Annotated in this window: 37 protein-coding genes, 6 tRNA genes, 7 rRNA genes and 2 riboswitches (1 of these 52 running past the window's edge); of the genes, 18 read left to right on the top strand and 32 right to left on the bottom strand. The window is 57.6% G+C overall.

The genetic code is table 11. The features are described 5' to 3' along the window. From OF385_RS02965 to OF385_RS02955, 3 genes are all read left to right on the top strand, one after another. Window positions 1-3,056 carry the 3' portion of a DEAD/DEAH box helicase gene (locus tag OF385_RS02965; protein ID WP_264276905.1) on the top strand. It extends 292 nt beyond the left edge of the window, so only the last 3,056 of its 3,348 coding nucleotides appear in the window; the start codon falls outside the window, past its left edge; its stop codon occupies window positions 3,054-3,056. A 162-nt stretch (window positions 3,057-3,218) separates the two neighbouring features. Continuing rightward, entirely contained in the window at window positions 3,219-3,503 is a 285-nt protein-coding gene (locus OF385_RS02960; protein ID WP_264276904.1) for a hypothetical protein, read from the top strand. Between the two features lie 567 nt (window positions 3,504-4,070). Next, window positions 4,071-5,621: an MFS transporter gene (locus tag OF385_RS02955; protein WP_264276903.1), complete on the top strand. Its 1,551-nt coding sequence runs from the start codon at window positions 4,071-4,073 to the stop codon at window positions 5,619-5,621. 206 nt (window positions 5,622-5,827) lie between these two features. Here the strand turns inward: OF385_RS02955 and sucD are convergent, their stop codons facing one another. The 3 genes from sucD to pcrA form a co-directional block, all read right to left on the bottom strand. Beyond that, window positions 5,828-6,730: a succinate--CoA ligase subunit alpha gene (sucD, locus tag OF385_RS02950; protein ID WP_264276902.1), complete on the bottom strand. Its 903-nt coding sequence runs from the start codon at window positions 6,728-6,730 to the stop codon at window positions 5,828-5,830. A gap of 16 nt (window positions 6,731-6,746) precedes the next feature. Beyond that, window positions 6,747-7,919, bottom strand: coding sequence for an ADP-forming succinate--CoA ligase subunit beta (gene sucC, locus OF385_RS02945; protein ID WP_264276901.1), 1,173 nt, complete (start codon window positions 7,917-7,919; stop codon window positions 6,747-6,749). A 241-nt stretch (window positions 7,920-8,160) separates the two neighbouring features. Further along, window positions 8,161-10,536: a DNA helicase PcrA gene (pcrA, locus tag OF385_RS02940; RefSeq protein WP_264276900.1), complete on the bottom strand. Its 2,376-nt coding sequence runs from the start codon at window positions 10,534-10,536 to the stop codon at window positions 8,161-8,163. Window positions 10,537-10,620: 84 nt separating this feature from the next. Between pcrA and OF385_RS02935 the strand changes: the two genes are divergently transcribed. Then, entirely contained in the window at window positions 10,621-11,283 is a 663-nt protein-coding gene (locus OF385_RS02935) for a hypothetical protein (protein ID WP_264276899.1), read from the top strand. A 65-nt stretch (window positions 11,284-11,348) separates the two neighbouring features. Then, window positions 11,349-11,422 (top strand) — tRNA-Arg (locus OF385_RS02930). Window positions 11,423-11,561: 139 nt separating this feature from the next. Here OF385_RS02930 and OF385_RS02925 read toward each other — a convergent pair. Beyond that, complete coding sequence (locus OF385_RS02925) at window positions 11,562-12,791, bottom strand: ROK family transcriptional regulator (protein WP_264276898.1); 1,230 nt, start codon at window positions 12,789-12,791, stop codon at window positions 11,562-11,564. 186 nt (window positions 12,792-12,977) lie between these two features. Between OF385_RS02925 and OF385_RS02920 the strand changes: the two genes are divergently transcribed. Further along, entirely contained in the window at window positions 12,978-13,388 is a 411-nt protein-coding gene (locus OF385_RS02920) for an NUDIX hydrolase (RefSeq protein WP_264276897.1), read from the top strand. 41 nt (window positions 13,389-13,429) lie between these two features. On the opposite strand, the gene OF385_RS16695 is transcribed toward OF385_RS02920, so the two are convergent. The 4 genes from OF385_RS16695 to OF385_RS02900 form a co-directional block, all read right to left on the bottom strand. After that, a complete protein-coding gene (locus OF385_RS16695; protein ID WP_413468140.1) occupies window positions 13,430-13,726 on the bottom strand; it encodes an HNH endonuclease in 297 nt (98 codons plus the stop codon). 428 nt (window positions 13,727-14,154) lie between these two features. Beyond that, a complete protein-coding gene (locus OF385_RS02910; protein WP_264276895.1) occupies window positions 14,155-15,003 on the bottom strand; it encodes a C40 family peptidase in 849 nt (282 codons plus the stop codon). A gap of 4 nt (window positions 15,004-15,007) precedes the next feature. Beyond that, a riboswitch (cyclic di-AMP (ydaO/yuaA leader) is annotated at window positions 15,008-15,177 on the bottom strand. A gap of 123 nt (window positions 15,178-15,300) precedes the next feature. Beyond that, complete coding sequence (locus OF385_RS02905; protein WP_264276894.1) at window positions 15,301-16,350, bottom strand: M23 family metallopeptidase; 1,050 nt, start codon at window positions 16,348-16,350, stop codon at window positions 15,301-15,303. 4 nt (window positions 16,351-16,354) lie between these two features. Next, a riboswitch (cyclic di-AMP (ydaO/yuaA leader) is annotated at window positions 16,355-16,519 on the bottom strand. A gap of 91 nt (window positions 16,520-16,610) precedes the next feature. Then, a complete protein-coding gene (locus OF385_RS02900) occupies window positions 16,611-17,309 on the bottom strand; it encodes a metal-dependent transcriptional regulator (protein ID WP_022874768.1) in 699 nt (232 codons plus the stop codon). A 261-nt stretch (window positions 17,310-17,570) separates the two neighbouring features. Here OF385_RS02900 and serC point away from each other — a divergent pair, with 261 nt between their 5' ends. Then, on the top strand, window positions 17,571-18,692 hold the full coding sequence (serC, locus tag OF385_RS02895; RefSeq protein ID WP_264276893.1) for a phosphoserine transaminase: 1,122 nt from the start codon (window positions 17,571-17,573) through the stop codon (window positions 18,690-18,692). A 66-nt stretch (window positions 18,693-18,758) separates the two neighbouring features. On the opposite strand, the gene OF385_RS02890 is transcribed toward serC, so the two are convergent. Further along, entirely contained in the window at window positions 18,759-19,358 is a 600-nt protein-coding gene (locus tag OF385_RS02890; RefSeq protein WP_264276892.1) for a DUF3027 domain-containing protein, read from the bottom strand. A 3-nt stretch (window positions 19,359-19,361) separates the two neighbouring features. Beyond that, window positions 19,362-19,745, bottom strand: a complete 384-nt coding sequence (locus OF385_RS02885; RefSeq protein ID WP_028268444.1) for a cold-shock protein — start codon at window positions 19,743-19,745, stop codon at window positions 19,362-19,364. Window positions 19,746-19,997: 252 nt separating this feature from the next. Here OF385_RS02885 and OF385_RS02880 point away from each other — a divergent pair, with 252 nt between their 5' ends. From OF385_RS02880 to OF385_RS02860, 5 genes are all read left to right on the top strand, one after another. Then, complete coding sequence (locus OF385_RS02880; RefSeq protein WP_264276891.1) at window positions 19,998-20,216, top strand: hypothetical protein; 219 nt, start codon at window positions 19,998-20,000, stop codon at window positions 20,214-20,216. 59 nt (window positions 20,217-20,275) lie between these two features. Beyond that, window positions 20,276-20,986 (top strand): response regulator transcription factor, encoded by a 711-nt coding sequence (locus tag OF385_RS02875; RefSeq protein ID WP_264276890.1) that lies wholly within the window; start codon window positions 20,276-20,278, stop codon window positions 20,984-20,986. Window positions 20,987-21,023: 37 nt separating this feature from the next. Further along, window positions 21,024-22,553 carry a sensor histidine kinase gene (locus OF385_RS02870; protein WP_264276889.1) on the top strand — a complete coding sequence of 510 codons (1,530 nt, stop codon included), beginning with the start codon at window positions 21,024-21,026 and terminating at the stop codon, window positions 22,551-22,553. A gap of 122 nt (window positions 22,554-22,675) precedes the next feature. Beyond that, entirely contained in the window at window positions 22,676-22,966 is a 291-nt protein-coding gene (locus OF385_RS02865) for a WXG100 family type VII secretion target (RefSeq protein ID WP_022874761.1), read from the top strand. A gap of 42 nt (window positions 22,967-23,008) precedes the next feature. Next, complete coding sequence (locus OF385_RS02860) at window positions 23,009-23,899, top strand: DUF4031 domain-containing protein (RefSeq protein ID WP_264276888.1); 891 nt, start codon at window positions 23,009-23,011, stop codon at window positions 23,897-23,899. A gap of 89 nt (window positions 23,900-23,988) precedes the next feature. Here OF385_RS02860 and groL read toward each other — a convergent pair whose 3' ends face one another. The 3 genes from groL to OF385_RS02845 form a co-directional block, all read right to left on the bottom strand. Next, window positions 23,989-25,626, bottom strand: coding sequence for a chaperonin GroEL (groL, locus tag OF385_RS02855; RefSeq protein ID WP_264276887.1), 1,638 nt, complete (start codon window positions 25,624-25,626; stop codon window positions 23,989-23,991). A 294-nt stretch (window positions 25,627-25,920) separates the two neighbouring features. Next, window positions 25,921-26,538: a LytR C-terminal domain-containing protein gene (locus OF385_RS02850; protein ID WP_264276886.1), complete on the bottom strand. Its 618-nt coding sequence runs from the start codon at window positions 26,536-26,538 to the stop codon at window positions 25,921-25,923. A gap of 42 nt (window positions 26,539-26,580) precedes the next feature. After that, entirely contained in the window at window positions 26,581-26,871 is a 291-nt protein-coding gene (locus tag OF385_RS02845; protein WP_264276885.1) for a DUF3263 domain-containing protein, read from the bottom strand. A 156-nt stretch (window positions 26,872-27,027) separates the two neighbouring features. On the opposite strand from OF385_RS02845, the gene OF385_RS02840 reads away from it, so the two are divergent. Beyond that, on the top strand, window positions 27,028-27,801 hold the full coding sequence (locus OF385_RS02840) for a uracil-DNA glycosylase (RefSeq protein WP_264276884.1): 774 nt from the start codon (window positions 27,028-27,030) through the stop codon (window positions 27,799-27,801). Here the strand turns inward: OF385_RS02840 and OF385_RS02835 are convergent. Further along, on the bottom strand, window positions 27,798-29,468 hold the full coding sequence (locus OF385_RS02835; RefSeq protein ID WP_264276883.1) for a threonine/serine ThrE exporter family protein: 1,671 nt from the start codon (window positions 29,466-29,468) through the stop codon (window positions 27,798-27,800). The two genes, OF385_RS02840 and OF385_RS02835, sit on opposite strands and share 4 nt — an antisense overlap. 201 nt (window positions 29,469-29,669) lie before the next feature. Here OF385_RS02835 and OF385_RS02830 point away from each other — a divergent pair, with 201 nt between their 5' ends. Further along, window positions 29,670-30,716: an Atu2307/SP_0267 family LLM class monooxygenase gene (locus OF385_RS02830; protein WP_264276882.1), complete on the top strand. Its 1,047-nt coding sequence runs from the start codon at window positions 29,670-29,672 to the stop codon at window positions 30,714-30,716. A gap of 38 nt (window positions 30,717-30,754) precedes the next feature. Here the strand turns inward: OF385_RS02830 and OF385_RS02825 are convergent. Both OF385_RS02825 and OF385_RS02820 read right to left on the bottom strand, forming a co-directional pair. After that, a tRNA-Val gene (locus tag OF385_RS02825) sits at window positions 30,755-30,828 on the bottom strand. Window positions 30,829-30,909: 81 nt separating this feature from the next. Further along, window positions 30,910-31,173, bottom strand: a complete 264-nt coding sequence (locus OF385_RS02820; protein ID WP_264276881.1) for a hypothetical protein — start codon at window positions 31,171-31,173, stop codon at window positions 30,910-30,912. A 43-nt stretch (window positions 31,174-31,216) separates the two neighbouring features. Here OF385_RS02820 and OF385_RS02815 point away from each other — a divergent pair, with 43 nt between their 5' ends. Beyond that, complete coding sequence (locus OF385_RS02815; RefSeq protein ID WP_264276880.1) at window positions 31,217-31,834, top strand: GNAT family N-acetyltransferase; 618 nt, start codon at window positions 31,217-31,219, stop codon at window positions 31,832-31,834. A gap of 2 nt (window positions 31,835-31,836) precedes the next feature. Here the strand turns inward: OF385_RS02815 and OF385_RS02810 are convergent, their stop codons facing one another. The 5 genes from OF385_RS02810 to OF385_RS02790 all read right to left on the bottom strand — a co-directional run bounded on the left by OF385_RS02810 (window position 31,837) and on the right by OF385_RS02790 (window position 36,788). After that, window positions 31,837-32,763 carry a hypothetical protein gene (locus tag OF385_RS02810; RefSeq protein WP_264276879.1) on the bottom strand — a complete coding sequence of 309 codons (927 nt, stop codon included), beginning with the start codon at window positions 32,761-32,763 and terminating at the stop codon, window positions 31,837-31,839. A gap of 2 nt (window positions 32,764-32,765) precedes the next feature. Next, entirely contained in the window at window positions 32,766-34,412 is a 1,647-nt protein-coding gene (locus tag OF385_RS02805) for a class I SAM-dependent DNA methyltransferase (protein ID WP_264276878.1), read from the bottom strand. 108 nt (window positions 34,413-34,520) lie between these two features. Further along, entirely contained in the window at window positions 34,521-35,471 is a 951-nt protein-coding gene (locus OF385_RS02800; RefSeq protein WP_264276877.1) for a DUF808 domain-containing protein, read from the bottom strand. A gap of 201 nt (window positions 35,472-35,672) precedes the next feature. After that, window positions 35,673-35,749 (bottom strand) — tRNA-Thr (locus OF385_RS02795). 172 nt (window positions 35,750-35,921) lie between these two features. Next, a complete protein-coding gene (locus OF385_RS02790; RefSeq protein ID WP_264276876.1) occupies window positions 35,922-36,788 on the bottom strand; it encodes a DsbA family protein in 867 nt (288 codons plus the stop codon). 402 nt (window positions 36,789-37,190) lie between these two features. Here OF385_RS02790 and OF385_RS02785 point away from each other — a divergent pair, with 402 nt between their 5' ends. From OF385_RS02785 to OF385_RS02775, 3 genes are all read left to right on the top strand, one after another. Next, window positions 37,191-38,654 (top strand): alpha,alpha-trehalose-phosphate synthase (UDP-forming), encoded by a 1,464-nt coding sequence (locus OF385_RS02785; protein WP_264276875.1) that lies wholly within the window; start codon window positions 37,191-37,193, stop codon window positions 38,652-38,654. Continuing rightward, on the top strand, window positions 38,638-39,474 hold the full coding sequence (gene otsB, locus OF385_RS02780) for a trehalose-phosphatase (RefSeq protein WP_264276874.1): 837 nt from the start codon (window positions 38,638-38,640) through the stop codon (window positions 39,472-39,474). The genes OF385_RS02785 and otsB overlap by 17 nt, the downstream gene beginning before the upstream one ends. A 65-nt stretch (window positions 39,475-39,539) precedes the next feature. Further along, window positions 39,540-40,607: an ABC transporter ATP-binding protein gene (locus OF385_RS02775; RefSeq protein ID WP_264276873.1), complete on the top strand. Its 1,068-nt coding sequence runs from the start codon at window positions 39,540-39,542 to the stop codon at window positions 40,605-40,607. A 117-nt stretch (window positions 40,608-40,724) separates the two neighbouring features. Here the strand turns inward: OF385_RS02775 and rrf (OF385_RS02770) are convergent. From rrf (OF385_RS02770) to OF385_RS02720, 11 genes are all read right to left on the bottom strand, one after another. Then, a 5S ribosomal RNA gene (gene rrf / locus OF385_RS02770) occupies window positions 40,725-40,841 on the bottom strand. Between the two features lie 1,286 nt (window positions 40,842-42,127). Then, a 5S ribosomal RNA gene (gene rrf / locus OF385_RS02765) occupies window positions 42,128-42,244 on the bottom strand. A 174-nt stretch (window positions 42,245-42,418) separates the two neighbouring features. After that, a 23S ribosomal RNA gene (locus OF385_RS02760) occupies window positions 42,419-45,550 on the bottom strand. A 575-nt stretch (window positions 45,551-46,125) separates the two neighbouring features. Then, window positions 46,126-47,651 (bottom strand): 16S ribosomal RNA (locus OF385_RS02755). Together the 16S, 23S and 5S rRNA genes form the textbook arrangement of a ribosomal RNA operon. A gap of 1,976 nt (window positions 47,652-49,627) precedes the next feature. Continuing rightward, a tRNA-Glu gene (locus tag OF385_RS02750) sits at window positions 49,628-49,700 on the bottom strand. Between the two features lie 48 nt (window positions 49,701-49,748). Continuing rightward, window positions 49,749-49,820, bottom strand: a tRNA-Gln gene (locus OF385_RS02745). A 278-nt stretch (window positions 49,821-50,098) separates the two neighbouring features. Then, a tRNA-Pro gene (locus OF385_RS02740) sits at window positions 50,099-50,175 on the bottom strand. Window positions 50,176-50,278: 103 nt separating this feature from the next. Beyond that, window positions 50,279-51,655: an FAD-binding oxidoreductase gene (locus OF385_RS02735; protein WP_264276872.1), complete on the bottom strand. Its 1,377-nt coding sequence runs from the start codon at window positions 51,653-51,655 to the stop codon at window positions 50,279-50,281. Window positions 51,656-51,923: 268 nt separating this feature from the next. Next, window positions 51,924-52,040 (bottom strand): 5S ribosomal RNA (gene rrf, locus OF385_RS02730). Between the two features lie 174 nt (window positions 52,041-52,214). After that, window positions 52,215-55,346 (bottom strand): 23S ribosomal RNA (locus OF385_RS02725). Between the two features lie 575 nt (window positions 55,347-55,921). After that, a 16S ribosomal RNA gene (locus tag OF385_RS02720) occupies window positions 55,922-57,447 on the bottom strand. Window positions 57,448-57,671 lie beyond the last annotated feature (224 nt).

Below are 57,671 nucleotides of genomic sequence, written 5' to 3'. Positions count from 1 at the left end.
ACAAGATCGCCTCCTTGCCGCGCTTGGTGGCCGTGCCGGAGGAGAAGAACACCGCAGCGTGGGCGCAGCAGATCGACGCGTGGTTTGAACCCTCTGAACCTGGCCCGGCCGATGGGCTTCTCGGCTCCCAGCACGACCCGGTGGTCGCCATGGGCCTGCAATTCATGCTCTTTGACGCGAAGAACACCACCCAGCAGCAGCAGTGGATGCCCACCGGAACCATCCCGCACCCCACCCGCAATAAGCGCTTCCGTTTGGGTGTGCGCCCGATGGTCCGCAATTCCGAGGGCCGCTGGGTGCGCGGGCAATTGCGCTGGACCACGTTGGGCTTCAAGACCTACGGGTGGAACCTGCTGCGTTCGCAGCACCACTGGTTCACCCGCTTTGCTTCCATGGCCCGTAGCGATACCCAGCTGCAGTTCAAGGTCGACGAAGACTGGCTGTTCATGGATGAATACGCCTCGGACCTCCTCTGGCCGCTGCTCCAGCAGGCCCAGGAGCTGGGCATCGCGCTCATTTCCACCCGCTCCGAGCAGCGCATCCGCATCGTGGAGCCAGCCAGTTTCAGCATGCAGGCCACGCTCGATGACCAGCAGATGCAGCTCGGCGGCATCCTGCATATCGACGGCCAGGACCTGAGCCTCGATTCCGACTCCCCTAGCGGCGTCATCGCCGACCATGGCTTCTACGCCCAGCTGGGCCAGCCCGATGAGATCTGGTTGGCGCGTAGCCAGGAACCGGTCGCACAAGCCCATCGCCGCTGGTACGTCGACCGCCGTCCGGTCACCGTCCCGGTTGCGGAAATCGACAGCTTCTTTGAATCGACCTACCCGCGTTTGGCACGCCGTTTTGATCTTCGCAGCGCCAGCGACGAGTTGGCGCTCCCCGATCTCAAGCCTCCCTATGTCCAGGCCACGGCCACCTACAAGCGGGATCTGAACGACAAGGGAGAGCCCAATGACTCGGCTACCTTGGAATTCCAGGTTCGCTACCCCGGCGTTCCGGACCAGCACGAGGTCTACGATTGCGAGGCCGAGGAGCAGTTGCGCGCGGCAATCAACGAGGTCTTCGAGCAAACCACCGGTGCTGGTAACCCGGATCTTTCCCCGAAATTCTACTCGGGCGAAAGCGTGATCACCTTCGTCTCTGAGATCTTGCCGGCCATCGAGAGCCTGCCTGTGGTGAAGCTCAGTGAAAAAGGCACTAGGCCAGTATTCCGCCAGCTGCGCGAACTTCCACAGCTGAAGATCAATGCGGTGAACCATGAACGCACCGACTGGCTGGATCTGGGATTGCTGATCACCGTGGGCGACCACGAGGTTACTTTTTCTCAGATCGTCGAGGCCATGAGCAATGGCGCGATGAAGATCAAGCTGCCGGACAATACCTGGTTCTCCCTGGACCAGCCGCTCTTCGCGAAGCTCAAGGCCCTCGTGGACGAGGCGCAGGCGCTTAACGACAAGCCCAAAGATGGAGACCTGAAGCTTACCGTCTTCCAGATTTCCATCTTTGAAGAGCTTGATGAACTCGCCGAAGGCATTGACGGCGCCGATTTGTTCATCGCCCGCATGCGCTCCTTGCTGAAGGTAGCCGAGGGCGAGCAAGCCAGCGTCCCGGAAACTTTGAACGCGCAATTGCGCCCGTACCAGGTGGAAGGCTTCCGCTGGCTGAGCCGGCTGTATGAAGGCGGTTTCGGCGGGATCCTGGCCGACGACATGGGCCTGGGAAAGACCCTGCAGACCATTGCCTTGATCCTTCATGCCCATGGGCTGTGGAATGACAGCGAGGCGTGCGCCAAGCTGCCAGCGGCCCAGCAGGCTCCGGCCCCGTTCTTGGTGGTTGCGCCAAGCTCCGTCGTCTCGAACTGGGAAACCGAAGTGAAGCGGTTTGCCCCGAGCCTGCGCGTGACCAGCATCGAGGGAACACTGAATTCGCCACGCCAGCTCAGCGAATTGGCCGAGAACTACGACGTCATCCTCACCACCTACACGCTGCTGCGCCTGAATGACGAGATTTATGAGGCGCAGCGCTTCGCAGGCCTGATCCTCGATGAGGCCCAGTTCGTGAAGAACCGTTCCACCAAGGCCCACCGCACCGCAGTGAACTTGCAGACCAACTTCAAGTTGGCGGTGACCGGTACCCCCATGGAGAACAATCTTTCCGAGCTCGGCGCCTTGCTGTCTCTGGTAGCACCGGCGCTCTTCCTGAATACGAGCCGCTTCAACCGTCAGTTCGCCCGTCCTATCGAAGTGCTCGGCGACAAGGACACCTTGGCTTTGCTTCAGCGCCGCATCAAGCCGTTCATGCTGCGACGCACCAAGGAATCGGTGGTCCTCGATCTGCCGCCAAAGCAGGAGCAGCAACTGTTGGTTCGCCTCTCGGATGAGCATCAGCATGTGTACGACACGCACCTGAACCGCGAGCGCCAGAAGATCCTGCACCTGGTGGAGGACCTTGACCGCAACCGCTTTACCATTTTCCAGTCGCTGACGCACTTGCGCATGCTTGCACTGGAACCTTCATTGGTTGACCCGGAACTATCTGATGTCCCGGGGTCCAAGCTGGAAGCCCTGTTTGATCAGCTGGACGATGTTCTGGGCGAAGGCCACCGCGCATTGGTCTTCAGCCAGTTCACTTCGTATCTGAAGGTCTTGGCCGACAAGCTCACCGAACGAGGCGTGAATTTTGTGTATCTCGATGGAAATACGCGAAATCGCTCCAAGGTCATCGAGCAGTTCAAGGAAGGCGAAGCGCCTCTGTTCTTGATCTCCCTGAAGGCCGGTGGCTTCGGGTTGAACCTGACCGAAGCGGACTATTGCTTCCTTTTGGATCCCTGGTGGAATCCTGCGGTCGAGGCCCAGGCCATTGACCGCACGCACCGTATCGGCCAGACTCGTCAGGTGATGGTCTACCGGATGATCTCCCAGGGCACCATCGAGGAGAAGGTCGTTGCGTTGCAGGAAAGCAAGCGCAAGTTGATCTCCACCGTCATGGACGAAGCCGATGGGTTCTCTAAGGCGCTCACCGCACAAGACATCAGAGGACTGCTCGAGTAACAGGTTGATTAATTCTCTGGGAATAAGAGGCGACTGCTGGCCAGACGCGATATATTCGATGTGTCAGTTGGTATGCGCTAAACCACACATAGTGCGCCCATCGGTCACTGGCCTGAGCGGATCCGCGCTAGGGCGAAACGAACGATAAAGGCGGTAATAACCGTGTCCCTGATTAAGTCGGAGACTATCAGTACCCCCGATGACGAATGGATGCGCGCGTCGGTAAGTACCGATAAAGATCGTGTGGTCATCGAAACTGGACAGCAGCGTCTGTCCCTGGAAAACGATCGCCTGCTGGAGAAAGTCCGCCGGGTACTCGCATCTCCAATCGAAGAGATTTTTTACAACCCCAAGCACAGGATGCTTCTGATCCCCGGCGCTTTTGCCGTCATCGGTTCCTCATTCCTGCGGATCGATGCTGAAGCAACTGTCGGCCTGCGAGGCTGACAATCGTCCACCATATGCCCCAAGATGCCTCGCCGGCACCCTTGGGGCATTGTCGTGTCCGCCTCAACCCAACAGCCGGTGCCGGATGTTCGACGAAACGCGGGTGCCCGGCAATGAAGAATCCTCAAAATATAGCTCTGTGACGGGCGGAATTCTTAGTTTTCCGCGGTTTCCCTGCCGTGTCGTTCAGAGGCCTTCGCCACATTTTTGGCGCCAAGCTTCCGCACACAAATTTCACATTCAACTCGTCTCAATGCCTAATGTCTTCAACGGTTTCAGCCGGTCGGCCTCGCGTGGACAAGGCATCTCAAGGCCTCTTGCGCGAGACGTGGGACACACCCCGCTTAGGGGAAATAATCGGATTTTTGGTAGAGTTGATAACTATCCGCTCAAGCGTTTCATCGCTCGAAGCCCGTTTTTAGGCGGTTTTCGAGTAGGAATCTATCGATTTCGATGAGTCGCCCGGTGTCCGTATGTGACTTCAGAGAGTAATCTTTGGCTCGATTGTCATGGCAGTGCGGGCGTCGGTTCCACGACAAGATCAAGAAAGATACGAGGAGTGAAACTATGGAAGCAGCAAATCCACGTAAACAACGGTTCTTTAGAAAACGCCGCCTGAAAGTAGAAGACGTCAACGTCGTTGACGACTCAATGCTGAAGAAGGCCATCGGCGGAACTGTCGTCGGTAACCTCATGGAATGGTACGACGTTGGTGTCTACGGATACCTTGCTGTCATTATCGGCAAGCTGTTCATGCCGGACACCGTTGACCCTGCAATTCAGACTTTGTTCAGTCTCGGCGTCTTTGCCGTGACCTTCGTTGCGCGCCCTATGGGTGGCGTGATCCTTGGCCAGCTCGGCGACCGCGTTGGCCGCCAGAAGATCCTGGTCTTCACCTTGCTGATGATGGCTCTGGCCACCTTCGGCATTGGTATCCTTCCGGATTACTCGGTATGGGGCGTAGCAGCACCAATTCTGCTCGTCGTTTTGAAACTGGTTCAGGGATTCTCCACCGGCGGTGAGTACGCCGGTGCTACTACGTTCATTACCGAGTACGCACCCGATAAGCGACGCGGTTTTTACGCCTCGCTGCTGGACCTCGGTTCCTACATGGGCTTCGCGGTAGGCGCGGCATTTGTATCGATCCTGCAGCTGACTTTGACCGAAGACGTCATGGAAGGATTCGCATGGCGCATTCCATTCCTGGTGGCGTTGCCGCTTGGTGTTATCGCGTTGTGGTTCCGTTCCAAGATCGAGGACACTCCAGCGTTCAAGGAGGCCCAGGAAGCCGCCAGCCGCGCCAGCGAGGATGCCAAGAATTCGCCTGATGCACCCAAGGGTGTCATCGCGTTGGTCAAGTCCTATTGGCGCGAGCTGCTGACCGGCTTCGTTCTGGTTTCGGCGGCCAACACCGCTGGCTACGCTTTGACTAGCTACATGCCGACGTACCTGACCGAAACTCTTCATTACGACCCGGTCCACGGCAATTTGCTGACCCTGCCGATCCTCGTAGGCATGTCGTTGTGCATCCCTCTGGGCGGCAAGCTCTCCGATACCATCGGGCGCCGCAAGGTGTTGTTCATCGGTTCCGTTTCCGCAATCGTCTTGGCCATCCCTGCATTCTTGTTCATGATGCACGGCGCTATCTGGTCCACGCTGGTTGGCCTGGCTCTGCTGGCCTTCCCGGTGACCTTCTACGTGGCTAACCTCGCGTCGTCGCTGCCGGCGCTGTTCCCGACCGCTTCGCGTTACGGTGGCATGGGCATTTCCTATAATTTCGCCGTCGCGATCTTCGGTGGTTTCGCACCGTTCATCATGCAGGCCCTGGTCACGATGACGTCATCGTCGTTGGCTCCAGCATTCTGGGTGATGGGTACTTCGGTAGCCGGTTTCATCGCGGTGTGCTTCCTGAGGGAATCCGCTCGCAAGCCGTTGCCGGGTTCGTTGCCTTCGGTTGCCACCGAGGAAGAAGCCATTGAACTGGTCGAGACCCAGGAAGAGAATCCTGACCTCGACGTTGAAGAGCTCTTCGAACAGGTGCCGGCGCTGGAAGAAAGCTACCAGCAGGAAATTGCGGATCAGGGTAAACCTGGAAAGGACATGACCCCGCAGCCGTGAGGCTGATCCGCCGCCCCTCGAGTCCGCACCGGATCCGTCCGCAATGGCTCTGGGCGTCGCTAACTGAATACCAAAGGGGAAGGCTGCCGATGAGGCAGCCTTCCCCTTTGCTTCGTTCTGCCAAGCGCTGGCAGTCGTTGATACGGTAGAGAAAAGCCATGCCCCGGATCCGAAGATCCGGGGCATGGCTTTCGCTCAGCGTCAGCTTAGAGAGCTGCGAAAACTTCGCGCAGCAGTACAGCAGTCTCCGAAGGAGTCTTGCCGACCTTCACGCCAGCGGCTTCCAGAGCTTCCTTCTTGGCCTGGGCGGTGCCAGCCGAGCCGGAGACAATGGCGCCTGCGTGGCCCATGGTCTTGCCCTCTGGAGCGGTGAAGCCAGCCACGTAGCCAACAACTGGCTTGGTGACGTTGGCCTTGATGTAATCAGCTGCACGCTCTTCAGCGTCGCCACCGATTTCACCGATCATGACGATGGCCTTGGTCTCTGGGTCAGCTTCGAAAGCAGCCAGTGCGTCGATGTGGGTGGTGCCGATGACTGGGTCACCGCCGATGCCGATTGCGGTCGAGAAGCCCAGATCGCGCAGTTCGTACATCATCTGGTAGGTCAGGGTGCCGGACTTGGAAACCAAGCCGATTGGGCCCTTGCCGGTGATGTTGTTCGGGGTGATGCCAACCAGTGCTTCACCCGGGGTGATGATGCCTGGGCAGTTAGGGCCGATGATGCGGGTGATCTGGTTGCCGTCGGCGTCAACCTTCGACTGTGCCAGAGCCCAGAACTCAGCGGAGTCCTGTACTGGAACACCTTCGGTGATGACTACGACGAGGCCGATTTCAGCCTCGATAGCCTCGATGACCGCGTCCTTGGTGAACTTTGGTGGCACGAAGACGATCGATACGTCTGCACCGGTCTCGGCCTTGGCCTCGGCCACGGTGCCGTAGACCTTGATGTCCTGGTCGCCATGGGTGACGGTGGTGCCAGCCTTGCGGGCGTTGACGCCGCCAACAATGTTGGTGCCAGCCTTGAGCATCAGGGCGGTGTGCTTGGTGCCTTCGCCGCCGGTGATGCCCTGGACGATGACCTTGGAGTCCTTGTTCAGGTAAATGCTCATTGTTCGCTTATCCCTCTTACTTCGCTGCGTTGGCGAGCTCGGCGGCCTTGTCGGCGCCCTCATCCATGGTTGCTGCCAGGGTGACCAACGGGTGGTTGGCCTGGGCCAAGATGGCACGACCCTCTTCAACGTTGTTGCCGTCCAGGCGGACAACCAGTGGCTTGTTCGCTGCGTCACCCAGGGTGTTCAGCGCGCCAACGATGCCGTTTGCGACAGCGTCACATGCGGTGATGCCACCGAAGACGTTGACGAAGACCGACTTGACCTGCGGGTCGTTCAAGATGACGTCAAGGCCGTTAGCCATGACCTCAGCCGAAGCTCCACCACCGATGTCAAGGAAGTTAGCTGGCTTGACCGAACCGTGGTTCTCGCCAGCGTAAGCAACGACGTCCAGGGTGGACATGACCAGGCCAGCACCGTTACCGATGATGCCTACTTCGCCGTCCAGCTTCACGTAGTTCAGGCCAGCGGCCTTTGCCTTGGCTTCCAGCGGATCGGCTGCGCCCTTGTCTTCCAGCTCTTCGTGAGCTGGGTGGCGAACCTCAGATGCGTTGTCGTCCAGGGAGACCTTGCCGTCCAGTGCGACGATGTCGCCGGCGCCGGTCTTCACCAGTGGGTTGACCTCCACGAGGGTTGCGTCTTCTTCCTTGAAAACAACCCAAAGCTTCTGGATGGTTTCGGCAACCTTGGCACGCAGTTCTTCTGGGAAGTTAGCTGCCTCGACGATTTCAGCGGCCTTCGCGGCGTCGATGCCGACGATTGGGTCCACTGCGACCTTGGCCAAAGCCTCTGGGCGCTCAACTGCGAGCACCTCGATCTCCATGCCGCCTTCAACCGAGCACATTGCAAGGTAGTTGCGGTTTGCACGGTCCAGCAGTACCGAGAAGTAGAACTCCTCGGCGATGTCGGCGCCCTGGGCGATCATGACCTTGTTAACGGTGTAGCCCTTGATGTCCATACCGAGAATGGCGGATGCGTGCTCGAAAGCCTCATCGGCGGTCTTAGCGACCTTAACGCCGCCAGCCTTGCCACGGCCACCGACCTTGACCTGTGCCTTTACTACTACAACGCCGCCGATCTTCTCAGCTGCGGCCTTGGCTTCTTCCGGGGTGTAAGCGACGATACCGGCAAGCACGGGAACGCCGTGTGCCTCGAATAGATCGCGCGCCTGGTACTCATACAGGTCCACGGGTTTGTGTCCTTCGTTCGAAGTTCATGCTGACTCGCGGCATGGCCACAGACCGAAATCCATGCCATGCCTAAGAGAGCGCACCGCAACAAACGGACGTCATAAGGCGCCGTAGCCCGTGCGCACCTCTCAGACTATCCCGACTTTCGTAAAGTTCCCACTTTTACAACACGTAGAGAAACTGCGGAATTACGCTGGGAACCCGGTAAATGTGACGAAGAAAACTCGCCCTTTTGGTTGACTATTCCACGATTTCAAGGGGCGCATATCTCAGCAACAGCCGCTTTTCGGAATCCGGGAACTGCACCTTGGCCACAGTCTTGTCCCCGGCACCTTCCAAAGCAATAACAGTTCCCAAGCCAAAGGCGGAATGCTTGACCGATTGCCCGACCTCCGGGATGGTGATGTCCTTGTTTTGCACCACACGTTGTTTGGAAACCGGAGCGGCATTGTGCCCGCGCTGAGGCGCACTGCTTGAAGTGCCAGCGCCCCAATGGCTTCCGCGCTCATATCTGCTCGTGGCGAAATTCACCGTTGAGTTACCGAAGCCGAAGCCCATCGAACCCGATCCTTCGCGCTTCCAGTCAATGAGCTGGCCCGGAATCTCTTCCAAGAACTGGCTGGCCGGGTTGTACTGGGCTTGGCCCCAAAGGCTGCGCTGTTCGGCACGAGTCAGGTACAGGCGTTCCCGGGCACGGGTCAGGCCGACATAGGCCAGGCGGCGCTCTTCAGCCAGTTCCTTCTCATCGGTCATCGAACGCTGATGCGGGAAAACACCATGTTCCATGCCGGTGAGGAACACGACGGGGAATTCCAAGCCCTTGGCGGTATGCAGGGTCATCAACGTGACCATGCCTTCCTGCGCGGCCATGGCTGCGCCTTCATCATCGCTCGGAGCTTCAGGAATCTGATCAGCATCAGCCACCAAGGCCACCCGCTCCAAGAAGCCGGCGAGCCCGCCTTCAGGATCCTCGTTGACGAAGTCGCGAACCACCGCGACCAATTCGGCCAGGTTCTCGACACGTGATTCATCCTGCGGGTCGGTGGATAGGCGCAGGTTTTCCAGGTAGCCGGTTTGCTCCAGCACCGCCTCCAGGGCTTCTGCCGGGCCGGAACCTTCGGCGACAGTCTGCAGGTCATCGATCAGCGACACGAAGGCAGCAGTCATCTTGATGCCACGGGTACCGAGGCCAGGAGCCTCGTCCGAACGGCGCAAAGCTTCCATGAAGGACATGCGTTCTCGGTCCGCCAGGGCCGCCACTGCGCCCTCGGCACGGTCACCGATCCCGCGCTTGGGTTCATTGAGGATTCGACGCACGTTGATGTCGTCTTCGGGATTCACCAGAACACGCAGGTAGGCCAAGGCATCCTTGATTTCCTTGCGATCGTAGAACCTTGTACCGCCCACAACTCGGTACTTGAGGTCAACACGCATCAGCTGCTCTTCCAGCGCGCGAGACTGGGCATTGGTGCGGTAGAAAATCGCTACATCGCCCGGCCGGACATCATTCTCGTCATTGAGCCGCAGGATCTCTTCGGCGATCCACCGCGCCTCGTCGGACTCGGATTCACCGACGTACCCGGTAATCAGTTCGCCATCACCGCTAGCGGTCCACAACCGCTTGTCGTTGCGGTCCGGATTGCGCTTGATAACTTCGTTGGCAGCAGACAAGATCGTCTGCGTGGAGCGGTAGTTCTGCTCCAGCTTGATCGTCGCCGCGTTCGGGTAGTCCTTTTCGAATTCGATGATGTTGCGGATATCGGCGCCACGGAAGGCATAGATCGACTGGTCCGAGTCACCCACAACCGTCAGCTCACCCGGGGAGGTCTCCCCCTCGGTCCCGGTCAGCTCGCGAATCAGCGAGTACTGTGCGTGGTTCGTATCCTGGTATTCGTCGATCAGCACGTGGCGGAATCGGCGACGATAGCTATCGGCAACCCGTGGGAATGCACGGAACATGTAGACGACCTGGCCGATGAGATCGTCGAAGTCCAGCGCATTGGCCGAACGCATCCGCCGGGTGTATCCCCGGTAGACCTCGGCAACGGCACGCGAAAACGGGTCGTTGGTATTGATGGTCGCAGCATAGTCTTCATCATCAATGAGTTCGTTCTTCAACGAAGAAATCTTGTGCGCGATGGCCTTGGGGGTAAAGCGCTTGGGGTCAATCTCAAGGGACTTGGCCACTAGGGTGATCAACCGAAGGGAATCGGTTGAATCATAGATGGAGAAGTTGGACTTCAGGCCAATCGTCGCTGCTTCGCGACGCAGAATGCGCACGCAAGAGGAGTGGAAAGTGGAGATCCACATTTTCTTGGCCTGGTCTTCGCCGATGAGCTCGGATGCACGCTCGCGCATTTCCGCCGCGGCCTTGTTGGTGAAGGTAATAGCAAGAATCTCATGGGGCCGTGCACGACCGGTGGCCAGCAGGTAGGCAATGCGGTGCGTAAGAACACGGGTCTTTCCGGATCCAGCGCCTGCCACGATCAGCAATGGACCGCCGGCATAGCGGACGGCTTCTTCCTGCTGCGGGTTCATGCCCAGCAGCAAGTCCTCTGCACTGGGCCTAACCTGCGGAGTGGTGTCGGTAGCAAAATCATCAAAAAGAAAATCCATGATGTAGCCAGTCTACGTGGCGCTGCGGACACTTTTCAGTGCCTGTAGAAAAGTGCCGTCCCTAGCACGGGCATAATGGAGAGTATGGCAAAGCAGGTCAAAAAAACTAAAGAGTATCGTAAGCCGAGTCAATTCAGGCAGCAGGAGCCGGCTGCGGCGATAGCCAACGCAGCACGCCCAACCGTTAGTCGCGGATCTCAAGAAAACAAATCAAACCCGATGATTCTCATCTCGGTCGGTTTGGTTGTCTGCTTGGCACTCTTCGCCTACTACCACTTGCTCACCATGGTCCAGATGAAGGACTTGAGCGATTCATTGCCTATGCCCGACCAGCGCGTTTTCGGCTACACCATGGGCGATATCCAGGCCCTGCGCACTGCAATGGATTCGGATGCCATAGGACAGCTGAATTACCTGCACAAGACCGCGGGCTTCCTCTTCCCCATGTTCACCGCAGCCTTCTCGATGCTGCTATTCATCCGGTGGATACCCAATCGCCAGGCGCGTTGGCTAGCTTGGATAGCCCCCATAGGCTTTGCCGTTGTCGATATTTGGGAAAATTTTGCCATCGACGCCCTGTTCAGCCATGATCTCAGTGCCGGTGCAGTGCTTCTCGCCTCCATTCTGACGACCATCCGCTGGGCGTTGCTGATTATCACTGCTGGACTTGTCGTTGGGCTTGGAGCCGTCCGTGCGAATCGAGGGCTCAAGCGCAAGTTGCTGGCCATCCGCGAGGGCACTGACTAGGTCGCCACGTGAAATTTACCCACGGCATCCCTGTAGGATAGTGTTGTTGGTGTTTTCACGCCCATGCCTCTGTAGCTCAGTAGGATAGAGCGACCCTCTCCTAAAGGGTAGGCCGTCGGTTCGATTCCGGCCAGGGGCACAATCAGAGCTTTGCTCCCAGAGATTATCTGGAAGCAAAGCTCTTTTGCTATCCCCATGCTTTGTCGCATCACGATGAAGGCAGCAAATAAGGGCACGTCCACATGGAACGTACCCCTATCTGGCTTTGGCTAAGTGATTTAGCGAAGCAGCAGTGCAGTTGCCTTGGGCGACAGCGAAGCGTCCATGACTACGCATGCGCCACCGATGGCGCCGACATTCGAGCGCAGCTCGGAAGTGCGGGTTTCAATTTCGTGCACACCGCGCAGGGCGAAGCGACGTTCGATTGCTTCGCGGACTTCGTCCTCCACCAATTCGCGGACCTTGTCCCACTGCGGTCCGCCAAAGACTACTTCGCGAACATCGAGCGAGTTGGCAAGCTGACCAGCAACTTCGGCGACCATGATCATGGTTTCCGTGACCAATTCCTTGGCTACCTTGTTGCCTTCGTGTGCCAGCTCGTACAGGCGGTTCATGCCTTCAGCACGCTGCTCTGGACCAACGATTTCGTAGGTTGGCAGTTCCAGTCCGCGTTCCTTGGCCTGGTTCGAAATATATTCGTACGAGGTGCCAGCTGCAAGGCAGTCATCGGAGCCGCAGTCTTCGCACGTGAACGACTTGTGACCGGTAGAGTAGTGTCCGATTTCGCCGGCATTGTTGCTGGCGCCATGGTGAACATCGTTGTTCAAAACCAGGCCTGCGCCGAAGCCGTGGCCGCAGTAGATGAAGACGAAGTCGTTGTTCTTCTCTTCCTTGGTCTGCCACAGCTCGCCCACTGCCGAGGCAATGGTGTCCTTTTCGATAATGACCTGCAGTCGCAAGAGCTTACGCAGAGGATTAACCAATTCCACATCTGCCCAGCCATCGAGCAGTGGCGGGTTGAGGACAACGCCGTCTTCGACGTTCACTGGACCCGGCACGGCAATGCCGACGCCGACGATGTGCTTCTTCGGAATTCGGATTTCGGCGATAAGTTCCTTCACCGTAGTTGCCATGAGCTGAATCGTCTCAGCTGCAACTTCCAGGTTAGGAACTTCGATGCGACGCTCGCGCAACACTTCACCGCGAAGGTTCATTGCGACGAAGCTCAGTACGCTGGGGTCAAGGTGAATGCCAATGGAGACCAAACGGTTGCCCTCAAGCTCCAAGACGGTGCGAGGCTTGCCCGGGCCGGAGACAATTGTGCGGTCTTCTCGAACGATGCCGTCGTCCAGCAGGCGTCGAACGACGTTTGAGATGGTCTGTGGCGAAAGGCCGGTCGACCCCGCTAGTTCGACACGGCTGATGCCCTCAGGCGCGCGTCGAATCGACTCGAGAATGACAGCTTGGTTGAAGTCTCCCAAACGGCCTAGATTTGTACCCCGTCGCATTATTGCTCCATTGTTCTGTAAATTAGATGGATCGATCTTCCTGTTCCAAAATTTTTGGTAGTCATGAGCCTGTGGTCTGAATACTGCGAGTAGGCGACCACTCAAGAACTACAACTAAAAACGTTGGAGATCCAATTAAGCACGTTACCACCTACAACCCTTGGATACACGCGATATTGTGTTTTGGTGAAGAAAAAATTGACGATATCAGCAGTCTGTTTAATCAACAACCAAGGAGAAATCCTCCTTGTGCGAAAACGAGGAACAACCAAGTTCATGCAGCCCGGCGGAAAACCGGAGTTCGGTGAATCGCCGTTACAAACTGTTATTCGAGAAATTCGTGAGGAACTCGGGCTGCAGTTCTCAGCCGAGGATCTCAAGTACAACGGCGAGTGGGTTGGGCCGGCAGCCAACGAAGATGACACAGCAATCACCGCGTCCATCTTCACGGCGCACTACGATGGCGCGCTGACCCCTTTAGCCGAGCTTGAAGAGTTGCTTTGGATCGCGCCCGAGGATGCCCTGCCACGGGAGGATCTGGCTCCATTGCTCAAAGATCACGTGCTGCCCATGCTGATCGAACGATCACCGAATTAGTCGGCCCGGGCTCCGGTTCATGCTCTTTTCGTGTGCTTGGCTCAGCTTGCCTGAAGGAAGTCGTCCCATGCGGCATCAATATGCCGAAGACCGGAGACCAGATGCCCGCCGATCCGAGGGCGATGCGGCGTGATTCGAAGTTGCCAGCCCAACTGAGACAGCATCTTGTCGGCCTTCCTGCTATTGCAGTGCAGGCAAGCAGCCACCAAGTTCTCCCACGTGTTCTTCCCTCCCCTGCTTCGCGGAATGACGTGGTCGATCGTATTCGCCGATTTTCCGCAGTACGCGCAGGTATACGCGTCACGACGCAAAACGCCCCTACGCGTGACATGGAGCATGTCGCGGTAGGGGCGTCGTACATAGCGTTTCAAGACAATGACAGTGGGTCTGGGTAACTGTCCATGGGAGCTGCGAACAGGCGAGTCGTCATCCTGGAGAACGATGGTCGCCTTATCGGCCATGACCATTACCAGTGCTCGTCGAAAAGTCACGACGGCCAAGGGCTCGTATCCTGCGTTTAATACCAGTGTTCGCATTTGTCGTACTTCCTTCTTGAACCGATAGCTACCATCTGGCATTGGTGGAGCTCGCGTTCTGATCGGAGTGGCTCTAACGGCTAGCCTATTCGATTGAGGCTCAAGTTAGTGAGCATCTGAGAAAGAAATCAAGCGTTTTTCACTTTTTTGACTTGTCCAGTTCACCTATTTAAACGAACATAGGCCATCGAACGAATGATTCGTTCGATGGCCTATGAAAAGCTGCGAAATTAGCCAGCGAGGGTGTAGTAACCGTACAGCGGGTTGCGCGATACGGAGTGAACCAGCGTGCCAACGCTTGGGTTCTGGGCACCGATCATCTGGCCGCCGCCCAGGTAGATGCCAACGTGGCCGCCACCGTTCTGGAATACCAAGTCGCCTGGCTTCGGGCTGCTGGTGCGCTTGAACTGACCCGAGCCGAGGATGGCCGAGGTGCCACGAGCAATGTTGATGCCATGCTGTGCGTATACGTACTTTACGAAGCCGGAGCAATCCCAGCCACTTGGGGTGTTGCCGCCCCATACGTATGGAACGCCTGCGTACTTTGCAGCAGTTGCTGCAATGCCGGACAGGCTAGAAGTTTCTACGGAGGACTCAGTCTTGGTCTCAGCCTTTGGAGTAGCAGACTGGGTCTGCTGGCTGCCACTGCTACGGCTCTGACGAGTCGTAGGAGCGAGCGAATCCGAGGATTCGCTGTTGCTCGACTGGGTGCTGCGAGTGGTTGGCTCGATGCTATCGGCTACTGCGATAACAACTGGCTTTGGCTTTGGCTTTTCCTTAGCGGTAAAGCTTGCGCGCTCGATGTCTACAGATGCGTCCTTGTCGGCAGCAACGCTTACCGACTTGACGGCAACGCGCTCTGGGGTGATGGTGTCAACCGGTGCTGCCGAAACATCGCGTGGAGCCGATGCCTGACCTGGTACACCCAGGGCGACGATCAAACCTGATGCTGCAGCTACTACAGCTGCCTGGCGACCTACCGAACCAGCGTTCGACGATACTGCCTGCGAAATCGCTTCTAGCGAGTTGGTGCGTGGTACGTCAGCACGTCGACGTCCATGAGTATGACTCTTGGTCACTATTATTGCCTCTCCTTGGTACCTACGAGGTAAGCTGTCGGGTTCGAAGTGGAGTTACCTCGGTGGATTCGAAGTTTCCTTCTCTATCCACTTCACCCCTAGGGTTATTAGCCAAGCTAACCGCCCGATGATGGTTCCCCCGCCACTGCCGTACGAGTTGTGTATAACTGCTCATTGCGTGTTGGCAGTGCTCGGTTCTCACGCAAAGATGCCCAGGGTTTCCCATGGCACGGATATAAGCCTATAGGATGATTTTTGAAATGTCACGTTTTGATCACGGAATAGTGACGAACGTCGTTATAACCATCCGGCAGGGTCTTTGAACTGGCCGTCGACGATTACTTCAAAGTGCACGTGAGGGCCGGTTGAGTTGCCAGTGGTACCGGCCAAAGCAATGACATCGCCACGCTTCACGTGATCGCCAACCTTTACCAATACTTGGCTGTTGTGGCTGTAGCCGGTCTCCAGTCCGCTTCCGTGGTCCAGAGTGACTCGGTTACCCGAGTGGCCGGCCCAACCGGCAACCTCGACAACACCATCGGCCGCTGCGTAGACCTTGGTTCCGCTTGGCACGCCGTAGTCGGTACCGCTGTGGATCATGTATCCAGCACCGGTTGGATTCTTACGGTGTCCGAAAGCCGAGGTGATGCGCTTGGAGGTCACCGGAGCGGAAAGCAAACCTGCGGTTTCCTTGATGCTGGTGATGTCGCCACCCGATGCGGTCATGATATCCGAGAACTTCTCTTCGCTCTTGACCTCTGGGTTCAGCTTTGAAGACAGAGCCGCTCGCTCAACAGTCAATTCAGCAGCGTTTCCTGGAGCCTTGACGTCGACCACAGCCGAGGTTGCGGTGCGTTCGGCCGCGGCCGCTATTGCCTTGTCCTCTTCGCCGGTGTTACCGGATAGCTGCGGTGCAACGGCCGCTAATGCCAAGCCGGAAACCGCTGCGACGGCAGCAACTTTATGCGTGAATCCAAGGCGGCTGGTCTTGCGGACCTTCGACTTGACGTTGGCAATGAATTCGACGTTGCTTGACGCCTGGACCGGAGCCGGGCTTGCTGGCTGAATCTCGACGGCATTTGGCAATGCGACAACATTGTTGTCTGCTGCCTTAGGTGCCAGATCAGTCTGAGTTGGGGCAATACCGTAGCGCTGCAAGGAGTCGAAACGACGACCTACGAAGTCTGCGTTAACCGGCCTTGCCGGGGTAATGGTCGGGGCGGTTTCAGCGGCGCGTGATGCGCGGCGTCCACTAGCGCGCTGGGTTGCCGAGGCAGCGATCTCGGTGATCACATCAACCTCGGTGCCAGCAGCGCGACGTCGTCCCGCAGTCTTGGTTTCTACCAAAACATTCCTCTCACTGTTGCGCCTACGAAGTTAGCTGTCGGGTTCGGTTCTGGAGAATGAACCGGCCTGCGTCAAGCAGAGCTTCACCCCAAGGCGCATTCACGCCGAAGTCGTGGGTCCCCCGTTGTTGCCCTCAAACTTGGTAACCGGCTACCGGCGCAGGGCAACACTAGGCGGTCGCGACGGAGACGGGTGATACCAGTCAGATCCGTGGCATCGATTATTAACGTTACCGGTCATCCGGTAAAGTTACAATTTCGTTATCTTTTTTGAGCCCTCACAAATACGTGTCCGCTAACTTCGACGGGCAGTTCCAAAGCACCTTCGATACCCTGCACACGGACCACAACGTAGTCGTCTGCCCGTTCCAAAGTGACGATCGCTCCGGGGCGAATTCCGCCTTCATTCAGTTGTCCGAGCAGAATTGGGTCCGTTTGGATCGGTTCTGCTAGACGCTCGATCGCCACTGGACCATCATTTCCTGCGAGCAAAGCGTCATCCAGATTCTGGACTTCATATGAGATTTCAGCCACACTTGGTCCGCCAAGGACCTCAAGACCCGGAATCGGATTGCCGTATGGAGACACAGTGGGCTTGCCCAGAAGGTCATAAAGGCGACGCTCAACACGCTCGCTCATGACGTGCTCCCAGCGGCATGCTTCATCGTGGACGTATTCCCAGTCCAAGCCGATCATGTCCGAGAGCAGGCGCTCTGCCAAACGGTGCTTGCGCATCACGCTGGTTGCCAATTCGTGACCTTTTTCAGTCAAGGCAAGGTGACGGTCGGAGGAAACGACAACCAGGCCATCGCGTTCCATTCGAGCCACGGTCTGCGACACGGTAGGACCAGAGTGGCCAAGACGTTCCGCAATTCGGGCGCGCAAAGCCACGATCTCCTCTTCTTGAAGTTCAAGAATGGTACGCAGATACATCTCAGTTGTATCGATAAGATCAGACACGGCAGCCGCTCCTGGAAGTCACAACAGTTTAGTTCGCTCGAATAATACGTGGCGTCGATACCCCACTCTACTTGGTTTATCGGACAGAAAGCGGATGTAACCCGCCCAGCGGATTTCGTAACCGACGGTCGCGTTTTTCTCACGAGCCCTTGCTATTTGCAAAGATATCTATTGAAACGCCACGGCCATCCTTCAATATTCCGACTCATGGGTATTGGTGGCCTGTCAGGCACTTCAAACTTTCGCTACAAGAGGAGCGCGATGAGCACGGACATCCAAATTCCACAAGACCTTCTGCCCGCCGACGGACGATTCGGCGCAGGCCCTTCCAAGGTCCGCGCAGAGCAGGTCCAGGCCATCGCCGACGCAGGATCCAAATTGCTGGGCACCTCCCACCGCCAGGCGCCGGTCAAGAACCTCGTCGCTTCGGTGCAGAATGGCCTGAAGGAAATGTTCAACGCGCCAGAGGGCTACGAAGTCCTCTTGGGCGTCGGCGGTTCCACTGCATTCTGGGATGCAGCAGCGTTCAGCCTGGTTCGCTCCAAGGCTCAGCACTTGTCTTTCGGGGAATTCGGCTCGAAGTTCGCCAAGGCTACCGATAAGGCCCCATTCCTGGAAGCTTCTTCGATCATCGTTGGCGAGCCGGGTACCGTTCCGGAACCAGTGGCTGAAGCCGACGTCGACCTCTACGCTTGGCCACACAACGAAACCTCGACTGGCGCAGCAGCACCGATCAAGCGCGTTGCTGGCGCCAACGACGACGCACTGATCGTCATAGACGCCACCAGCGCGGCCGGCGGCCTGGACGTGGATCTGGCCGAGACCGATGTGTACTACTTCGCACCTCAGAAGAACTTTGCTTCAGACGGCGGCCTGTGGCTGGCTTTCGTTTCCCCAGCGGCTATCGCGCGCATCGAGGAAATCGCTTCCACCGATCGCTGGATCCCGGACTTCTTGAACCTGAAGACCGCGCTGGATAACTCGCTCAAGAACCAGACCTACAACACCCCTTCATTGACCACCCTGGTAGGCTTGGACGCCCAGATCAAGTGGATCAATGCAAATGGCGGCCTGAAGTGGGCTGCGGCTCGCACCGCCGAGTCTGCTGGCCTGATCCAGGCATGGGCCGAAGCGTCGTCGATCGCTTCTCCATACGTTGCCAATCCGGCTCACCGTTCCAACGTAATTTCCACCGTGGACTTCGACGACTCGGTAGATGCCTCGGCAATTGCCAAGGCCCTGCGGGCCAACGGCGTCGTCGATGTCGAGCCATACCGCAAGCTCGGACGCAACCAGCTGCGCATTGCCACCTTCGTGGCCATCGAGCCTGGCGACGTCGCAGCGCTGCTCAAGTGCATCGACTTCGTTATCGAACAGCTCTAAGCCATATGGCAACGGAGGGGGATCGAAGAATATTTGTTCTTCGAACCCCCTCCGTTGTCTTAACTACTAGTTTTCCTTGCACGTGCGGTTGCGCTGCGCTGCCCGGCGACGAGCCGCAGTACGTTGCGCAGTGCGACGGCGTCGAACCTGGCGTCGAGCCGGCGACTTATGCGGGGCGGCTTCGGAATCATCCTCTTCGGACTCTCCACTTTCCTGCTCCGCGCTAGCCGATGGTTCTGCCGCAGCGTCGTCCGCGCCTTCTTCCGGCTCCGATCCTTCGGCCTGCGACGGGTCGGTTGCCGATTCTCCAGCGTCCTCGGCTGCTTGCGCAGCGCTGGCAGCTTCGATTTCTTCCTTGGCCAGCCGGTCAGCCCACGGCACCCATGCGGGGGCCAACAGCGAGTCGTCGCCGGCGATGATGCCGACTTCGCAAACGGTGAGGTCCTTTGCCTTGGCCCGCGGAACCCGTGCGAGAGTAGCGAACCAGGTCCATCCTTGGTATCCCTTTTTCTGGGAGACAAAACGATGGGTGACAAGTCGCTCACCTTCCGCCGTGACCCCGAGATGTTCGCCGATTTCTTGCGCGCCGGCAATCGCCGCGAGCGCACCGCGTGCAGTATCCACTGCGTCGGCGAGGATGGTGTCCAACTTGGGTTTACGGGCCATTATTTATGCGTCCAGATCGTCGGCTACCGCACGAAGTACGGTAGCAACCTTCTTGCCATATGCCTGTTCAGGATAACGCCCATTGCGCAGGCTATTGGAAACGTTGTCGAGCAGCTTGATGAGATCTTCAATGAGAACCGCTTCCGCTTCAGGCTTTTTGCGCTTGGCGCGAGCCACCGAAGGCGCCTGTTCCAGCAGGCGCAAACTCAGTGCCTGAGGCCCACGGCGACCTTCAGCAACACCAAATTCCAGCCGAGTGCCTGGGCGCAAATCATGAACGCCTTCAGGCAATGCCGCTGCGTTGACATAGATCTCTTTGCCATCTTCCGCGGTGATAAAACCGAAGCCCTTGGCCTTTTCGTACCATTTAACCTTGCCGCTAGGCATGATCATTTACCTCGTTCGTTCCTTAACCAAATGCAAGGCCGAGGCCTGCTCAGCGCCATGCATATTCATATGTACGATTTCGCGGAGTCACAGCCGGGGTTCTTTTCAGCTTCTTGCCGGGTACTCAACGTACGAAATCGTTTCAAGTCGTTTTCTAAGATTATGTCATCACTGAAGCACTGAATTCATCTTTGCGCACCGAAGTCCGGCACGGCGCGCTGCGGATGCCCCTGCAGGGCTAAGCTAGAAGTCGTGAGCACTGCATCAAAAACCATGACCGTCATTTCTCGAGTGGCGATCATCATCGCTGTCGTTTCGGCCCTCGCATTGATTGCCACGCTGGTCCTCTACTTCCAGCAGATCGCGATTCCACCGCTGGTGATGGCCTTTGCCGTCTGGGGCCTCCCCGTCGCGTTCGTCCTGGCGGCAATCGTGGTGATCAGCAATATCGCCAAACGCCGCAATACCTAGACAACCTGAATCAGCAACCATTCAGCAGACTCCCAGACTTCTTGTGCAAACTTGGATTCATGAGTGCAAAACCCGCTGAAGCAAAACTACTTGTTGTTGATGACGAACCGAATATCCGCGAACTGCTCTCCACGTCGCTGCGTTTCGCCGGCTTCGAGGTTGTTGCGGCAGCCAATGGACGTGAGGCACTTGCCGCCGTTGAAGCAGACGAACCAGATCTCGCTGTCTTGGATGTGATGCTCCCGGACATGGACGGTTTCACCATTACCCGCAAGCTCCGGGCCGCCGGACGTCACTTCCCGGTACTCTTCCTGACCGCCCGCGATGACACGAGCGACAAGGTCACCGGCCTGACCGTCGGCGGCGACGACTACGTCACCAAGCCATTTAGCCTCGACGAGGTCGTGGCCCGCATTCGCGCGGTCCTGCGGCGCACGGCCAGCGGCGAAGAGGAGAACGCCACGATTGCCGTCGCCGATCTTGAACTGGACGACGATGCCCATGAGGTCCGCCGTGCCGGGGAAATCATCGATCTGTCCCCCACCGAGTTCAAGCTGCTGCGCTATTTGATGATGAACCCCAATCGCGTGCTCTCCAAGTCGCAGATCCTGGACCATGTGTGGGAATACGACTTCAACGGTGATGCATCCATCGTCGAGTCCTACATCTCCTATTTGCGCCGCAAGGTCGACCGCCCTGAATGGCCCGCCTTGATCCAGACCAAGCGCGGGGTCGGCTACCTGATGCGCACCCCTGATCGACGCCAATAATTCACCGAGGAACACCAAGGCCTTGTAAAGTCTGCATATGAAGTCAATTCGAGCCAAATGGCGCCGCACCTCGATGAGGACAAAGCTCGTCACCGTTATGCTCGGGCTGATGATCATCGCGATCTTCGCCACCGCGATCAGTTCAGCGCATACGCTGAAGATCTCGATGACCAACCAGATCGATGACCAGCTCAACGCTTCATGGCCCACGATGGCCTACGGACTGAACAAGGCCTACGTGAATTCCCTCGATGGCAACGGCGGATCCGATGGTTCCGGTGATTTCGATCCGACCTTGCTGGGGCTGAATAGCTCGTACGCCGATATCCGTGATGAAGAAGGCAAGATCCTCTACATCATGCCGCGTTCGCGGGTCAGCCCCAGCAGCACCACGGATCTGCCGTTGCTTAATCCACAGGAAATAGAAGAGCTGGCGGCCAACCCCTTGGTTCCCTCCACTGTTCCAGGCAGTTTCCGGACTTCTTCGGGCTGGCGAACCATGATGGTGCCACTGGAGAGCAGCAACCTCAACCTCTTCCTGGCCTTGCCACTGGACACCGTGAACTCCACGGTGCGACAGACCGCCGTGCTGGTGCTCTCCACCGGACTGCTCGCCGCCTTGGTCATGTCCATGATCGCCTACGGCCTCACCGGAAGATCTCTGCAGCCGCTGAACAATGTCGAGCGCACCGCCTCGATGATTGCCGCGGGCGATTTGTCCCAGCGCGTGAAGGACTACCCTTCCGAGACCGAAGTGGGCCGGCTCTCGCGCGCCCTGAACGCCATGCTGGCCCAGATCGAGAAGGCCTTCCACGACCGGGAAGCCTCCGAACGCAAGATGCGCCGCTTCATCCAGGACGCCTCCCACGAGCTGCGCACTCCCCTGGTCACCATCCAAGGCTACTCAGAGTTCTACCGCTACGGCGGGCTGGCTGAACCCGAAGCGATGGACTCGGCCATGGGACGCATCGAGGCCGAATCAAAACGCATGGCACGCCTCGTTGAAGACCTGCTGATGCTCGCACGCCTCGATGAGCAGCGGCCCATGGAGAAGCAGCCGGTGGATCTGCTGGTGCTCGGGCAGGACGCGGTGGAAGATACCAAGGTGCGCGCGCCCGACCGCGCGGTCAAGCTCGTGGGACTGACCACCAGTCGCCCCAGCCCGGCCAGCACCGTCGGCGATGACGCTCGCATCCGCCAGGTCATCGCCAACCTGCTGACTAACGCGCTGCGCTACACCCCCGAAGGCACTCCGATTGAGATCGCGGTTGGCGTCCGGTCCCTGGTGGCAGGCGCCATGGACGCAGTCATCGAGATCAGGGACCACGGCCCTGGCATTCCTGCCGAAGATGCCAAGCGGATCTTCGAGCGCTTCTACCGTGCCGACAGCTCCCGACAGCGGGAAACCGGCGGGTCGGGACTTGGCCTGGCGATCGTTGCGGCCATCGTCCAGCAGCATGGCGGATCGGTCGCTCTAACCGATACCGAGGGCGGCGGCGCAACCATGTCCATCGCTTTGCCCTACGTGCCGCTGATCGAGCGCCCCGAGCCGCAGATCGAAGACTAGACCCTCGGGCGGATTGCCGTGCTTATCCACATTCGGCGATCGCCAGATGCTGTGCTGCTAGCCGGCTTCCTAGGTTGGATGCATCGAGATATCGATACAGCCATCTAGAAAGGACTAGGTCCATGAGTACGTTCTCCACCAATACCGGCGAGATGCAGGTCAAGTCCCAAGCCGTCATGAACACCATCGATCGCCTGCGCCACGAGGTGTCGACAATGCAGATGAACCTCGACCAGCTGCAAAGCACCTGGCAGGGCTCGGCCGCCGCGTCATTCCAATCCATCGTCGCCGAATGGCGTTCCACCCATGTGCAGATCGAAGAAGCCCTGAGCAGCATTGCCAGCGCCCTGAATCATGCTTCGATGCAGTACGAGGAAGTGGAGCAAGTCAACACCTCCCTTTTCCGCTACTGACCGGCGACTGCACGATGGCGGGTGGGTCAGTAGGCTTAGCTTATGAGTATTCTGATCGACCCGCCGCGCTGGCCGGCCCACGGCACCGTCTTTGCCCATCTGGTCTCGGATACTTCCCTCGATGAGCTCCATCAGTTCGCCGCCCAGCAAGAGATCCCTTTGCGGGCGTTCGACAAGGACCACTACGACGTTCCCCGCGAACGCTATGAGCAACTGGTCCGCGCCGGCGCGAAGGAAGTTTCCGGTGGCGAGCTGGTCCGCGCCCTGGTTGCCTCAGGTTTGCGCATCCCGGCCAAGTATCGCCCCGAAAAGCTGGACGCCATATTGCGCCGCCGCTGGGCCCGCACCTTGCCGGCCGAGCCCGAATTGGGCAAGGAGCTGCTCGGCCTGTGGTCCCAGGAGCACCGGTACTATCATGACCGGGTCCATCTGCTCTCGGTGCTCGAAGCGGTGGATCGCCTGGGCGAAAAGGCCTCCGCCGAAGAGCTCATGCTCATCCAGCTGGCAGCCTGGTTCCATGATGCGGTGTACCAGGGGACCTCCGAAGATGAATTCAAGTCGGCGGTGCTGGCTCGTGAACGGCTCGATTCTGTGCTCTCTGCCCGGGCCGTGAGTACCGTCAGCGACCTGATCCTGCTCACGGCCGGGCACAACCCCAAGGAATCGGACCGGCTGGGCCGGATCCTGTGCGATGCGGATCTGGAAGTGCTCGCACGCCCAGAACCGGCATACCAACGCTACGCCCACGCGATCTACCAGGAGTATGCGCATCTTCCGCGCCACGTTTTGGCCGAAGGTCGAAGCAGGATTCTCACAGCGTTGCTGGGCAAGGCCACGATCTATGCGACGGCTGCGGGACGTGAGTTGTGGGAGTCCGCTGCACGCTCGAATGTGGGCCGGGAACTAGAGCATCTGCAGGGCTGGATGAGCTAACCCGATTTTGGCTTGTTAACGGCTGATGGCCTGGTACCCGAAGGTACCAGGCCATCAGCGCAGGTGATGCGCTAGATCGGCGGGGAAGCTTAGAAGCCGCCCATTCCGCCCATGCCACCCATGTCGTCGCCACCGGCTGGAGCAGCGCCAGCAGGAGCTGGCTTCTCTGCAACAACAGCTTCGGTGGTCAGGAACAGGCCGGCGATCGATGCTGCATTCTGCAGAGCCGAACGGGTCACCTTCACTGGGTCGTTGACGCCAGCGTCGAGCAGGTTCACGTACTCGCCGGTGGCGGCGTTCAGGCCGTGGCCAGCGGCCAGGCCCTTGACCTTGTCGGCGACAACGCCTGGCTCCAGGCCAGCGTTCAGTGCGATCTGCTTCAGTGGTGCTTCGATGCCGACACGAACGATGTTCGCGCCGGTTGCCTCGTCGCCTTCCAGCTCAAGCTTGGCGAATGCAGCAGCGCCAGCCTGGATCAGTGCAACGCCACCACCGGCGACGATGCCTTCTTCAACGGCTGCCTTGGCGTTACGCACGGCATCTTCGATGCGGTGCTTGCGCTCCTTGAGCTCGACCTCGGTAGCAGCACCGGCCTTCAGCACAGCGACACCGCCAGAGAGCTTTGCGTGGCGCTCCTGCAGCTTCTCGCGGTCGTAGTCCGAGTCGGTGTTCTTGATCTCGGCTGCGATCTGTGCCTTGCGGCCTTCGATAGCGTCGGCTTCGCCGCCGCCTTCAACGATGGTGGTCTCGTCCTTGGTGATGACGACCTTGCGGGCGGTACCCAGGACCTCGAGGCCAACATTGTCCAGGGACAGGCCGATTTCCTCGGAAACAACCTGGCCGCCGGTCAGGATGGCGATGTCGGTGAGCATGGCCTTGCGACGGTCGCCGAAGCCTGGGGCCTTGACGGCAACGGACTTGAACAGGCCACGGATCTTGTTCAGGATCAAGGTAGCCAGGGCTTCGCCCTCAACGTCCTCGGCAATGATCAGCAGCGACTTGTTCGACTGCATGACCTTCTCCAGCAGGGTCACCATGTCCTTGACCGAGGAGATCTTGGAGTTCACGATGAGGATGTATGGATCCTCCAGAACGGTTTCCTGGCGCTCGGTGTCGGTGACGAAGTACGCGGAGATGTAGCCCTTGTCGAAGCGCATGCCCTCCGCCAGCTCCAGCTCGAGGCCGAAGGTGTTGGACTCTTCAACGGTGATAACGCCCTGCTCGCCGACCTTGTCGAGTGCCTCGGCGATCAGGCCGCCGATTTCCTTGTCGCCTGCGGAGATCGAAGCGGTAGCAGCGATCTGCTCCTTTGATTCGATCTTCTTGGCAGCGGTGAACAGCTCAGCGGTAACAGCTTCTACAGCCTTGTCGATACCGCGGCGCAGCGCGATTGGGTCGGCGCCAGCAGCAACGTTGCGCAGGCCTTCCTTAACCAGTGCCTGAGCAAGAACGGTTGCGGTGGTGGTACCGTCACCGGCGACGTCGTCAGTCTTCTTGGCAACTTCCTTGACCAGCTCTGCGCCGATCTTCTCGTAAGGATCTTCGAGGTCGATTTCCTTAGCGATGGACACACCGTCGTTGGTGATAGTAGGAGCGCCCCACTTCTTTTCCAGAACGACGTTGCGGCCGCGTGGGCCCAGGGTCACCTTTACCGCGTCAGCGAGGGTGTTCAGTCCGCGCTCGAGTCCGCGGCGTGCTTCCTCGTCAAATGCAATCATCTTAGCCATAGTGGCGTACGGTCCTTTCGGGACGATTTTGCGAAAATGCAACCGACAGACAGCGCCCGCGACGGACGAGTTATCCGGTGCGGCATCGGGCCGGCGACCGTTTCAGCTCTCGCTATCTGAGGTAGTTTCCACGCTCTATCCGACAGCGCGCTACTCGGTGGCCCTTTGTCCCGCAGGAACACAAAAGCCGACCGGCGTTAGCAGTCGCTGTGTAAGAGTGCTAATACAAATATTGGCACTCTCGCATGGCGAGTGCAAGCCGATCGGCTCTGAGCGAAGAGATTTATGGACGAACTATTCGTTCAGCCCTAGTGGGTCGTCGGTACCCAGCACGACGGCGACACGATTTGGAATGTTGCTGGTCTGCAACACTTCGTCGATGTTCAGGACTTCAGCTGCCTTTTGAGCCGTGGTGCGGTAGGACTCCGAGACGTAGTACACCGCGGAGACATCGGCTGGCTTGCTCCAGTTATCGGCGACGATATTGGTGAATCCAGCTTCGGTCATGGCCTCTTCGCCGGCGCCTGCGACACCAGCCACGCTGGCTGCGTTATAGATACCGATCTGCTGGCCGAAGAGCACTTCGGCATCGTCAATGGTGCTCGACGGGGAGGCTGATTCGCTCGGCGATGCCTCTTGAGAGCTGTCGGCTGACTCGCCGTCGTCGCCCTCTTGGGACTGCGAGCTTTCACTGCTGGACGAACCGGCAATGCTGTCCTTGAGCTGAGGACCAAAGATGAATGAGGCGGCACCGATGACCAGGACGATCACGGCGGTTAGCACTACCCACAGCAATTTGCCGCCGGTCGACTTTGAGGCGGCGGACTGGGCCCATCCGTGCGCGTGGTGTGAACCCACACGGGTGTTGAACTCCGGTACGCGATCAAATTCGTCACGCGGGTAGTTGGTCATTCTTGTCCTTGCTCGAGGTCTGACTGGTCACGGCAGGCTGGGTTATCGTCCCGAGCCGACCTTACCGCCCACACGACGTTTTGTTGAACGTGCTCTGCGCAGTCGCTTAACCAGCATCGGGTCGTAGGCCATGGCCGCATCAGTTTCAATCAGCTGGTTCAGCAGCTGATAGTAATTGGTTGGCGACATTGAGAACTGCTTGGTAATCGCTTGTTCCTTGGCTCCGGCATACTTCCACCACAATTTTTCCAAGCTCAGGATCTGTTGTGAGCGTTCGTCCAATTCCGAATCCGGGTTCATCACAAAATCAACCAGCAACTCGTTCTCAGCCATCTGTCCTCACCCCTGTCCTCGGCTCAGTTTTTGCGTATTTCAGTCATGCATGTACTCCACCGTCGGTAGACATACCACCGATATTCTAACCAATCCGTTGAGCTATCGCCGTGTGGCCGGGCACAGGCACGCCAGAAAAACGGCACAATGGCACCTATGGATGAAATGCAAGATGCCCTGTTTGACGCTCCCGAGCCACCAGCACCACCGGTGTACGAGCCCGCGGATTTCCCGTTCTTCCACGGTGCGCAATCCATGGCCGACCGCGGATTTATTGCCCGGGATTGGGTTCCGGCGCTGAGCGGACATGATGGAAATCTCCGTCGCCTTGCCCTCGAATTAACCAAACGTTCATCGCAAGGTGAAGTCCTCCTGCCCGATCCGAAGGTGATGTTCCGCGCACTTACGCTGCCATTATCCGAAGTCAAAGTCCTAATTATCGGCCAGGACCCTTACCCGACACCGGGACACCCCAACGGCTTGGCATTTGCCGCCAATCAGCAGGTCCGCCCTTTGCCACGTTCCCTGGGCAATATCTACAAAGAGCTGGAATCGGATTTGGGCATCAGCCCTGCGCCTCATCCTGATCTGGGTCCTTGGCTGCAGCGCGGGGTGCTATTGCTGAATCAAGCATTGTCAGTGGCTGCTGGCAAGGCTGGTTCCCATCAAAAACTCGGGTGGGAGCCAATCCTCGCGTCGGTGTTAGCTGCCCTGAATACGCGCGACAATCCACCAGTCGCCATACTTTGGGGCAACCACGCCCAGAAGTTCGCATCCGACCTCGGCAACCTGCCCCAGCTGCGCAGCGCGCACCCCTCACCGCTCTCGGCTGCACGCGGCTTTTTCGGGTCCAAGCCCTTCTCCCAAGCAAATCGGCTCCTGTCCGAGCAGGGACAGGAGCCGATTGATTGGTCGTTGCCGTTGGCCTAGCGGCGGCGGATGCGCCGGCGCTCGCGCCGTGCATTGGAAGTCAGCGGACGGCACAGGGTCTCGCCGAAGACAACGCCGCCGGCGATGGACAGCATGATCGCCATGGCATTGAACATCTCCACAAGACCGGTGGCCATGTCATCGACGTTGATCACGATGCCGTACATGGCCCGGAAGATCATCAAACCCGGCAGCAGGAACATCACGGCCGGAGCGGCTAGGACCAGCTGCGGAGTGCGCAGCTTGTCCGAAGCGAAGCGAGCGGCAAAGCCGATCACCGTGGCAACAATTGCTGGAACCGCGCGTTCACCCAGGCCAATGCCCTCAGCGAGCATCTGGATCAGATAGCCGCCCACGGCGATCCCCACAGTCGGCAACAGCAAGCGCAGCGCACTTTGTTCGGTCACGGCGCCGGCGGCAATGGCCACGGCTACCAAGAGGACCAGCAACCACGCCGGATACTCGGTCGTCACGATCTGATGGACATCGACTTCTTCCCCTCCGAATGCGTCGGAGATCACCAGGGCTGCAGCGATCCCGCTCAAGATCGCCCCGTAGGTCAGGCTGGCGGAGAACAAGCGGCCCACCGCGGTGACCGGGAAGCCGTTGATCGCGTCCTGCAGAGCCGAGACGAAACGTCCCGACGGCAAAAGCAGCAGGATACCGCCGGAAACCACGAGCGCCGGGTCCAATGGAGCATGTAGTTGATGCCCGATCAGCGCGATCCCGGTAATCACCATGGTCGAGACGGCAATGGTGAAGAACTCGGGGACGCGCCAGCGCGAGCCGTAGCGCCCGATCTGCGTCACCAGGCTGGAGGAAAACATCGCCACCAGCGCCCCGGCCCATGAACCGCCGATGAAAAGCACGAAAGCCGCCGCGAACAGCGCCCGGCCGCTGGCAACAATCCAACGAGGGAACGGCTTGGGGCGACGGGTAATTTCCTTCAGGCGCTTAGCCGAAGCGCTGCGCGAAACACCGCCGGCAATGATGTCCGAGACCAGCTCGTGCACCAGCACCAGCCCCGCATAGTTGGACGTGTAGGAACGGACCACGCGCAGTACCGAATAGCTCTCGGCGTCCGGCGGGCTGTAGTTGAGGTGCAGGGACTGATTGGTGATGTCGACATCCAGGTGGCTCAACCCCAGGGCCGCGGTCACCGCGATGATGCTGGTTTCCACCTCCAGCGCGCCAGCGCCGTAACGGATCAGGGTTTCCCCCAGGTCCAAGGCGAATTCCATGGTGCGACGCGAGGAAGCATCCTGTTGGTCGTTGACTTTGGGGTTGGCATAGGGAGTGCCCTGTAGCCGCTCGACGATATTCAGCGCCTGAGTCGGCGGGGTGTCCGAGATCCACATCTTGGCCAGCAGCCGACGAGCCACCGGGTTGGCACGCGTCGGCATCAGGGTGATGCCTTCGTCGGTGGTGTGGACCTGGCCTGTACGCCACTCGATATCGGAGGCATCCGCAGCGGCCACATTGGCACTCACGGCGGTATTCAGCGGCAACTCGGAAGCGGTGGCAGGCTCCTCCATTGGATCTTCCGGGTGGAATCCCATGTTGATTTCACTAGTCGAAATACGCGGAAGCACACCGGCTGATGGCGCTGGATCTTCGCCGATCTGCGGTGACGCTGCACCGTGCTCCTCGTCAGATCGATGCGCCACTAATCTTGCCCCCTGAACCGATGTATTCCCATGCAATTCACGATACAACCCATGGGCGATCAGTTGGCGCGAACGGGCATAAATCACTTGGTAGCGCCGAACACATTTATCCAGTATCTCGCCCGATGGAATATCGCCGGGCAGCAGTTGGTTGAACCTGCTAGAAATTAGATACTTTTGCATACACTTCGGAGGTCACTGATGAGCGGCACACTGCTCCTACCCGAGATCGGCGCCGAGACTTTTGGCGACATCAGCCAGGACGCTGACGGGAACCTGCTCACCCACGCGCAGGTGATCCGCAACGTCATCGCCGAAGGCCAGGCAGCCGAATCGGCCAATCTGGACTTCTTCGGCGTGGGCGAACACCATCGCGACGACTATGCCGTGTCTTCACCCGAGATCGTGTTGGCCGCCTTGGCCAGCACCACCGATCGCATCAAGCTGGGCACCGCCGTGACCGTGCTCTCCAGCGATGATCCGGTCAGGGTCTACCAGCGCTTCGCGACCTTGGATGCCATTTCCCAGGGCCGTGCGGAAATCGTGGCCGGACGTGGATCCTTTATCGAGTCGTTCCCGCTGTTCGGCTTCGAGCTGGATGACTATGAAGAGCTCTACGAGGAGAAACTGGACCTCCTGGTGAAATTGCGCCACGGAAATCCAGTGGTCTGGCACGGCAAGCACCGCGCGGCATTGCGCAACCAGCAGGTCTACCCGCTGCTGGAAAAGCAGCCCCTGGCCACGTGGGTGGGTGTCGGCGGCAGCCCGCAATCCGTGGTCCGTGCCGCGCGCCACGGGTTGCCGCTCTTCCTGGCCATCATCGGCGGCCAGCCCTCCGGCTTTGAGGGATTGGTGTCCCTGTACCACCGCGCGCTGAAGGAATTCGGCCATGGGGAGCAACCCGTCGCCGCCCACTTCCACGGGCTGGTCGCAGATAGCGACGAAGAGGCCTTGGAAACCCTCTGGCCGCATTACCAGAGGACCATGAACCGTCTCGGGGCCGAACGAGGATGGCCGCCGGCCAGCAAAATGCGGCTGAAGGCATCCATGGGACCCGATGGGGCCATGATGGCCGGAAGCGTTGGCACCGTGGCGTCGAAGCTCGCCTCGGCCACCAGGAAACTGGGCCTGTCGCGGGCTGACATCAAGTATTCGGCGGGAACGCTGCCCCACGAGGCGATGATGCGCAGCATCAAACTGCTCGGCGAAGAAGTCAAGCCCCGCGTCCACGAATTGCTCGGCGCTTAAACGCGAAAAATGCCACCATCGCTGGTGGCATTTTTTCGTGGATCTTACTGGACTCGAACCAGCGACCTTTCGCGTGTGAGGCGAACGCTCTAACCAACTGAGCTAAAGATCCGCACTTGCGCCGTGACCACAGGGTCAAGCACCTAAATGATCTTAGCCGGTGATGCCTCGCGCGCCAAATCGGCGACCGGCTTCAAGCTGCTTGATCCGGCAATCCCGGCGATCTTTCAGCTTGCCGATGTGCCTGATGATCAGCCTCGAAAAACCGCGCCAAATAGTTTATTTTCGCTTCACCCGAAAGTACCTGTTTCCACTTGTCAAAACGGGACTTCAGGCTCCATAATTTTTCTAGCTCATCGAGCTGAAACTGGACCCTACAAGGAAGTTGCCGGAAGCCGCCGGCATCGGTCCCCTCAAGGCCAACGAAACCGCGTGGCAGGCCGAGCCTGTCGCGCAAAGCCTCATTTTTCGTTCGTTCTTTTTCCCTAGGACCGTACCCAGTGTTTGAAAACCTGAACTTTTCCTTGTCACCCCTCTGCGTTCTGCCCGAGCAGCGTGGCGAATTGGCACAGCTCTACCCGGTGACCGACCAACGGTGGCATCAGAAATTCGACCGCCTCAGCTTGCTGGTGACGGTGCGTGACCGCGGCACACTCGTCGCGGCCGGTTTGGTTCACGACTCGATCGTGGCACCCACCGAATCAATGAACGCCGTCGAGCTGGGTTGCATGGCAGTGCGGCCCGAATACCGCCGGCTGGGGATCCGCCAGCACGTGACCTCATTGCGCCTGGAGCATGCGGTGCGCTCAGGCAAGACGCCGATCATGGTCATCGACGCGCAGAACCCTGCCTCGTGGGCCTTCTACGAACGCTCCGAGCTGTGGGAGCGCGAGCGCAGCTTCGAGCAGGAGGGACGCTTGAAGTTCATCTACCGGGCCACCCAGACGGCCTGGGAGTGGGTCGAGAACCTGCCGCAGGCTTCCGAAGACTGCCTCGGCATCAGCACCGCTGCTCCGTCGATCCAGGCGCCATGTTTCGCCGCGGCTCCGGCAACTCGGCCGATGCTTGGCATGCAGCTGCCTTTCGGCGAACAGGTCCCGGCGCTGCCGATGCTCTGATCCTAGAAGAGCGCGTCCTGCTGCTCGTCCACCCATTCGTGGCCGGGCAGCGGCGCCACCTCGCCCGCCCGGCGAGCGCGAGCAGCTTCGTGAAGGTCGATCGGGGTCACCTTCAGCACCGCATCGACCATGGCGTTCAGGAACTGCGGCGTGGCAATATCGTCCGGCACCGGCTGATGCACGCACCTGACTTCCGGGGCATCCGAGGAATCATCCCAATCCACCAGCAGCAGTCCGGTTGCGGTGTAGCCGTAGCCGTCCCCGAAGTCCCGCAGCTTGCGGATCATATCCACGGTGCGGCGGAAGGCGGCCGGCTCGGCTTCGAGGATGGTGGCACGCTGCACGAAGAAGAAGCCGACCGCGGCCAGCGGATAGCGTGCCCGCAGATTCGCGGCATCCCCGTAGGCCTCTTCGTAGCGGTTGGCCAGGTTCTTGCCGAACGATGAGGTCATGGCCTTGGTGCTCAGCAGCAGCTCGGGGCCGGTGGACCAATGGGTCATCACCACATCGGTCTGCTTCATGTAGGCGCGGCCCAGGATTCTGGCATCGGTGCTTCCGGCCTTGCCAGCCATGATCGATTCATGGACTTCATCAGCCAGGCGCTCAGGCAATCTGCGCAACAGATCCAGGATGTCGCTGGAGAGCACGCGCGGCGCTTCGGGACGAGGCCAGACCAGGTCCGCATCGAAACCGGCTCGACGAAGTTCGTGGGCCAGCCACGCATCAACACCCTGGGCGAAGCGTCCAGAACGCGTGACTGCCTTATTGCGCACCGGAATGCTCAGCAGCGCTTCCAGCACCTGATAGGACGGATTGAATTCCTCGGTGACCGCGCCGTTGCTCAGCCACGGCGAGTCCTTGGCCGCTGACATCAAGGTGGTATCGAATTCCGCAAAGGCCAGGGTCTTCTCAACTACAGGATTTGCCACGTTTATCCCTTCACCGCTTTGCCGCGCGCCTTGCGGCGCTCCAGCATGTTCGTGCGTGCCGCACGGATGGTGTCCACCGCGCCCCGGTCCAGGCCAAGCATGCGCTCCAGCACGATCCCATCGACCATCTCGGTGGCTTCCTGCTTCTTCCCGGCCGCCAGCAAGTCACGCACCACGGGCTTGATGCCGCGCAGCGCCTCGGCGTACTGCTGCACCATGGCGATCGAAGGCACCGGCAATACGTCGGCTTCCCTCGGTTCGAGCTTGAGGATCCCGCCGCCGTAGGAGCGTCCGACCATTTCGGCGCCCAGCATGGTCAGTGTATTCAGCGAGGCCAGGGGCAACAGTTCGCGCCCCAGCTCACGCGCATCCGCGCCGAGATACACCCCGTGGATCGAGTTGATGTGGTGGACCTGGGCCTCGTTGGCGGTCAGTCGCGGCGTATCGGCGTTCATGTAGGTCATGAACAAATCCGGCACCGAAAGCACCGGCACCCGCCACCACGGCGAGCGCACCCGGCATTTATAGGCCTGGTCCACGTTGTCCAGTTCGCCGGTGGCCACCAGGTGCTCACCGGCAGCGCTCGGTGCGCCGGCGGGACGGAAGAGATAGGCCGCCGCCCCATGATCGCGCAGGCGTTCCCACCCGGGCTGGTCGAGTTCCAGCCCGCGAAGGTGCCTGGATCCGGGAGGCGAGATGCGGATCAGGTCCTGGTCGTCCAGGGCCAGCTCGCGCACCTGCCGCTCACTGAGGGTGAACCACTTGTTGTTGCCGGTGACCGCGCCGAGCGATGTTTCGCCCCAGGACTTGAGCGTTGCGAAGCGGCCGCCGGCGTTGGCCGCGGCCAGGATCCCCTGGGCTTCGAGCCCCACCAGCGATCCGGTCCAGCGATCTGCCGCGTGCTCGGGAACATGGCGGATACCGGATCCGAGCTGCGCGAGATCCTGGGCGTTGCGGAATTGGTGCAGGTTGAAATGCTCGCTGGGCCCATGCTGGTAGCCTTCGGCCAGCAGCAGCACCACTTCTTCCTGGGCGTCGGCGAAGAGCCGCTGCTCGAAGACTGCAAGATTCACCGTGGCGAAGCGCTCGAGCAGCATGGCACGAACCACTCCTGCGTAATTCACGAACATCAGCTCGGCAGGCAGCACCAGGGCCATCCGGCCGCCGGGGGCCAGGAAACTGGTCGCGTGCACAACGAAAGCGGCCCAGATGCTGGCCAGTTCGTTCAGCTCCACTCCGGCATTCTTCGCAGCCAGCCGCGATCGCTGGCGATCTGCGCCGCGATGCAGCTGGTAGCGCACATAGGGCGGGTTGCCGATCACGACATCCATTTCGCCGGAGCCCTGGATGTCGAAGAAGTCGGCTTGGCGAATCTGCGCGTTGATTGACTGCTCGGCCAGCCGTTGGCGCGCCTGGGCAACCGTGGGTTCATGCAATTCGTAGCCCAGCAGCTGCGTTTGCCCGTGGCGCGCGCCGAGTTCACGGTGTACGGCTTGGAGGAATTGAGCGTCGCCACAGGAGGGTTCCAGGACTTTGGAGGCCGGTGCCTGAAGCGCCCACTGCGCCATGAAGGCCGCAACCGGCTCCGGGGTGAAGTAGGCTCCCCGCGCATGGCGGGCGTTGGCCTGCTCTTTTTGTTCTCTACTCAACACGCAATGATCTTTCCATGGCGACCAGACAGTTTGGCTGGACGCAGATGACCGGGCCCGGGACGGCAACTTATCCATTGTACGCGGGGGCCGCCCGGATCCTTGCTCCTAGTGGGCTGGCTCGGCCTTGCCCTTGTTCCGCAGCTTCTGGAGCGAAAGGACGATCACCGTGATGATGGCGCCCATGATGAATCCGGCCACGCAGGAGAAGGCGGTATTAACGCACCAGCCCAATACCGCGCCGGCTGAACCGGTGGCGTGATGCACCAGCTCTTCGATGTGGTGCACGAATCCGTACGGGGCGTGCCAGCCAAGTTCGTCCATTCCGACGAGCAGCAGGTGGCCGCCGACCCACAGCATGGCGACCACGCCGACTTTGCTGAGCACCGACATGATGATCGGCATGGCCTTGACCAGACCGCGTCCGATTTTCTGCGAGAGCTTGCGCGGCTTGGCGGCCATGTGCAGGCCAATGTCATCCATCTTGACGATCAGCGCCACCGCGCCGTAAACCGCCACGGTCATCATTACGGCGACAACGATCAGGATCAGGGCGCGGGTGATGAACGGCTCGTGTGCGACTTCGTTCAGCGAGATCACCAGGATCTCCGCCGAGAGCACCAGGTCGGTACGCACCGCCGAGTTGATGATGGACTTCTCGTCGCGCTCTTTGCCTTCTCCGCCAGGGCCATGATGCTTGATCCAGCCGAAGGCTTCGAGCAGTTTTTCCGCTCCTTCGAAAACCAGGTAAGCGCCGCCGATCATCAGGATCGGGGTCAGCGCCCACGGCGCGAAGTAAGAGAGCAGCAGGGCGACGGGAAGGATGAAGATCAGCTTGTTGCGGATCGACCCCAATGCGATCTTCCAGATGATCGGGAGTTCGCGCTTAGGAGAGATGCCTTCCACGTATTGTGGTGTTACCGCGGCATCGTCGACGACCACACCCATGGCCTTGGTACTGGCCTTGGCCGCGCCAAGGGCCACGTCGTCAAGTGACGCTGCAGTGACCTTCACCAGCGCAGCTACGTCGTCCAATAGTGCTACAAGGCCTCCGGCCATGGTCGGCTCCTCAAGGTGGTGGTGAACGTCCGGACTTTTCTGCCGTGGCTCAAGGGATATGGTCTTGCTAGAAATTCTACCGGGATTGCGAATATCCGGTTCATAGGCACGACATCGATGCAGTGTTGTTGCCGGCGGAAATGAAAGAAACCGCGTCATGGACAAGCATGAACACGGTTCTCATCTGGATTGGCTCCAGAGTGGAGCCCCCTACCGGATTCGAACCGGTGACCTTCAGTTTACAAGACAGACGCTCTGGCCAGCTGAGCTAAGGGGGCGTACCGAATAAGAATATCGGAAAACCACGCGAGTCTGCGAATCGGCAGGCCTCGCGGTGCAACGCAAAGGGGAGGAAAACCACGGATGGTTTTCCTCCCCTTTGACGTAGGTGCGAGATCACTATGGAATACTACCGGATCTCGCCCGGTTGTCTAGAGCCGGGCCCTGGACTTACTTGTTGGCCTTGATGGCTTCCTCGACCTTGGTCGGGAAGTCTTCGGTGCCCAGAGCGAATTCCTTGCCCTGGATGAAGATCGAAGGGGTTCCCTTCACTCCGTCGTACTGGCCAGCGGTGGTCGTGTACTGGACGAATGGACGGAACTTGTCGCCGCCGATGCAGTCGCCGACCGATTCGCTGGCGCCGTTATCGACAGCCATCTGGGCCAGTTCGGCATTCTTCATTTCGCCCTCTGGGTAGTGGCCCCACAGTGCCTTGACGAACTTCATGTAGGCAGCTGGGCTCTCATCGGCAACGCACGCCAGGGCATTGGCGCCACGCGAGGAGAAGTTGGTTGGCGAGCCGCCGTCCAGGTACCCGACGTTGCGGTATTCAACGTTGATGTCACCGTCGGCCAGCCACTTTTCGATCTGGTCGCCATAGGTGGCTTCGAAATCCGCGCAGTGCACGCAGTTCGCATCCACGTACATGGTGATGTTGATTGGCTCGCCCTTCTTGGCGACAGTCAGGTCACGTGGTTTGGCACTTTCCAGCTGCTCCGTGGGAGCGGTCAGCGTGGTGACATCCACCTTGTCTGTGGTCTTCTCGGCGACCGTGTCCGCGGAAGTGACAACGATACCTCCAGCAGCGGTCGCACCCTGAGGCGTGGCACCGCTATCTTCAATCTTCGCGTTGTTGTTTCGAACGATCAGTGTCACGACCAGAGCGATGACAACAACAACGGCAACTAGAACGCCGAGCTTCACGAAAAGCGACTTGCGCTTCTGGGCGGCCTCTTGGCTGGCTCGCAGCTGGGCTGCTTTTTCGCGAGCGCTCGCGTTACGCTGCGCCTTGGTCGGGCGCGGGTTATTCGTAGACATAAATTTGGTGGTTCCTCAGTCAGCAGAGAACAGGCATCTGGGTCAAGCTTAGCCAATTCCTTGCGCAAATATCCCGGAAAACCCCAGAATGCCCACCCTTCACAGGACACACATATCTCGTGCATACAGCCCCCAAAGCGCCAATCAGCAACGTAGTTGAGCATTCAACCAAGTCATGAGGCAAAGAACTCCGAAGTTCCCGGCATGCACCTGTGCCTAAGCAGTGAGGGTGCGACACCTCACATGACTTGGGGAAAAATTCAGTATGATTTCAATAGGAACGACTTTTTTCATAGCCGTTCGCCCAGTGCGAGAGAAAAAATCAAATACGCAGTCATTCACTCAGAACCGACGAATCCGCACCCCGCCGGTGCACAGTTTGATCAAGCCAGGAGGTTTAAAGTGGGTACCCCAGCACCAAGCCAGAACACCGAGGAAACTTACGATTTGGTGGTCGTAGCCAACAGGCTGCCCGTTGACCGGATTACCCATCCCGACGGGTCGCAAGGTTTCCGGCGCTCCCCTGGAGGCCTGGTGACAGCGCTTGCTCCGATCATGGCAGCTTCGGACGGCGCTTGGGTTGGCTGGCATGGTGGCATCGACGAAGAACTGGAGAGCTTCGACAAAGATGACATCCATATGGTGCCCGTGCCACTGAGCGAAGATGACCTGGAGCTGTACTACGAGGGCTTTTCGAACTCCACACTATGGCCGCTTTATCACGATGTGATCGTTCCCCCTGAATACCACCGCACGTGGTGGGACCGTTATAAGAAGATCAATCAGCGTTTTGCCGATGCCGTACTGAAAATCGCGGCCCCCGATGCCACGGTGTGGGTCCACGATTACCAACTGCAGCTGGTACCCCAGATGATCCGCCTGGCACGACCGGATCTGAAAATCGGTTTCTTCCTGCATATCCCGTTCCCTGCAGCCAGCCTCTTCTCCCAGCTGCCATGGCGCAAGCAGATCCTCCAAGGGCTGGCCGGCGCGGACCTCGTTGGGTTCCAGCGCGAAACCGATGCCTCCAATTTCCTGCGGTGCCTGCGCCGCTTCACCGAATACTCCACCAAGGGCGATGTTGCCACTCCCCCGGCAGGCAACCAGATGCAGAACCTCTGCCGGGCTAGTGCCCACCCGATTTCGATTGATACCGAGCAGATCGCCAAGCTCGCGCGCGACCCGCAAATCATCGCCCGCGCCGGACAAATCCGCAACGAATTGGGCAATCCGAAAACTGTCATCCTGGGCGTGGACCGCCTGGACTACACCAAGGGCATTCGCCACCGACTCAAGGCCTATGGCGAATTGCTTGCCGACGAACAGCTGCGTGCCGGCGATGTCTGCCTGATCCAGGTAGCCAGCCCGAGCCGCGAGAACGTTGACACCTACATGGAACTGCGCGACCAGGTGGAACTGATGGTCGGGCAAATCACCGGCCAGCATGACACCCTGAGCCACACCACGTTGCGCTACCTGCATCAGTCCTATCCGCTGCGCGAAATGATCGCGCTGTACCTGGCTGCCGACGTCTTGCTGGTAACTGCGCTGCGCGACGGCATGAACCTGGTCGCCAAGGAGTTCGTTGCAGCCCACCAGGATGGCCGGGGCGTATTGGTGCTCTCCGAGTACACCGGCGCGGCCGACCAGCTGACCCAAGCCGTATTGGTCAACCCGCACGATATCGACGGCATGAAAGACAAGATCATCCAGGCCGTGAATATGAGCGAAACGGAACAGGATAAGCGCATGCGTCGAATGAACCGGCACCTGAAGGTCAATACCGTGGCCCGCTGGTCGGAAGTGTTCCTCGCCGAGCTTGCCGAAATCAGCGCCGCTTCCTCGGCAGATGCCATCGCTCGATAACCGGTTCCACGATTCCTACACACCCGACGGGATAAGCACCTTGCCTGAGCTCGACCCGGAACTGCAAGCCGCCCTGGGCAGCTTTGCAGCCCATCAGAAGATCCTTGTGGCCCTGGACTTTGACGGGACCATGTCGCCCATCGTCGATCGCCCCGAAGATGCCCGGCCACTGCCGGAATCAGCGGAGCTTTTCGTACAGCTCCAGCAGCTGCCTGGCGTTTTTGCCGCACTCGTCTCCGGGCGCAACCTGGCCTCACTGGCTCAGGTCTATCCCGAGCCAATGCCGGAATTCTGCATCGGCTCGCACGGCGCCGAGCGCCGGGTCCCAGAACCCTTCCAGGCTTCGTGGATTGACAAGCCGCTGAGCGCGGAGCAGAAGAACTTGCTGGCCCAGGTCACCGCGGAGCTAGCCGCGGTCGCTGACCGCCACGCCGAGGTGTCCTTGGAGTACAAGCCATCGGCGACTGTGCTGCACGTGCGTCGCGCGTCTCCCCAGGCCGCTGCAGCGGCGCTGCACGAAGCTAAAACCGCTCTGCAACCTGTGGCGGGGGTCAAGTTGCTGGAAGGAAAAGCGGTCCTTGAAGCCTCGGTCCATCAGGGCGACAAGGGCGAGAGCCTTTTCTGGCTCAAGGAATTGTTACAAGTCGACGCGGTGCTTTTCATCGGCGATGATGTCACCGACGAAAACGGCTTCAAGGTCCTGGATGCTACGGATCTTGGTGTGAAGGTAGGCTCCGGGCCCACGGCAGCTAGGCATCATATAGCGTCTCCGCAAGACTTGCCAGAGCTTTTGCAAAACCTGATTTCCATGCGACACTAAAGTGTCCTATTTCACTTTCACTATGGATCGTCGGGCACGTACCTGCCCGTGAAAGGATTGTCATCATGGCAACTGTGACCTTTGATAAGGCCACCCGTATCTACCCAGGCGCTCTCGTGCCCTCAGTGGATGCAATCGACCTGGAAATTCAAGACGGAGAATTCCTCGTGCTTGTGGGACCGTCAGGTTGTGGCAAGTCCACCACCTTGCGCATGCTCGCAGGTTTGGAGGAGGTCGATTCCGGTCGCATCCTCATCGGCGACAAGGACGTGACCAACGTTCCGCCAAAGGACCGCGACATCGCAATGGTTTTCCAGAACTACGCACTGTACCCTCACATGACCGTGGCCGAGAACATGGGCTTCGCATTGAAGATTGCAGGTGTTGACAAGGAAGAACGAAACCGTCGCGTTCAGGAAGCAGCCAAGCTTCTGGATCTGGAGCAATACCTGAACCGCAAGCCAAAGGCGCTATCCGGCGGTCAGCGTCAGCGTGTGGCCATGGGCCGCGCAATCGTTCGCTCCCCTCAGGTCTTCTTGATGGATGAGCCGCTGTCCAACCTAGATGCGAAGCTGCGTGTGCAGACTCGCACCCAGATCGCGTCGCTAACTCGTCGTCTCGGCGTGACCACCGTGTACGTGACTCACGACCAGGTTGAAGCACTGACTATGGGCGATCGAGTAGCAGTGCTCAAGGATGGCGAACTGCAACAGGTTGGCACCCCCCGTGAACTCTACGACCGCCCGCGCAACGTATTCGTTGCCGGCTTCATCGGCTCCCCCGCCATGAACTTGGTCAAGCTGGAATCCGCGCATGGACAGGTAGCCTTCGGGTCGACCCTGATTCAGGCTCCTGGCGCACAGGGTGGAACCACGCTGGGCTTCCGTCCGGAAGATATCGAGATTGCAGGCGCTGGCGAAGGCGTCGAGATCGTCGTCGATGTCGTCGAAGAGCTTGGCGCTGATGCCTACATCTATGGCTCCGCCGAACTAGCCGGCGAAACCCAGATGATCGTGGTTCGAGTTGATGGCCGGACGCCACCAGCTCGTGGCCAGAAGCTGAACATTGCACCTCGCTTGCAGCACGTTCACCTGTTTGATACAGAGAGCGGTCTGCGTCTAGACGAAGCCTAGGAACGATCAACCTGAGGGGCAGGAATACTATTATTTCCTGCCCCTCAGGTTTGGCTTTAACTTCTGCGTTAAACATCGAAGGCCCCGAACTTGAGTTCGGGGCCTTCGGCAAATTATGCCCGGCGATGACCTACTCTCCCACACCCTCCCGAGTGCAGTACCATCGGCGCTGTGGGTCTTAGCTTCCGGGTTCGGTATGGGACCGGGCGTTTCCCCCACGCTATGATCGCCGTAACTCTGTACCTCATGGCTAACCATGGGAAAACTACGGTGTCATTCGCAATTGCGACAACTCCATAACTATATCAGGCGTGCCGTTCGCGTGCCAATCCAGAGGGCGGTGCAGAGGGTGTCCTTCGCCATACCGCCAGAACCATCCAGCTCCAGATAGTTTCGCCATGCTAGGTGGCTTCTGCACCGCCATCGCAGTAAATCGTCTGACCTGTCGAGTAGGCGCCTCTTCACTCGCAGGCCACAGAAGCAGCTTCGCGATGAGAGATGCCTCCGAGTGCCAATTCATTGGCATTGGTGCGTTGGACTCCACCCTGGCTCGGCCTCCCTCCTTGGCCAGCATTGAGCGGGTCATATGGGTAATGACGTTGTCAGGTGTCAGGTGTCACTGCATTCAACAGAATGCCGGCACCAGACCATCGTGGCGAGATGCACTCACGACAATCCCAAAGGCTCTAGGCCCGCTTGGTGGATGGGTAGTTGAGTTAGCTTTTTGCGTGGACGCGCAGCCTGCAGCCGGATGCCGGGAGCAAAAGCGGCCGGCTCGTCACCGCCTAGCATTGCATCCACGAGCTCTGGAGAGCTCTGTTGTCTTGACGCCAGCGAGGAAACAACAACCGCTCCCAGAGCATTAACCTAGGCCAGTGCTGGGGCAAGTCCCTCCAGGACCTGAGTCACGCCGAAATAGTTGGCGGCAACTCTCAAGGTCCTGGGAGCCAACATGCGACCGCACCGATTACTGCGTCAATACCAGTGCCCTGCGCCTTCTCTAAGGTCTTCCTGGCAGCATCACTGCGTCCCTCGGGCGTGGACAAATCCGCAACGACGTCCGATTCGTGCAGATCTACTCCAATGACGCGGTTGCCTCGAGACGCAATCACCTCAGCAGTCACCGCACCAATACCGGAGGCAGCTCCGGTCACACGTAGGTCCGCATATGCATTGCTCTCTCCCTGGACCGTTCACGGTAGTCGCCCATTCAGACTTGCAGTCAGAACGCGAATGTGCCGCACTTCCTGAGTCTGGCGATTCGCGAAACGGTACCTAACAACATTGGCTTAGGCAAGGACTGCGCAGCACCGAAACCATATTCAGGTAATGCTGATACCGCGGGTTTTTGTTGTGGCGGCCGGCGGGCACGCGCCCCATAAACACGACAAGGGAGCCAGGCCACCAGCCCCAACACCAACACCAAGCCGGCAACCAGCCCGCCACCAAACTACTGGTTAAACAGGTGAGGCCCTGACACACACCGTGTGTCAGGGCCTCAAACCATCATCTCAAGTTAAGTCCGGCGGTGACCTACTCTCCCACACCCTCACGAGTGCAGTACCATCGGCGCAATGGGCCTTAGCTTCCGGGTTCGGTATGGGACCGGGCGTTTCCCCCACGCTATGACCGCCGTAACAATCACGAAGCACACAAACCAACTCATGGTGAACGTGTATTCGGTGCTACCAGCAAGACCACCAAGGGTCCTGCCTCAAACCTCATGTTTTCCGGTAAGAGGTTGTTGTCTCGTAACCGCATAGTGAACGCGAACAGCAATAATAATTGCTAGTAAAATATTGTTTTATTGTGTGTTGAAAGTCATCGGCCTATTAGTACAGGTCAGCTACACAAGTCTTCAGTCCTTGCTTCCACATCCTGCCTATCAACCCAGTGGTCTAGCTGGGGGCCTCACACACACAAGGTGCATGGAAATCTCATCTCGAAGCAGGCTTCCCGCTTAGATGCTTTCAGCGGTTATCCCTTCCCAACGTAGCTAATCAGCGATGCACTTGGCAGTACAACTGACACACCAGAGGTTAGTCCGTCCCGGTCCTCTCGTACTAAGGACAGCCCTTCTCAAATTTCCAACGCGCGCAGCGGATAGGGACCGAACTGTCTCACGACGTTCTAAACCCAGCTCGCGTACCGCTTTAATGGGCGAACAGCCCAACCCTTGGGACCTACTCCAGCCCCAGGATGCGACGAGCCGACATCGAGGTGCCAAACCATGCCGTCGATATGGACTCTTGGGCAAGATCAGCCTGTTATCCCCGAGGTACCTTTTATCCGTTGAGCGACGGCCCTTCCACGAGGTGCCGCCGGATCACTAGTCCCGACTTTCGTCCCTGCTCGAGCTGTCACTCTCACAGTCAAGCTCCCTTGTGCACTTACACTCGACACCTGATTGCCAACCAGGCTGAGGGAACCTTTGGGCGCCTCCGTTACATTTTAGGAGGCAACCGCCCCAGTTAAACTACCCATCAGGCACTGTCCCTGAACCAGATCATGGTCCGAAGTTAGGTGACCGGTACAGCCAGAGTGGTATTTCAACGATGACTCCACCTGAACTAGCGTCCAAGCTTCACAGTCTCCCACCTATCCTACACAAGCTGCACCGAACACCAATACCAAACTATAGTAAAGGTCTCGGGGTCTTTCCGTCCTGCTGCGCGTAACGAGCATCTTTACTCGTACTGCAATTTCGCCGAGTTCATGGTTGAGACAGCGGGGAAGTCGTTACTCCATTCGTGCAGGTCGGAACTTACCCGACAAGGAATTTCGCTACCTTAGGATGGTTATAGTTACCACCGCCGTTTACTGGGGCTTAAATTCTCAGCTTCGCCACAAGGGCTAACCAGTCCTCTTAACCTTCCAGCACCGGGCAGGAGTCAGTCCGTATACATCGTCTTGCGACTTCGCACGGACCTGTGTTTTTAGTAAACAGTCGCTTCCCCCTGGTCTCTGCGGCCCACACCCGCTCAAAGAAGCAAGTTCTCATCACGAGGCAGGCCCCCCTTCTTCCGAAGTTACGGGGGCATTTTGCCGAGTTCCTTAACCATGATTCTCTCGATCGCCTTAGTATTCTCTACCTGATCACCTGTGTCGGTTTGGGGTACGGGCGGACTGGGACCTCGCGCCGATGCTTTTCTAGGCAGCATAGGATCACCGAATCACCCGCCAAAGCGGGCGCCTATCAGGTCTCAGAACATATGAGCGGCGGATTTGCCAACCACTCTTCCTACACCCTTGGACCAGGTCAATTCCATTGCCTGGCTCGGCTACCTTCCTGCGTCACACCTGTTAATACGCTGACCTCACTGCATCGGTTCCCACCACACCACCAGCAACCATTCCCGAAGGAACACATCACCGGATCCGTCATGGTTAGCATCCACAGCTCAGTATGGGCGGTCCTTCGCCGGTACGGGAATATCAACCCGTTATCCATCGACTACGCCTGTCGGCCTCGCCTTAGGCCCCGACTAACCCAGGGCAGATTAGCTTAACCCTGGAACCCTTGATCATTCGGCGGACGGGTTTCCCACCCGTCATTCGCTACTCATGCCTGCATTCTCACTCGTATAGCGTCCACCGCTGGTTTCCACCGCGACTTCACCCGCTATACGACGCTCCCCTACCCATCCAAACACCCAATCGAAACCGGGCAAAAATTTGAATGACGCAACTTCGGCGGTGTGCTTGAGCCCCGCTACATTATCGGCGCGGAATCACTTGACCAGTGAGCTATTACGCACTCTTTCAAGGGTGGCTGCTTCTAAGCCAACCTCCTGGTTGTCACAGCAACTCCACATCCTTTCCCACTTAGCACACGCTTAGGGGCCTTAGTTGGCGTTCTGGGCTGTTTCCCTCTCGACTATGAAGCTTATCCCCCACAGTCTCACTGCTACGCTCTCACTTACCGGCATTCGGAGTTTGGCTAAGGTCAGTAACCTTGTAGGGCCCATCGCCTATCCAGTAGCTCTACCTCCAGCAAGAAACACGTAACGCTGCACCTAAATGCATTTCGGGGAGAACCAGCTATCACGAAGTTTGATTGGCCTTTCACCCCTACCCACAGCTCATCCCCTCCATTTTCAACTGAAGTGGGTTCGGTCCTCCACACGCTCTTACACGCGCTTCAACCTGGCCATGGGTAGATCACTTCGCTTCGGGTCTAGACCGTGCCACTCAAACGCCCTATTCAGACTCGCTTTCGCTACGGCTACCCCACACGGGTTAACCTCGCGACACAGCACTAACTCGCAGGCTCATTCTTCAAAAGGCACGCCATCACCCAGGAACAAGTCCCAGGCCCTGACGGATTGTAAGCGCACGGTTTCAGGTACTATTTCACTCCCCTCCCGGGGTACTTTTCACCATTCCCTCACGGTACTGATTCACTATCGGTCATCAAGTAGTATTCAGGCTTACCAGGTGGTCCTGGCAGATTCACACAAGGTTTCACGGGCCCCGTGCTACTCGGGTATCAACACTAGAACGGCAGACACGCATTACACCTACGGGACTATCACCCTCTATGGTCCGGCATTCCAACCGATTCACCTATACGCCTGCACCTCATCCCGCCAGCAAGATAGCACTGGCACATGTCAACCCCACAACCCCGATGATGCAACGCCTATCCGCTATCACACACCAACCGGTTTAGCCCCATCCGCGTTCGCTCGCCACTACTAACGGAATCACTATTGTTTTCTCTTCCTGCGGGTACTGAGATGTTTCACTTCCCCGCGTTCCCTCCACACAGCCTATACATTCAGCTGCAGGTCACACCACATAACATGGTGCGGGGTTCCCCCATTCGGAAATCCTGGCCTCAACGTCCGGTTATCGACTCCACCAGGCTTATCGCAGATTCCCACGTCCTTCATCGGCTCTTGATGCCAAGGCATCCACCGTGCGCCCTTAAAAACTTCAACACAACATCAAAGTCTCAAAAGTATGAGCAATAAAACAATCTAACAAAATCACGCAGACAAGACTCAAACACCAGGCAACCCCAGGAAAAGGGCCACCCGACTCATCTCATCCGCAAGATGCTCGCGTTCACTATACAGTTCCCAAACAACAACCCCGCACCCCCGCAACCACACCACCGGCAAAGGCAGCACGACCACGGCAAACACAGGACAAACACCGAAACACCAAGAACCCCACACCACAACAACAACCCCCACAAAAAAGGGGCCATCACCGCGGCCTGGAGGCTTGTTGCCTCAAAACCCAACAGCATGCCAAACCATACAAACCACACAACACCACCACCGCTTTTCCAACACCACAACAACCCCGAAAGATCATCATGCTGCGTACTCACCAGCAACAACACCATGCAGCCACAGCCAGTACCCCACACACACCACACAACCCCACAAAGGATCGAACAGCATGCATGCCTTCCAGTACTGAGTCCATTGATATTCCACCCATGAGCAACCCACCCGCACCACACTCGGGCACAGACATGGGCAACCAAAAATGGTTAGCTCCTTAGAAAGGAGGTGATCCAGCCGCACCTTCCGGTACGGCTACCTTGTTACGACTTAGTCCCAATCGCCAGTCCCACCTTCGACGACTCCCCCCACACAAGGTGGTTAGGCCATCGGCTTCGGGTGTTACCAACTTTCGTGACTTGACGGGCGGTGTGTACAAGGCCCGGGAACGTATTCACCGCAGCGTTGCTGATCTGCGATTACTAGCGACTCCGACTTCATGGGGTCGAGTTGCAGACCCCAATCCGAACTGAGACCGGCTTTTAGGGATTAGCTCCACCTCACAGTATCGCAACCCATTGTACCGGCCATTGTAGCATGCGTGAAGCCCAAGACATAAGGGGCATGATGATTTGACGTCATCCCCACCTTCCTCCGAGTTGACCCCGGCAGTCTCCCATGAGTCCCCACCACTACGTGCTGGCAACATGGAACGAGGGTTGCGCTCGTTGCGGGACTTAACCCAACATCTCACGACACGAGCTGACGACAACCATGCACCACCTGTGAACCAGCCCCGAAGGGAAACCCCATCTCTGGAGCGGTCTGGCACATGTCAAGCCTTGGTAAGGTTCTTCGCGTTGCATCGAATTAATCCGCATGCTCCGCCGCTTGTGCGGGCCCCCGTCAATTCCTTTGAGTTTTAGCCTTGCGGCCGTACTCCCCAGGCGGGGCACTTAATGCGTTAGCTACGGCGCGGAAAACGTGGAATGTCCCCCACACCTAGTGCCCAACGTTTACGGCATGGACTACCAGGGTATCTAATCCTGTTCGCTCCCCATGCTTTCGCTCCTCAGCGTCAGTAAATGCCCAGAGACCTGCCTTCGCCATCGGTGTTCCTCCTGATATCTGCGCATTTCACCGCTACACCAGGAATTCCAGTCTCCCCTACATCACTCTAGTCTGCCCGTACCCACCGCAGATCCGAGGTTGAGCCTCGGACTTTCACGGCAGACGCGACAAACCGCCTACGAGCTCTTTACGCCCAATAAATCCGGATAACGCTTGCGCCCTACGTATTACCGCGGCTGCTGGCACGTAGTTAGCCGGCGCTTCTTCTGCAGGTACCGTCACTTTCGCTTCTTCCCTACTGAAAGAGGTTTACAACCCGAAGGCCGTCATCCCTCACGCGGCGTCGCTGCATCAGGCTTCCGCCCATTGTGCAATATTCCCCACTGCTGCCTCCCGTAGGAGTCTGGGCCGTGTCTCAGTCCCAGTGTGGCCGGTCACCCTCTCAGGCCGGCTACCCGTCGTCGCCTTGGTGAGCCATTACCTCACCAACAAGCTGATAGGCCGCGAGTCCATCCCCCACCGATAAATCTTTCAACAACCCACCATGCAGTAGGAAGTCATATCCGGTATTAGACCCAGTTTCCCGGGCTTATCCCAGAGTCAGGGGCAGGTTACTCACGTGTTACTCACCCGTTCGCCACTAATCCACCCTGCAAGCAGGGCTTCATCGTTCGACTTGCATGTGTTAAGCACGCCGCCAGCGTTCATCCTGAGCCAGGATCAAACTCTCCATAAAAAACAAAAAGCCACCGAAACCCCTCGGAAAATAAGGGAGAATCAATGAAAAAAATCCTGGCGAATAAAAAACACTCAAGAACACTGCACGGGGGTGCAATGCCTCAAGCAAATGTTATGTATTCACCAAATAAAATAATTCGGTATCAACAAACTTGGCACACTATTGAGTTCTCAAACAACAAACACTTACCGGTTCTCCATTGCCCAGCAATTCAGGCAATGATTTCGTCCAGCGTTATTTTTCAGATATTTATTTCGCTCAAGAATTCTTGAGCTATTCTGAGTGATTGTCACCGGATTTCGTGTCAGCTTCAAGCTGACCTCGTTGCGGCGACAGATAAAAACTATACACAGGTTTTCGGAGAGTTACAAATCAGATTGATACTTTTGGAGGTGACTGTGGTTACATCCATAAATCTCGGCTTCGGAGTGCGTTTGGAAGCTCTCGCTTGTCCACGATTCGCGTTATTACCAACAGGCTGCAATCCGCATGATCGGTTCTGCCTCTTCGGTACCCAACTGATGCCCACCCACCGGACTTCCACGGTCTGACTACTCTGGGGCCTTCGTTTGAGGCATTCTAGCTGGATTGCCTCGGCCTATCCCTTGGAGATTTTGAGCTCTGCATGCCTACATATGCCTGCTATGCGTTGCTCCATGAAGCTGTTTCACTCCTTGATAGTCCGAACAGCATGTTGCGCCATTCCCGTTGAGACAAACCTTGCTGAGGAATCGTGCCGTCCTCTTGGGTGTCCGCCAAAGTATGTGTCGATACAGGACCGACACATCGGTTAGGAACTTAGCACGGACAAAAGTGGGATCTTCTCACCCTCCAGAATACGAAACCTCCACAAAGTCGCTATTTGAAATGACATGCTTGAGCGTCCGCCAGACAAATCCCTGCATCGTTATGACCATGCATCGCAGCCTGTAGTTCAATGCTTCGTGCCCGAATGGGATTCACATGGTCAAATATCGATTCCCTGCTCTCTTGTCTAGGCCATCCGGGGACCCTGCCGCGTTCGAATACGATCCGCTCGTGTCCGCCCTCTGAAACACCACGCCCGTTTGTGGTGGTTCTGGCATTCATTCCACATAGGCAGCGATGCCAGACTACTTATGAAGTTCTATTGCTACGACACTCATGAATTCGTTCCTTCACTGCTGCCCTAACCGTATTGTGGCAATTTCGATCTGTGAACGCTTCACGATCTCGGCCTGCCCCGCCGATTACTACCCAGCTTGGAATTGTGTTTTCTTCTGTGCAGTCATAGCCCCACACTCAAATAGAGTTTCGCAGCCCCGTACACGACGGAGAACTCTTGGCAGCCAAGAAGTACCCGGCTGGTCTAGTACGCAGATAATTGAACATACTTGCTAGTATCGAGAGCTCCTGCGACGGTCATCTGCCCTAGAGTCGGCAAACAAGTGGTTAGGTTCGCATACTTGGCAACGCCGCACTGCCCTACCGCATCTGTATCGCGATATCTGATCGCGCGCTGGCCGGCGCCGAACTCTTATAGGCAAGATCTAGTGTCGGATTATCTGTCTTACGCGCAAAGCCAGAAACAAAGCTGAAAAGCTAATGGCCCACGTGCCATGCCTCTCGCGTTACTGCTCCCTATGAAAAATCGGGGGTGTTGGGCGCCAGGATTGGAGACGCGTGTATTTTGCACATACGACTCCGACAAGTTTCAGCTACACCGAAAGGTTTATGGAATAGCTTCAGAACGAAGGTGCCCGGTCCTATAGCCAACAGGAACGAAATATGACTGCACCGGCTGGACGCGTCAGTCGATGCACCGTCGAAATGTCACAGACGTAGAAGCAGCGGGAAAATCGCGTTCCGGAATGGCAAAGCAGATCAATATTCCAGAGTCTGACAGCAATTACCCCCTTTAGGTCCTATCAGCGCTGTCTGAGTCCTATTTCTGGGCATAAAAAAATCGCGGAACCGAAGTTCCGCGATATTTGTGACCCCAACGGGATTCGAACCCGTGTTGCCGCCGTGAGAGGGCGGAGTACTAGGCCGCTATACGATGGGGCCGTATGCTGAAGAATAATCTTCAGCTCACCAAATTGCTTTGGTGAAGCGCTGGGATACCAGGACTCGAACCTAGAATGACGGAACCAGAAACCGTTGTGTTGCCAATTACACCATATCCCAATATGACTTGCCATTCATAAGTCAGATCAGACAACCGATCTGCAATGAATGCCTTAGCACGAGATATAACTATACCTAAAAAGTTCCTCGAACGCACATCCAGAGCCCTGATACTCGAGTGATCTACAGCTCGTTAGTTTCAACAACGACAAAATACATGGCTGCTCCGATCCTGAACACCTGTAGAGGGCACTGAGGCAGAAATCCAGCGGCAAGCAGACTGTCGCAGAATGAACGAAGGACCCCGCTCATTGAGCTGGGTCCTTCGCATTTCTTATTGGTCGGGATAACAGGATTTGAACCTGCGACCTCGTCGTCCCGAACGACGCGCGCTACCAAACTGCGCCATATCCCGTGATCAAGAACGTTTTTACTCTACACCCGGAGCATTCTGATCTCATAATCCATCCGAAGCAGGAGAATGAGCAGGAAATGGATACAGCGAAAAACCAAGTCAGCTATATGCCTTTACCTGGGTTCAGAATATTCAGCGGATCCAATAGACCTTTGATGCTCCGTTGCAGTTCAAGCACATCAGCCGATTGTTCCCAAGGCAGCCAATCCTTCTTGATTAGTCCAACACCGTGCTCGCCCGTAATCGTTCCTCCCATCTCCAAAGCAATTCGAACTGAACTCTCAACCGCACGATGCAAGCGTCCCAATGGATCATCACGATCATCAGGTTCGACAGAAAAAGTTGGATGAAGATTGCCGTCGCCAACATGGGAAATCATTCGCATGTCTACTCGCTCTTGCTTGGCAGTCTCTTGAAGCCGGTGAACGTACTCAACCATCTTGCTCTTGGGAATCGCGACATCCTCACCCGTCCTATAGGCATCGTCCTTGGTGTCACCTCTACTCGTACGTCTCATTTCAATTAGTTCAGTAGCGCTGTTGCTTCCCGGAGGACTTACTTCGACGTCATGTTCGGCAAATACATCTCGGATCGCTTCCTCTTCACGAAGCGCGCCATATCCATCGAGCCTGGTTAACACCATCGCGCCACCTGATGCAGACAGATTTGTTCCATACTGCTCGTCCAATATCTGCATGGTTGCGTGGTCAACGAGTTCCAGAATTGCCGGTTGGATCCTGGCTCTAGCGATGAGCTGCACGCCGTGTACTGCTTCTTCCAAAGAGGGGAACACTAATGACATGTCGCGCTGGTCGACAGGCAGGTAACGCAATCGAAGCACAGCTCGCACCACAATCCCCAAAGTTCCCTCAGAACCTGTAAATAGCGCCGCTAGATCGTAACCAGCTACGCCCTTGAACGTGTTCTTTCCAACGCGTATCAAACGACCATCGGCTAGAACGACATCCAGCGACAGAACTGACTCACGCGTGACGCCATATTTTGCACAACGCAGACCACCCGCATTAGTTGCAACGTTCCCGCCAAGGGTGGACATCTTGTAACTAGCCGGATCCGGGGCGTACATCAACCCGAATTTGGCGACGGCCGTATTCAAATCATGATTGATGACGCCCGGTTCCACGATTGCTATTTCATCGTCAGGACGGATATCCAGGATCCGGTTCATTTTGCTCAGGTTCAGAACAATAGCTGGGCCTAAAACATGGACACCGCCCGATACCCCTGTTCCGGCTCCACGACTAATTACTGGGACGCCAAATTCGGTAGCCAGACTCATTACCCGCTGAACCTGTTGCACTTCGGTCGGTACAACGACGGCGACGGGACGAATTGGCTCTTCGGCGAGCTGCCCAAAATCTCTTGAATTTTCCGATAGAACTGATTCATCTTGGATTACTGCTTCTTCGGGAAGAACCTCACTGAGGCGTTCAAGAAAAGCCAGTTGCTTATTAGACATCTTTGTCTCCACAGTCGCTGGTGATTCGAACTTACCCTAGACCCTACGATCAAAGAGCTCAGACAGAGAAATCGTGACTGTGCTTGTTGCGGGTTTTTGTTGTGGCGGCCGGCGGGCACGCGCCCCATAAACACGACAAGGGAGCCAGGCCACCAGCCCCAACACCAACACCAAGCCGGCAACCAGCCCGCCACCAAACTACTGGTTAAACAGATGAGGCCCTGACACACACCGTGTGCCAGGGCCTCAAACCATCATCTCAAGTTAAGTCCGGCGGTGACCTACTCTCCCACACCCTCACGAGTGCAGTACCATCGGCGCAATGGGCCTTAGCTTCCGGGTTCGGTATGGGACCGGGCGTTTCCCCCACGCTATGACCGCCGTAACAATCACGAAGCACACAAACCAACTCATGGTGAACGTGTATTCGGTGCTACCAGCAAGACCACCAAGGGTCCTGCCTCAAACCTCATGTTTTCCGGTAAGAGGTTGTTGTCTCGTAACCGCATAGTGAACGCGAACAGCAATAATAATTGCTAGTAAAATATTGTTTTATTGTGTGTTGAAAGTCATCGGCCTATTAGTACAGGTCAGCTACACAAGTCTTCAGTCCTTGCTTCCACATCCTGCCTATCAACCCAGTGGTCTAGCTGGGGGCCTCACACACACAAGGTGCATGGAAATCTCATCTCGAAGCAGGCTTCCCGCTTAGATGCTTTCAGCGGTTATCCCTTCCCAACGTAGCTAATCAGCGATGCACTTGGCAGTACAACTGACACACCAGAGGTTAGTCCGTCCCGGTCCTCTCGTACTAAGGACAGCCCTTCTCAAATTTCCAACGCGCGCAGCGGATAGGGACCGAACTGTCTCACGACGTTCTAAACCCAGCTCGCGTACCGCTTTAATGGGCGAACAGCCCAACCCTTGGGACCTACTCCAGCCCCAGGATGCGACGAGCCGACATCGAGGTGCCAAACCATGCCGTCGATATGGACTCTTGGGCAAGATCAGCCTGTTATCCCCGAGGTACCTTTTATCCGTTGAGCGACGGCCCTTCCACGAGGTGCCGCCGGATCACTAGTCCCGACTTTCGTCCCTGCTCGAGCTGTCACTCTCACAGTCAAGCTCCCTTGTGCACTTACACTCGACACCTGATTGCCAACCAGGCTGAGGGAACCTTTGGGCGCCTCCGTTACATTTTAGGAGGCAACCGCCCCAGTTAAACTACCCATCAGGCACTGTCCCTGAACCAGATCATGGTCCGAAGTTAGGTGACCGGTACAGCCAGAGTGGTATTTCAACGATGACTCCACCTGAACTAGCGTCCAAGCTTCACAGTCTCCCACCTATCCTACACAAGCTGCACCGAACACCAATACCAAACTATAGTAAAGGTCTCGGGGTCTTTCCGTCCTGCTGCGCGTAACGAGCATCTTTACTCGTACTGCAATTTCGCCGAGTTCATGGTTGAGACAGCGGGGAAGTCGTTACTCCATTCGTGCAGGTCGGAACTTACCCGACAAGGAATTTCGCTACCTTAGGATGGTTATAGTTACCACCGCCGTTTACTGGGGCTTAAATTCTCAGCTTCGCCACAAGGGCTAACCAGTCCTCTTAACCTTCCAGCACCGGGCAGGAGTCAGTCCGTATACATCGTCTTGCGACTTCGCACGGACCTGTGTTTTTAGTAAACAGTCGCTTCCCCCTGGTCTCTGCGGCCCACACCCGCTCAAAGAAGCAAGTTCTCATCACGAGGCAGGCCCCCCTTCTTCCGAAGTTACGGGGGCATTTTGCCGAGTTCCTTAACCATGATTCTCTCGATCGCCTTAGTATTCTCTACCTGATCACCTGTGTCGGTTTGGGGTACGGGCGGACTGGGACCTCGCGCCGATGCTTTTCTAGGCAGCATAGGATCACCGAATCACCCGCCAAAGCGGGCGCCTATCAGGTCTCAGAACATATGAGCGGCGGATTTGCCAACCACTCTTCCTACACCCTTGGACCAGGTCAATTCCATTGCCTGGCTCGGCTACCTTCCTGCGTCACACCTGTTAATACGCTGACCTCACTGCATCGGTTCCCACCACACCACCAGCAACCATTCCCGAAGGAACACATCACCGGATCCGTCATGGTTAGCATCCACAGCTCAGTATGGGCGGTCCTTCGCCGGTACGGGAATATCAACCCGTTATCCATCGACTACGCCTGTCGGCCTCGCCTTAGGCCCCGACTAACCCAGGGCAGATTAGCTTAACCCTGGAACCCTTGATCATTCGGCGGACGGGTTTCCCACCCGTCATTCGCTACTCATGCCTGCATTCTCACTCGTATAGCGTCCACCGCTGGTTTCCACCGCGACTTCACCCGCTATACGACGCTCCCCTACCCATCCAAACACCCAATCGAAACCGGGCAAAAATTTGAATGACGCAACTTCGGCGGTGTGCTTGAGCCCCGCTACATTATCGGCGCGGAATCACTTGACCAGTGAGCTATTACGCACTCTTTCAAGGGTGGCTGCTTCTAAGCCAACCTCCTGGTTGTCACAGCAACTCCACATCCTTTCCCACTTAGCACACGCTTAGGGGCCTTAGTTGGCGTTCTGGGCTGTTTCCCTCTCGACTATGAAGCTTATCCCCCACAGTCTCACTGCTACGCTCTCACTTACCGGCATTCGGAGTTTGGCTAAGGTCAGTAACCTTGTAGGGCCCATCGCCTATCCAGTAGCTCTACCTCCAGCAAGAAACACGTAACGCTGCACCTAAATGCATTTCGGGGAGAACCAGCTATCACGAAGTTTGATTGGCCTTTCACCCCTACCCACAGCTCATCCCCTCCATTTTCAACTGAAGTGGGTTCGGTCCTCCACACGCTCTTACACGCGCTTCAACCTGGCCATGGGTAGATCACTTCGCTTCGGGTCTAGACCGTGCCACTCAAACGCCCTATTCAGACTCGCTTTCGCTACGGCTACCCCACACGGGTTAACCTCGCGACACAGCACTAACTCGCAGGCTCATTCTTCAAAAGGCACGCCATCACCCAGGAACAAGTCCCAGGCCCTGACGGATTGTAAGCGCACGGTTTCAGGTACTATTTCACTCCCCTCCCGGGGTACTTTTCACCATTCCCTCACGGTACTGATTCACTATCGGTCATCAAGTAGTATTCAGGCTTACCAGGTGGTCCTGGCAGATTCACACAAGGTTTCACGGGCCCCGTGCTACTCGGGTATCAACACTAGAACGGCAGACACGCATTACACCTACGGGACTATCACCCTCTATGGTCCGGCATTCCAACCGATTCACCTATACGCCTGCACCTCATCCCGCCAGCAAGATAGCACTGGCACATGTCAACCCCACAACCCCGATGATGCAACGCCTATCCGCTATCACACACCAACCGGTTTAGCCCCATCCGCGTTCGCTCGCCACTACTAACGGAATCACTATTGTTTTCTCTTCCTGCGGGTACTGAGATGTTTCACTTCCCCGCGTTCCCTCCACACAGCCTATACATTCAGCTGCAGGTCACACCACATAACATGGTGCGGGGTTCCCCCATTCGGAAATCCTGGCCTCAACGTCCGGTTATCGACTCCACCAGGCTTATCGCAGATTCCCACGTCCTTCATCGGCTCTTGATGCCAAGGCATCCACCGTGCGCCCTTAAAAACTTCAACACAACATCAAAGTCTCAAAAGTATGAGCAATAAAACAATCTAACAAAATCACGCAGACAAGACTCAAACACCAGGCAACCCCAGGAAAAGGGCCACCCGACTCATCTCATCCGCAAGATGCTCGCGTTCACTATACAGTTCCCAAACAACAACCCCGCACCCCCGCAACCACACCACCGGCAAAGGCAGCACGACCACGGCAAACACAGGACAAACACCGAAACACCAAGAACCCCACACCACAACAACAACCCCCACAAAAAAGGGGCCATCACCGCGGCCTGGAGGCTTGTTGCCTCAAAACCCAACAGCATGCCAAACCATACAAACCACACAACACCACCACCGCTTTTCCAACACCACAACAACCCCGAAAGATCATCATGCTGCGTACTCACCAGCAACAACACCATGCAGCCACAGCCAGTACCCCACACACACCACACAACCCCACAAAGGATCGAACAGCATGCATGCCTTCCAGTACTGAGTCCATTGATATTCCACCCATGAGCAACCCACCCGCACCACACTCGGGCACAGACATGGGCAACCAAAAATGGTTAGCTCCTTAGAAAGGAGGTGATCCAGCCGCACCTTCCGGTACGGCTACCTTGTTACGACTTAGTCCCAATCGCCAGTCCCACCTTCGACGACTCCCCCCACACAAGGTGGTTAGGCCATCGGCTTCGGGTGTTACCAACTTTCGTGACTTGACGGGCGGTGTGTACAAGGCCCGGGAACGTATTCACCGCAGCGTTGCTGATCTGCGATTACTAGCGACTCCGACTTCATGGGGTCGAGTTGCAGACCCCAATCCGAACTGAGACCGGCTTTTAGGGATTAGCTCCACCTCACAGTATCGCAACCCATTGTACCGGCCATTGTAGCATGCGTGAAGCCCAAGACATAAGGGGCATGATGATTTGACGTCATCCCCACCTTCCTCCGAGTTGACCCCGGCAGTCTCCCATGAGTCCCCACCACTACGTGCTGGCAACATGGAACGAGGGTTGCGCTCGTTGCGGGACTTAACCCAACATCTCACGACACGAGCTGACGACAACCATGCACCACCTGTGAACCAGCCCCGAAGGGAAACCCCATCTCTGGAGCGGTCTGGCACATGTCAAGCCTTGGTAAGGTTCTTCGCGTTGCATCGAATTAATCCGCATGCTCCGCCGCTTGTGCGGGCCCCCGTCAATTCCTTTGAGTTTTAGCCTTGCGGCCGTACTCCCCAGGCGGGGCACTTAATGCGTTAGCTACGGCGCGGAAAACGTGGAATGTCCCCCACACCTAGTGCCCAACGTTTACGGCATGGACTACCAGGGTATCTAATCCTGTTCGCTCCCCATGCTTTCGCTCCTCAGCGTCAGTAAATGCCCAGAGACCTGCCTTCGCCATCGGTGTTCCTCCTGATATCTGCGCATTTCACCGCTACACCAGGAATTCCAGTCTCCCCTACATCACTCTAGTCTGCCCGTACCCACCGCAGATCCGAGGTTGAGCCTCGGACTTTCACGGCAGACGCGACAAACCGCCTACGAGCTCTTTACGCCCAATAAATCCGGATAACGCTTGCGCCCTACGTATTACCGCGGCTGCTGGCACGTAGTTAGCCGGCGCTTCTTCTGCAGGTACCGTCACTTTCGCTTCTTCCCTACTGAAAGAGGTTTACAACCCGAAGGCCGTCATCCCTCACGCGGCGTCGCTGCATCAGGCTTCCGCCCATTGTGCAATATTCCCCACTGCTGCCTCCCGTAGGAGTCTGGGCCGTGTCTCAGTCCCAGTGTGGCCGGTCACCCTCTCAGGCCGGCTACCCGTCGTCGCCTTGGTGAGCCATTACCTCACCAACAAGCTGATAGGCCGCGAGTCCATCCCCCACCGATAAATCTTTCAACAACCCACCATGCAGTAGGAAGTCATATCCGGTATTAGACCCAGTTTCCCGGGCTTATCCCAGAGTCAGGGGCAGGTTACTCACGTGTTACTCACCCGTTCGCCACTAATCCACCCTGCAAGCAGGGCTTCATCGTTCGACTTGCATGTGTTAAGCACGCCGCCAGCGTTCATCCTGAGCCAGGATCAAACTCTCCATAAAAAACAAAAAGCCACCGAAACCCCTCGGAAAATAAGGGAGAATCAATGAAAAATCCTGGCGAATAAAAAACACTCAAGAACACTGCACGGGGGTGCAATGCCTCAAGCAAATGTCATGTATTCACCAAATAAAATAATTCGGTATCAACAAACTTGGCACACTATTGAGTTCTCAAACAACAAACACTCTCGACACCACAACCACCACAACACAGTGACTGCTTC

Source organism: Glutamicibacter sp. JL.03c, assembly GCF_025854375.1.
Lineage (GTDB): Bacteria > Actinomycetota > Actinomycetes > Actinomycetales > Micrococcaceae > Glutamicibacter.
This window is presented reverse-complemented; position numbering and strand designations above follow the sequence as displayed.

Bases quoted from the DNA above. Each gene is read 5' to 3' on its own strand.
- OF385_RS02955 (WP_264276903.1), top strand. From the start codon at position 4,071: ATGGAAGCAGCAAATCCACGTAAACAACGGTTCTTTAGAAAACGCCGC.
- sucD (WP_264276902.1), bottom strand. From the start codon at position 6,730: ATGAGCATTTACCTGAACAAGGACTCCAAGGTCATCGTCCAGGGCATC.
- pcrA (WP_264276900.1), bottom strand. From the start codon at position 10,536: ATGGATTTTCTTTTTGATGATTTTGCTACCGACACCACTCCGCAGGTT.
- OF385_RS02935 (WP_264276899.1), top strand. From the start codon at position 10,621: ATGGCAAAGCAGGTCAAAAAAACTAAAGAGTATCGTAAGCCGAGTCAA.
- OF385_RS02925 (WP_264276898.1), bottom strand. From the start codon at position 12,791: ATGCGACGGGGTACAAATCTAGGCCGTTTGGGAGACTTCAACCAAGCT.
- OF385_RS16695 (WP_413468140.1), bottom strand. From the start codon at position 13,726: ATGCTCCATGTCACGCGTAGGGGCGTTTTGCGTCGTGACGCGTATACC.
- serC (WP_264276893.1), top strand. From the start codon at position 17,571: ATGAGCACGGACATCCAAATTCCACAAGACCTTCTGCCCGCCGACGGA.
- OF385_RS02890 (WP_264276892.1), bottom strand. From the start codon at position 19,358: ATGGCCCGTAAACCCAAGTTGGACACCATCCTCGCCGACGCAGTGGAT.
- OF385_RS02885 (WP_028268444.1), bottom strand. From the start codon at position 19,745: ATGCCTAGCGGCAAGGTTAAATGGTACGAAAAGGCCAAGGGCTTCGGT.
- OF385_RS02875 (WP_264276890.1), top strand. From the start codon at position 20,276: ATGAGTGCAAAACCCGCTGAAGCAAAACTACTTGTTGTTGATGACGAA.
- OF385_RS02870 (WP_264276889.1), top strand. From the start codon at position 21,024: ATGAAGTCAATTCGAGCCAAATGGCGCCGCACCTCGATGAGGACAAAG.
- OF385_RS02865 (WP_022874761.1), top strand. From the start codon at position 22,676: ATGAGTACGTTCTCCACCAATACCGGCGAGATGCAGGTCAAGTCCCAA.
- OF385_RS02860 (WP_264276888.1), top strand. From the start codon at position 23,009: ATGAGTATTCTGATCGACCCGCCGCGCTGGCCGGCCCACGGCACCGTC.
- groL (WP_264276887.1), bottom strand. From the start codon at position 25,626: ATGGCTAAGATGATTGCATTTGACGAGGAAGCACGCCGCGGACTCGAG.
- OF385_RS02850 (WP_264276886.1), bottom strand. From the start codon at position 26,538: ATGACCAACTACCCGCGTGACGAATTTGATCGCGTACCGGAGTTCAAC.
- OF385_RS02845 (WP_264276885.1), bottom strand. From the start codon at position 26,871: ATGGCTGAGAACGAGTTGCTGGTTGATTTTGTGATGAACCCGGATTCG.
- OF385_RS02840 (WP_264276884.1), top strand. From the start codon at position 27,028: ATGGATGAAATGCAAGATGCCCTGTTTGACGCTCCCGAGCCACCAGCA.
- OF385_RS02830 (WP_264276882.1), top strand. From the start codon at position 29,670: ATGAGCGGCACACTGCTCCTACCCGAGATCGGCGCCGAGACTTTTGGC.
- OF385_RS02800 (WP_264276877.1), bottom strand. From the start codon at position 35,471: ATGGCCGGAGGCCTTGTAGCACTATTGGACGACGTAGCTGCGCTGGTG.
- OF385_RS02790 (WP_264276876.1), bottom strand. From the start codon at position 36,788: ATGTCTACGAATAACCCGCGCCCGACCAAGGCGCAGCGTAACGCGAGC.
- otsB (WP_264276874.1), top strand. From the start codon at position 38,638: ATGCCATCGCTCGATAACCGGTTCCACGATTCCTACACACCCGACGGG.
- OF385_RS02775 (WP_264276873.1), top strand. From the start codon at position 39,540: ATGGCAACTGTGACCTTTGATAAGGCCACCCGTATCTACCCAGGCGCT.
- OF385_RS02735 (WP_264276872.1), bottom strand. From the start codon at position 51,655: ATGTCTAATAAGCAACTGGCTTTTCTTGAACGCCTCAGTGAGGTTCTT.